Consider the following 55,136-nt stretch of genomic DNA (forward strand, 5'->3'; position numbering starts at 1 on the left):
TGCGCCGGGCGACCTCGTTGGCGACCTCCGTGCCGTGGTCGCGACGCACCATGTGCAGGCACAGGTCGATGCCCGCGGCGACGCCCGCCGAGGTCAGGACGTCGCCGTCGTCGATGAACAGGACCTCCGGGTCGACCCGGACGCGCGGGAAGAGCCGCTGGAAGCGGTCCGCCTCGGCCCAGTGCGTGGTCGCCGGGCGGCCGTCCAGGTAGCCGGCGGCGGCCAGGACGTACACGCCCGTGCAGATGGAGGCGAGGCGGGTGCCGGGGCGGAGGTGGGCCAGGGCGGCGGCCAGCTCGTCGGTGAGGACGCCCTCCTCGTGGACCGGGCCGAGCTCGTACGAGGCCGGGACGATCACCGTGTCGGCGGTGGCCAGGGCCTCGGGGCCGTTGGCGACGTGGATGGAGAAGTCGGCGTCGGTGTCGACCGGGCCGGGTGGCCGGACCGAGCAGGTCACGACCTCGTACAGGTGGCGGCCGCGGGCGTCCTTGGGGCGGCCGAAGATCCGGTGCGGGATGCCCAGTTCGAAGGGGAGCAGGCCGTCGAGGGCCAGGACGACGACACGGTGGGGGCGGAAGGGATCGGTGGTCGTCTCCATGGCCCGATCCTAACGAATGCTGTCCGCCCGGCCACTCGCTCGCGCGGGTCCCGGGCCCGAAGCTCTATGTCGTGACCCAGACAAGTGAAGCGGCAGCAGTCGTCGGGAAGCCGGAGCCGAGGCGCCCGCGGATCCACCGGGCGTGGTTCGTCGCCGCCGTCACCTTCGTGACGATCATCGGGGCGGCCGCCTTCCGCTCCCTGCCGGGACTGCTGATCGACCCGCTGCACCAGGAGTTCGACTGGTCGCGCGGCACGATCGGCGCCGCGGTCTCCGTCAACCTCGCGCTCTACGGCCTGACCGCGCCCTTCGCCGCGGCACTGATGGACCGCTTCGGCATCCGGCGGGTGGTCGCGACCGCGCTGACCGTGATCGCGATCGGCTCGGGCGCGACGGTCTGGATGACGGCGGCCTGGCAGTTGCTGCTGTGCTGGGGCCTGCTGGTCGGCCTCGGCAGCGGGTCGATGGCGCTGGCGTTCGCGGCGACCGTGACCAACCGCTGGTTCACCGAGCGGCGCGGCCTGGTCACCGGCATCCTCACGGCCGCCTCGGCGTCCGGGCAGCTGATCTTCCTGCCGGTGCTGTCCTGGATCGTGGAGACCCACGACTGGCGGCCGGCCGCCGTCACCGTGGCGCTCGCCGCCCTCGCGGTGGTGCCGTTCGTGTGGTTGCTGCTGCGCGACCACCCCGCGGACGTGGGGCTGAAGCCGTACGGCGCGAAGGGCTTCGTCCCGAAGCCGGCACCGGTGCCGGGCGCGGCGCGGCGGGCGGTGCGGGTGCTGCTCTCCGCCGTCCGCACGGGGCCCTTCTGGCTGCTGGCCGGGACGTTCGCGATCTGCGGCGCCTCCACCAACGGGCTCATCCAGACCCACTTCGTGCCCGCCGCCCACGACCACGGGATGCCGATCACCGCGGCGGCCTCGCTGCTGGCGGTCATCGGGGTGTTCGACGTGGTCGGCACGGTCGCCTCCGGCTGGTTCACCGACCGGTTCGACGCGCGGCGGCTGCTGGCGGTCTACTACGCGCTGCGCGGCATCTCCCTGCTGTTCCTCCCCCTGCTGCTGGCGCCCAGCGTGCAACCGCCGATGATCTTCTTCATCGTCTTCTACGGGCTCGACTGGGTCGCCACCGTGCCGCCCACGATGGCGCTGTGCCGGGAGCACTACGGCGAGGACAGCGCGATCGTGTTCGGCTGGGTGCTGGCGTCGCACCAGGTCGGCGCGGCGGCGGTGGCCTTCGCCGGCGGAGTCGCGCGCGACGTGTTCGGCTCGTACGACGTGATGTGGTACGCCTCCGGCGCGCTGTGCGCGGCGGCCGCGCTGATGGCGCTGGTGATCCGGCGGGTCGGGAGCGCACCGGCGACGGGCCTGGCCGCCGCCCGCTGAGCCGCCCGTGTGCGGTTGTCGTCCGTCCTGCGGCACGGGATGCTGAGGGTGCACGAAGGGGAAGCGGTGTGATGGATCGTTTTCCGAATGCGGCCGATGTCGACTTCCACAGCCCGCTGGACCTCTCCAAGGCCGCCGTCGCCGTGCTCGACGCCGACGGCGTCGTCTCCGGGTGGGCGTCCTCGGCGCAGCGCCTCCTCGGGTACCCGCCCGAGGACGTCCTCGGCCGCCCCGCCGCCCGGCTCCTGGCGGGGCCCCCCGGGCGGCGGCTGTCCGCGCTCTGCGGGGCGTCCCGGCCCCGCAGCACCGTCCTGGACCTGCGCCGCCGGGACGGCCGCGCCCTGCGCGCGGCCGTGACCTTCAGCCCGCTGGCGCCGCGGGGCGTCGCGGCGACCGTGGTGGTCGCGGCCGATCTGGAGGCGATGCGCGGCTGGGAGGCGCAGTTGGCGATGCTTCAGGGGCTGGCCACGGAGTCCCCCGTCGGCCTCACGATCTTCGACACCGACAAGCGCGTCGTGTGGGGGAACGTCTCCACCGATCTGGAGCTCGCGGGGATCGCCCAGTACATCGGCAGGCCGGCCGAGGACCTCTTCCCGGAAGGCGAGTTCATCTCCCGCCATCACTCCCCGGACGAGGACCAGGTGATGGAGCACGTGATGGCGACCGGCGAACCGGTGATGGGGATGCACTACCGCGGCCGTGCCCCCGCCGACCCGGTGCGCGAGCACGTCTGGTCCTGCTCGTACCACCGGCTGGTGGACGCCCGGGGCGAGACGCTGGGGCTGTTCGAGGAGTCCCTGGACATCACCGACCGCTACCGCGCCCAGGAACGGCTCTCGCTGCTGGTACGGGCGGGAAAGCGCATCGGTGCCTCGCTGGACGTGCGCCGCACGGCCGCGGAGCTGGCCGACGTCGCCGTACCGCAGCTGGCCGACGAGGTGCTGGTGGACCTGCCGCCGGCGGTCATCGAGGGGCGCCAGCCACCGACGGGCTCGGCGCCGGGGCACAATCTGCTGCGCATGCACGGCCGGACCCCGGAGGACTTCCGGACCACCCCCGTCTCGTATCCGCCCTCGTCACCGCAGGCACTGAGCCTGGCCGCCGGCCGCCCCGTCGTCGACGACCCCCCGCCCGGCGCCCCGGGCGCGGCGGACGGGGCCGCCGCGCACCCCTGCCTCTACGTCCCGCTGCTCACCCGTGACGCGGTCCTCGGCCTCGCCACCTTCCGGCGCAGCGGCAACCCCGACCCTTTCGGGCCCGAGGAGCAGACGCTCGCCGTCGAACTGGCCGAGCGGGCGGCGGTGGGGATCGACAACGCCCGCCGCTACACCAGCCAGCACGCCGCGGCCCTGGTGCTGCAGCGCAGCCTGCTGCCCCAGCACCTGCCGGAGCAGAGCGCGGTCGAGGTGGCGTACCGGTACCGGCCTGCCGACAGCCGTGTGGGCGTGGGCGGCGACTGGTTCGACCTGATCCCGCTGTCCGGCGCCCGAGTGGGCCTGACGGTCGGCGACGTGGTGGGTCACGGCGTGCACGCGGCCGCGACCATGGGCCGGCTGCGCGCGACCGTACGGACCCTGGCGCTGCTGGACCTGGACCCGGCCGAGCTGCTCACCCGGCTGGACGGCCTGGTGGCACAGGAGTCGGAAGCGCAGGCGCAGGAGGGTTCGAGCGTCGAGGGACTCGGCGTGACCTGTCTCTACGCGATCTACGATCCGGTGGGCGGCCGCTGTGTCTGGGCGAGCGCGGGCCATCCCCCGCCGGTCGTCGCCGACGCGGGGGGCGCGGTCTCCTTGTCGGCGCTGACGCCGGGACCGCCGCTGGGGCTGGGCAGCCTGCCGTACGAGAACGTGGAGCTGAGCCTGTCCGGCGGCAGCATCGTGGCGCTGTTCACCGACGGGGTGGTGGAGGACCGGCACACCGACATCGACACCGGGATCGACCGCCTCGCCCATGTGCTCACCTGGCAACGGTGCCCGTTGGAGGAGCTGTGCGACCGGGCGCTGTCGACGCTGCCGCCGGGACCGCAGACGGACGACGCCACGCTGCTCCTCGCGCGCACCCGGCGGCTGGACTCCGACCGGGTGGCGGACCTGGAGCTGCCGTCCGACCCGGCGCTGGTGGCCCATGCCCGCACGGTCACCGAGCGCCAGCTGGAGAACTGGGGTCTGTCCGACCTGTCGTTCAACGCCGCGCTGGTGGTGAGCGAGCTGGTCACCAACAGCATCCGGTACGCCACCGGGCCGGTCATGCTGCGGCTGATCCGCGACCGCTGCCTGCTGTGCGAGGTCTCCGACCGGGTGCACACCGCACCGCACCTGCGGCGGGCGCGCCGCGACGAGGAGGGCGGCCGCGGACTGTTCCTCGTCGCCCAGGTGTCCCAGCGCTGGGGCACGCGCTACACGTCGTCCGGGAAGACCATCTGGGCCGAGCTGGCGATCCCTTAGGGCCCTGGACCGGCACCGGGGCGGGGCCGGCCTCAGAGGAAACGGCCCCGGTGGAACAGCAGAGGTGCCCCGGCCTCGTCGTCGCCCGTGCCCAGGGCGGTCACCCGTCCCACCACGACGAGGTGGTCGCCGCCCGGGTGCACCGCGTGGATCGCGCAGTCGATCCACGCGAGGGTGCCCGCGAGGCGGGGTGAGCCGGAGACGGGCGCGGTGTCGTGCGCGACCCCGGCGAACTTGTCGGCGCCGCTCACCGCGAAGCCCCGGCACAGCTCACCCTGCCCGGCGCTCAGGACGTTCACGCAGAAGACCCCGGCGCGGGCGATGCGCGGCCAGGTCGTCGACGTACGGCCCACCATAAAGGCGACGAGGGGCGGGTCGAGGGAGAGGGAGGAGAAGGACTGGCAGGCGAAACCGGCGGGGCCCTCGGCGGTGGGAGCCGTGACGACGGTGACACCGGTCGCGAAGCTCCCGAGGACGCGGCGGAACTCCCGCTGGTCCACGGGCGCCCGTTCACCGTCGCGCACGCACCGCAACGTCGGTCGCGGCAGCGCCACCGGGCCGGGGGCCCCGGCCGACCTCAGATACCGGACGGCGGCTTCGGCCGTCCCCGCTTGTCCCATCACATCGCCCATTGAACCTGACGGGCCGTCAGATAGGAACCCCCGGCGGCCCTCGGTCAGCGGCCGTGGAACTCCGGGCCGCGGCGCTCCAGGAAGCTCGCCAGGCCCTCCTTCGCGTCCCTCGTCGTCATGTTGATCTCCTGGGCGGCGGCCTCGGCGGCGAAGGCGGTGGCGCGGTCGGTGTCGAGGGAGACGTTGACGAGCTGCTTGGTGAGCGCGAGGGCGCGGGTCGGGGCGGCGGCGAGGCGTCCCGCCCACCCGGAGGCCGCCTCGGCCAGGTCGCCGTCCGGGACGACCCGGTTGACCAGGCCGAGGCGGGCGGCGTCGGCGGCGGTCAGCGCGTCGCCGAAGAACATCAGCTCCTTCGCCCGCTGCGGTCCGATCAGCCGCGGCAGCAGATACGCGCCGCCCCCGTCCGGCACCAGTGCCCGGCGGACGAACACCTCGATGAACCTGGCCGACTCCGCGGCGAGCACGAGGTCGCAGGCGAAGGCCAGATGGGCGCCGAGGCCCGCCGCCGTGCCGTTCACGGCGGCGATCACGGGCTTCTCGCAGTCGAGCACGGCGCCGATCAGCCGCTGCGCGCCCACCCGCAGCGTCCGTGCCACGTCCCCGGCGACCCGCTCGCCACCCACCGCCCCACCCCGCAGATCGGCTCCGGCGCAGAAACCGCGGCCGCTCCCGGTGAGGACGACGACCCGCACGCGCGGGTCCGCCGAGGCGTCGGCGAGCAGCCCGGCCAACCGGTCGCGCATGCCGGGCGTGAGGGCGTTCAGGGTGTCGGGGCGGTCGAGGGTGAGGCGGGTGACGGCGTCCTCGGTCGTGGCGTGGATCCAGGGGTCGGGCATGCTCGGGCTCCGTTTCGTCGCGTGACCGGCGGGGGCGGCGGCCTCACCTGCACACCGCCAGCGCGTCCAGGGCCACCGCGCCCTGGCCGCGGGGGAGCACCATCAGGGGGTTGACGTCGAGTTCCGCCAGGTCCTGCTCCAGTTCGAGGGCCATGCGCTGGACCCGGAGGATCACTTCCACCAGGGCGTCGAGGTCCGCCGGGGGGCGACCGCGGACGCCGTCGAGGAGGGGGCGGCCGCGGAGTTCGGCGAGGGCGGCGCGGGCCTGGTCCTCGCCGAAGGGCGGCACGCACACGACGGTGTCACGCAGGACCTCCACGAGGACGCCGCCGAGCCCCACCGTCACGGTCGGGCCGAAGAGGTCGTCGTGGGTGACGCCGACGACCATCTCGACGCCCTGCTCGACCATCTGACAGACCAGGACGCCGTCGAGACGGACCCCCTCGTGGCGGGCGATGTCGGTCAACTCGCGGTAGGCGTCACGGACCTGGGCGGCGGAGGTCAGCCCGATCTTCACCAGGCCCAGCTCGGTCTTGTGCGCGAGCTGGGCGCCGGACGCCTTCATCACCACCGGATAGCCGACCAGCCCCGCCGCCCGTACGGCGGCCGCCGCGCTGGTCACGAGCTGCTCGCGCGGCACCCGGATCCCGTACGCCCGCAGCAGTTGCTTGGCCGCGTGCTCGCTGAGCCGCTGGCCCGGACGCATCAGCTCGCGTGCCTTGCGGAAGGAGGGCGAGGGGGTGCGCGGGGCGTCGTCGAAGGGGGAGCGGTAGCCGCTGACGAAGCGGTGGTGGCGGAGGTGGGCGCGGACGGCGGTGAGGCAGTTGGCGACCGTGCGGAAGGTGGCCACGCGGGAGGACCCGAGCAGCACCTCCCGGTACGCCGGCTCGGTGCCGACCGGCGAGCCCCACACCACGCACACCAGCTTGTCCGTCTGCTCGGCCGCGTCCACCAGATCGCGCACGAGCCGGTCGCTCAGCGGCGGGAACGGACCGGTGACCGGGCAGATCAGCACCCCGACGTCCGGGTCGGCGAGGAGGGCGTCGATGATCTTCCGGCCGCGCGGGTCCCCCACCGGGTGGCCGCCGTTGTCGACCGGGTTGGCCACGCTCAGGTACGGCGGTATCCACTGGTGCAGCTCGGCCTGCCGGGCCTCGGACAGCGTCGGCAGCCGCAGCCCCGCCGCGCTCGCCAGGTCCGCGACGTGGGCGCCGGTGCCGCCCGAGATGGAGTAGACGACCACTCCGTCGGCGCGCGGCGGCCGGGCCCGGGCCAGCAGCGCGGCGGTGTCCTGGAGTTCGTCGAGGCCGTCGACGCGGATCACGCCGTACTGCCGCATCGCCGCGTCCACCACCGCGTCCGCGCCGGTCAGCTTGCCGGTGTGGGAGGCGGCCGTGCGGGCGCCGGTCTCGGTGCGGCCCACCTTGACGGCGACGACCGGCACCTTGCGCCGGGCGGCCCGGTCGGCGGCGAGGAGGAAGGAGCGGCCGTCCTTCAGACCCTCGACGTACGCGGCGATGGCCCCGACCTCGGGGCGTCCGGCGAAGTAGGAGAGGAAGTCGGCGCTCTCCAGGTCGGCCTCGTTGCCGGTGGGGGCCCAGTGGGAGAGGCGGACGCCGAGTTCCTGGAGGGCGAAGACGGGGCGGCCCTGGTGGCCGGACTGGGTGATGAGCGCGATCGCCGGGCCGTCGAGGTCCTCGCGGAAGTCCTCGAAGGCGTTCAGGTTGGTGTTGGGCCCGAGCAGGCGGATCCCGCAGCGGCGGGCGGCGTCGCCGAGCCGGGCCTGTGCGGCGGCGCCCTCCTCGCCGGTCTCCGCGAAACCGGACGCGAACGCCACCGCGAACCGGACCTTCGCCTCGGCGAGTTCCTCGACGACCGGGAGCGGGTCGGCGACCAGCAGCACGGCGAGGTCGACCTGTTCGGGAAGGTCGGCGACGGAGGGGACGCAGGGCAGGCCGAAGACGGAAGCACGGGTGGGGTGCACCGGGTGCAGCCGCGCGCCGACCCGCTCGGCCCAGCCGATCAGCTGCCGGGTGACGCCGGTGTTCGGGCGCCCCTCGGCGTCGGAGGCGCCGATCACGGCGACGGAACCGGGGCGGAAGAAGCGGTCGAGATCGGGGACGTCGGCGTACAGCGGGCGACCGCTGACGTCGAGGTCGTCCGCATCGGCCGTCCGTCCGTGCACGGCGGGGCCGGAACGCCCGTCGCCGCAGGCGATGACCCGGGCCCGGCGGGCGTCGGTGGTGAGGGTGCCGTGGGTTGATCCAAGCATCGGTCCGCCCGCTTCCGTGTGACGGCATAGTAAACTGACGCAGTGTCAGATTACTGAACTGACGCAGGGTCAGGAAACCGTTGTGCGGGCGGAATCGAGCCGCGGGGACGGCGGTGGTCCGTGCCTTCCGGTCAGCCGGGGATGCGCGAGACCTGATCGGCGCTCCGCCGGGCGACCGCTCGCGCGATCCGCTCCGCGTCGCGGGCGAGTTCGCGGAGCATGCCGCTGATGGGGTTGGTGAACCCCGTGAAGTACAGGCCGGGGGCGCTCTTCGGGGTGCGGGCGCCGTGCGTGACGGGTCTGCCGCGGGCGTCCAGGACGCCGAGGTGGCCGACGAGGGGTTCGAGGGCGCGGACGTAGCCCGTGGCGGCGACGACCGTCTCGGGGCCGATGCGCTCGCCGTCGGCGAGGACCACCTTGTCGCCGTCGAACGACTCCACCGCGGCGACGATCTCGACCTTGCCCCCTCGAACCGCGTCGATGAGGCCGACGTCCTGGACCGGGATCGCGCCCTCGGTGACCCTGCTGTACAGGCCGGTGCCGGGGCGGGGCAGGCCGTGTGCGGCGAGGTCGGGCACGCTGACCTTGGCCAGCGGTCGCGCCAGCCGGTCGACGAGACCGACCGGCAGGCGGCGCACCAGGACGCCGGTGTACTGGGCGGCCCAGCCCGCGGTGGAACGACGGACGATGTGCGGCGCGGTGCGCACCGACAGCCGTACGCGCCGCGCCCCGCCCTCGACGAGGTCGACGGCGATCTCGGCACCGGTGTTGCCGACACCGACGACGAGGACGTCCCGGCCGGCGTGCGGCGCCGCGTTGCGGTAGGCCGAGGCGTGCAGGAACTCGCCGGTCCAGGCGTCGCGGCCGGGCCAGTCCGGGACGCGGGGCATGTGGTTGTAGCCGGTGGCGACGACGACCGCGCCGCCGGTCAGCCGCCGGCCGCCGGTGGCGTGCAGCAGCCAGCCGGTGCCGTCCGGCGCGGGCTCGACGCGGGTCACCTCGACGCCGGTGACGATCTCCAGTTCGTGGTGCTCGGCGTACTTCTCGAGGTAGCGCACGACGTCGTCCCGCGACACCCAGCGTCCGAAGCGGCGCGGCATCGGCAGCCCGGGGAGGGCGGACAGGCGCCGGGTGGTGTGCAGGTGGAGGCGGTCGTAGTGCCGCCGCCAGGAGGCGCCGACGCGGTCGGCCTTCTCCAGGACGACGGCCCGGACGCCCCGCGCCCGCAGGGCCTGCGCGACGGCGAGTCCGCCGGGCCCTCCGCCGATGACGTAGACGGGCCGATCGGCAGGGACCCTCGCGGGCGTCGAGTCGTCGGGCTTGGCGGCGGCCTCCCGGTTTCCGGTCTCCGGGTGTTCGCCTTCGGGGTCGGTGGTCGCCGAACCGCCGTCGGCCTCGGGATTCGCCGTCGTTGGTATCTCGTCCGGGCTCGCGGGCGTCGAGTCGTCGGTGTCGGCGGCGGTCCGGCTCGCGGTCGCCGAGCCGTCGGCCGTCGGGTCGGTGGCCTCCCAGCTTCCGCTCTCCGGGTGCTCGCCTTCGGCGTCGGCGGGCGCCGAGTCGTCCACCTCGGGGCCGGCGGGCGCCGAGTCGTCGGCCTTCTTCACTGAACCCCCCGCGGAGCCCCCCTCCTTGGCGTCGGCGCCCGCCGCGTCACCCTGCGAACCCGTGGCCTCGGGATGCGGGACCGTCGGGGTCGGCGATGTCGGGTTCGGGGGCGTCGGGGTCTCGGGCCCCGGGGTCGGCGCCGTCGGGCGGGTGGCCTTCGGGCCCTCTTCGTTGGTGGGCGCAGTGGAGTCGGACATGGTACGGAGCGTAATCACATGCCGGGTTGATGGGTCTCGGTCAAGACCGGAATTGGTTGCGGATCGATCACGGGTGGGGGAGGAGTGAGCGGGGCCTGTGCCGTGGAACGACCGGTTGTGGCCGACCGGCGAAGGTGTCGCACACCTCGCAAGGGCTGGACACCGGGCCTGCGTCCGCCTTAACTGACGTATCGTCAGATAAGTGAAGTCGTCGGCGGGAGCGCCCATGGACACGATCTGGCTCACCGGTGCGCAGTGGCTGGCCGTGCTGCGGATCGGGCTCGGGCTGTGGTGGCTGGAGAGCTGGCGGCACAAGGACAAGAAGGCCTGGTTCGCCGGCTCGGGCATCGCGTGGGCCGCCGACGTGGCCGCGAAGCACCGCTGGAACGCCGTGCGTTCGGGCTTCCGTACGGTGGTCGAGCAGCGCCCCCGCACGATGGCGTACGTCGTCGCGTACGCCGAACTCGCCCTGGGCCTCGGCCTGATCGCCGGATTCCTGACACCGGTCGCCCTGGTCGGCGGGCTGCTCCTGAACGCCCTCTACTTCGTCCTGATGATCCACGACTGGGCCGAGCAGGGGCAGAACCTGATGATGGCGCTGATCTCGGTGGTCGCGCTCCTCGGCATGTCCTGGCAGACCTGGTCCCTGGACGGCGCGCTGGGGTGGTTCGGGTGAGCGCACGCCACGACGTGCCGGAGCAGGACGCCTTCACGCGGACGTACTGGGAGGCGGCCGCGCGCGGCCGGCTGCTGGTGCGGCGGTGCGGGGCGTGCGGCCTGGCGCACCACTACCCCCGGGAGTTCTGCCCGCACTGCTGGAGCGAGGACGTGAGCTGGGAGCGGGCGAGCGGCCGCGCCACCCTCTACACCTGGTCCGTGGTCCACCGGAACGACCTCCCGCCCTTCGGCGCCCGTGTCCCCTACGTGGCCGCGGTCGTCGACCTCGCCGAGGGCCCGCGGATGACGACGGAGATCGTCGGCCTCGGCGACCCCGGCGTGCTGCGCGCCGGAGCCGAGCTGCGGGCCGACTTCCGAGGCGGTGTCCCGGTGTTCCGGATCAGGCCGGAACAGGGGTGAAACCCGGCGCCCGAAGGGATTGAATGGGGCGATGGCCCTCATGAACTCCCGGTCCTTCGCCCACCCCCACCCCGAGCCGCACGGCCACGGCCTGCGCCTGTGCCGCTGGGACCCGGCCTCCGAGGCGGACGCCGAGGCCTGGCTGCGCGGCATGTCCGACCCGGAGTTCCGGCGCTGGAACACTCCGCTCAGCCCGATCACCGACCTCGACGCCGCCCGCGCCTCCCTGCGCGCGAAGGCCGACACCGCGGCGACCGGCGCCGCCGCGTCCTTCCGCGTCACCGACGCGGAGACGGGCACGGCCCTCGGTCACATCGGCGTCAACGACATCGACCACACCTTCCGCGTCGCCCGTGTCGGCTACTGGATCCTCCCCGAGGCCCGTGGCCGCCGCGTCGCCACCCGCGCCCTGGCCGTCGCCGCCCACTGGGCCTTCACGGACCTGGGCCTGCACCGGCTGGAACTCGGTCACGCCGTGGGCCACGAGGCCTCCTGCCGCATAGCCGAGCACTGCGGCTTCCGCCAGGAGGGCACCCTGCGCGGCGCGATGTGGGAGGCCGAGCGCCAGGACGCCTTCCGTGACGTCCACCTCCACGGCCGCCTGGCGACCGACCCGGAGCCCGACGTCCGGGCCACCGCGCAGAAGACCGACCCGTGAGCCGCCCCGCAGGGGTCGGCCGGACAGGCTCCAGCCCTCGGGAGCCCTCGGGGGGAACGGACTCAGGGCCAGAGGAGCTGTCGGGCCCACTCCTCGCCGCTGCGCACATAGCGGAGCCGGACATGGCGTCGTCGCTCGTCGCCCTGGAAGAACTCGATCTCGTCGGGCCGCAGGCGGTACAGCGTCCACGTCGGGGACGGGGCGCCGGGGTCTCGCCGGGCCTCGGCCCAGGCCGCCTCGGACGCCTCGGCGAGGTCGTCCAGGGATGTCAGCGGCTCGCTCTGGCGGCCGGTCAGCGCGGCCGCCAGCGCACCGGTCGAGCGGGCGTGCAGATCGGCGAGGCTCTCGGCCGGGGCGGGGGTGGTGACGGGGCCGCGGACGCGGACCTGGCGGCCCTGGAGGTGCCAGTAGAAGCTCAGGGCGGCGTACGGCCGGGAGGCGAGCTGCCGGCCCTTGCGGCTGGTCGCGTGGGTCGCGAACGTCCAGGCCTCGGTGTCCGCGCCGTGCAGCATCACGATCCGCACGTCCGGCCGGCCCTGCTCGTCGGCGGTGGCCAGGGACATGGTGTGCGGCTCCGGCTGCCCGGCCGCCACCGCCTCCGCGAACCAGGTGCTGAACAGGGGGAGCGGGGCGGCGGGCGCGGAGGCGGGGTCGAACGGCGGCAGGGACGTGACCTCGGGGTCCCACACCCGCAGGGACCTCACAAGCGCGTGCAGATCGGGTTCCATGCCGTCGAGTATCGCGGGCAGGCGGGGCCCTAGACCGCCCCGAGGTCGGACGACACCCAGCGTTCCGGGCGCATGGTGAGGACCACCATCGCGCCGTGGTTCTTCCAGGAGAAGTCGACGTACCCCTCGACCTTGTCGGCCGGCAGATAGCGCGCCGAGATCTCGCGCAGCTTCTCGACCGTGGCCGGGACGGTCTCGACGACCGGCCCCTCGACGGACACGTACCGGATCGTCGGCTCGACCCGGTCGACCATCAGAGTGAAGCGCCCGGCCGCGCCGATCAGCTGGTTCTTACGGGAGTCCAGCCCCGTCAGGATCCACACGTCTCCGCCGGGCTCGTACTGGTACCAGATCGGCACGGTCAACGGCGCCCGGCCCTCCTCCCCGGTCACCGCCAGCGCGGCGATGTGCGGCTCGGCCAGGAACTGCTCGCGCTCTTCGCGGGTCAGTGCCATAACGGATCTCCTCCAGCGGCGTCGTCGTCGAACGGCCTTTTCGCACCACAACACCACGCCCGGAGCCGATGTTCCGTCAGCGACCCAGCACCATCGTCCCCGAGGAGCAGAACCACCCGCCCGTCCCCGAGGCCACGCCCAGCCGCGGCGGCGCCCCGTCCGCCGCGCGCACCTGCCGTGCGCCCGCCTCCCCGCGCAACTGACGCACCGCCTCGACCAGCAGGAACAGCCCCCGCATCCCGGGGTGCTGGGCCGACAGCCCGCCCCCGTCGGTGTTCACCGGCAGCGCGCCGCCCAGGACTTCGAGGCGCCCCTTGCCGACGAAGTCCCCGCCCTCGCCCTTCGCGCAGAAACCCAGGTCCTCCAGCGTCACCAGGGTCATGTAGGTGAAGGCGTCGTAGATCTGCGCGAAGTCGATCTCCGAGGGCCGCACCCCGGCCCGCTCGAACGCCAGCCGTCCGCTCACCGCCGCCGGGGACCGGGTGAAGTCGGGCCACTCGGACATGGTGGCGTGCGAGACGTGCTCGCCGGTGCCGAGGATCCACACCGGAGCGGTACGGCAGTCCCGTACGACGTCCTCGGCGGCCAGCAGGACCGCCGCGCCGCCGTCGGAGCGGACGCAGCAGTGCAGCTTGGTGAAGGGGTCCGCGATCATCGGGCCGTCCAGCACGTCGTCGACCGTGATCGGGGTGCGGAACAAGGCGTCGGGGTTCAGGGCCGCGTTCGCCCGTGCCTGCACCGCGACCTCGGCCAACTGCTCCAGGGTCGTGCCGTGTTCGATCATGTGGCGCCGGGCCGCCATCGCGTATTTGGCGACCAGGGTGTGGCCGTAGGGCACCTCGAACTGGAGCGGCCCGTCCGCGCCGAAGGAGAGGTTCCCCGTGCGCCGCCCGGCCTTCAGGTCCGCGCGGGCCGTCGAGCCGTACACCAGCAGGACGGCCCGCGCGTGCCCCGCCGCGATCGCGTCCGCCGCGTGCGCCGCCATCACCTCCCAGGTCGCCCCGCCGACCGAGGTGGAGTCGACCCAGGTGGGGCGCAGCCCCAGGTACTCGGCCACTTCCACCGGGGCCAGCACGCCGGTGCCGGCCGACGCGAAACCGTCGACGACCGACCGGTCCAGACCGGCGTCCGCGAGGGCCCGGCGGGCCGCCTGGGCGTGCAGGGTGAAGCGGGTCGCCCCGTCCACACGGCCACAGTCGGAGAGGGACACGCCCACCACGGCGACTTTCCGGGTAGCTGCCATATTTCTGACGGTACATCAGAACTCGCTCTGGGCGACCGGGCGTCGACCGCCTAATATGACTGACCGTCAGATCCAGGGAGGCCGTCATGGACGCCAGCTTCACCCCCGAGCAGGACGAGATCCGGCGCACCCTCCGTGATCTGCTCCGCCGCCGCTGCGCCCCCGAGCAGCTCCGCGCCGCCCTCGACACCCCCGCCGGCCACGACCCCGCGCTCTGGTCGGCCCTCTCGCAGCGGCTCGGCCTGCCCGGACTCGCGCTCCCCGAGGCGTACGGCGGGGTCGGCTGCGCGGTGACCGAACTCGCCCTCGCCGCCGAGGAGACCGGCCGGGCGCTGGCCCCCTCGCCGCTCCTCGCCACCACCGTCCTCGCCGCCCCCCTCGTGCTCGCCCTCGGGACCGAGGCCCAGCGCACCGGACTGCTCCCGCCCCTTGCCGGCGGCCGGCTCACCGCGACCCTCGCCGTCGCCGGACCGCACCTCACCACCGCCCTCGCGCTGACCCGCGCCAACACGGGCGACTGGGCGGGCGGAGGCCGCGCGGGCGGGGTCCAGGCCCGCCCGGCGGCCGACGGCTGGCGGCTGTACGGGGAGGTCGAGCAGGTGCTGGACGGCCACAGCGCGGGACTGCTCGTCGTCGCCGCGCACACCGGGGGGTTCGCCCGGTCCCGGACGCTGCTGTTCCTCGTGCGCGGGGACGCGCGGGGGGTGACCCGTGTGCGCCAGACCTCCCTGGACGCGACCCGGCCGAGGGCGCGGATCGAACTGAGGGAGGTGGAGGCCGAGTTGCTCGGCGAGGACCGGGCAGCCCCCCTCGGTGCCGGCCCCGCTCCCCTGACCGCCCTCGCCGCCCTCGGGGATGCCGCCGCCGCCGTCCTCGCCGCCGAGGCCGTCGGCGCCGCCGATCGCGTGCTGGAGCGGACCGTCGAACACGTGGGGCGACGCGAGCAGTTCGGGCGGCCCATCGGCTCCTTCCAGGCGGTCAAGCACCGGCTGGCCGACGTGTACGTACAGGTGCAGGCGGCTCGCTCGGCCGCCTACTACGCCGCCTGGGCCACCGCCCACGGTGAGCGGGTCGGCGGGCTCGCGCTCGCCCAGGCCCTGGAGGCGCTGCGCACCGCGGCGGCGGAAGGCATCCAGCTGCACGGCGGCCTGGGTTTCACCTGGGAGCACGAGGCGCACCTCTTCTTCAAGCGCGCGGCGGGCGACGAGCTGCTGTTCGGCCCGGCGCACCGGCTGTGCGCCCGTGCCGCCGAGACGGCCCGGCTGTTCGCGCACGCGGAGGTGAGCGTCTGATGGGCATCGCCGGGATCGTCCAGAAGGTCTCCTCGACCGTGGGCTTCGCGAGGACCGCCCCGTACGTGGTGCCCGCCCTCGACCGCGCCGTCCACCGACTCACCCGGGGCAAGGTGCTGCTCAGCGCGCTGCTGCTGCCCGGCGTGATCCTGACCTCCACCGGCGCGCGCAGCGGTCTGGCCCGCCGTACGCCGCTCGCCTGCATGCCGGAGGAGGGCGGGCGGAGCTGGCTGCTGGTCGGCTCCAACTTCGGCCGCACCGGTCACCCGGCCTGGACCCACAACCTGCTCGCCCGCCCCGACGCCGAGATCAACTTCAGAGGCCGGGACATCCCCGTGACGGCAGTGCCGCTGGCGGGGGAGGAGCGGGCGGCGGCCTGGCGGGCGCTACTGACGTTCTGGCCCCCGTACGCGACGTACCAGGCACGGGTGACCCGCGAGATCCGCGTCTTCCGCCTCATACGACGGTGAGGGCCCCGCTCCGCAGACGGGCCCGAGCCGCCTCCGGCTCCGCGCCGACGCCGGCCCCGTCCCGCGGCGACCCGTGGGGGTGATCGTGACGCCTACGGCGTCGCCCGGCGCCGCCGACGCGCACCGACGTCGGCCCGGCACGGCACCGGACCCGCACCGACGGGGGCCAGCAAGGCGTCGGCCCCGCACCGCCGCGAGTCCCGCATCGGGTCCTGCCCGGCACCGACACCGGACCCGCACATGCGGCTGTCCCCGCGCCGACACCGCTCCCGCCCCGCGGCTGTCTGCGGGGGTGATCGTGATCTCTGCGGCGCCGCGAGCCCCCGCTGGACCTGCACCCGCGTCGGCCTTGCTCCGCCGCCGCCCCTGCACCCGGCGTCGGCCCTGCACCCGGCGTCGGCCCTGCACCTGGAGTCGGCCCTGCACCCGGCGTCGGCCCTGCACCCGGCGTCGGCCCTGCACCCGGCGTCGGCCCCGCACCCGCCGCCGGCCCCGCACCCCGGCGTCGGCCGTGCATCGGCGTCGGCCCGGCATCGATACCGGCGCCGTGCCGACGTCTGCCCCGCCCCCCGGCGCTCCGGGGTCGGGGGCGTGGACCCTACAGCGTCGCCAGGCGCTGTACCAGGAGGAACGTCCCGATCCCGAGCATCGCCGCTCCCGAGGTCCGGGCCACCGCTCGTGCCGCGGCCGGACGGGCGCCGAGGACCGCGCGGGACGCGAGTCCGACGGCGAGGTAGACCACCGCGCAGCACGCCATGTGCAGGAACCCCAGGACGGCGGTCTGCGCCGGGACCGGCAGGTGCCCGCTCCCGATGACGAGGAACTGCGGCAGCACGGAGAGGTACAGCAGCAGTCCCTTGGGGTTCAGCCCGCTGATCATCGCGCCGCGCAGGAAGACCCGCCCGCCGGCCTCCGGGGCGCTCTCCCCGGCCCGCGGTGTGCCGGGACGGCGCAGCACGCTCCACCCCAGCCACACCAGATACGCCGCCCCCACCACTGTCAGCGCCGTGAGCAGGACCGGTGATCCGGCCACCAGCACCGCCAGGCCCGCCGCCGCGAGCACGGTGTGCAGGGCGTAGCCGCTGACCAGGCCCGCGACCGCCGGGAACGGCGAGCGGTCACGCAGACCCGCGGAGATCACGTACGCCCAGTCCGCGCCGGGGACGCACACCAGCAGCAGGTCGAGGGCGAGGAAGGAGAGGAGGGTCGCGGAGTCCATGTCGGGCAGATTAGGCCGGATGTGCCCGAAGGTGTTCCCGAAGTTTCCCCGTGCACACGGAATCCGGGGGAGAATCTCCCCCATGGACGACATGGACCGGAAGATTCTTGCCGAGCTTCAGCAGGACGGGCGACTGACCGTGACCGAGCTGGCCGCGCGGGTGCGGCTGAGCGTCTCGCCGTGTCACCGGCGGCTGCGGGAGCTGGAGCGGTCGGGGGCGATCAGCGGATACCGGGCCGTGGTCGAGCCGGGGGCCGTGGGGCTGACCTTCGAGGCGCTGGTCTTCGTGTCCATGCGGCAGGAGGACCGGGACACGGTCGCCGAGTTCGAGAAGGCGGTCAGCGAGGTGGAGCACGTACTGGACGCGCAGCGGCTGTTCGGGGAGCCGGACTACCTGCTGCGGGTCGCCACCGCGGACCTCGCCGCGTTCCAGCGGCTGTACGACGAGCGGCTCGCGACGCTGCCGGGGGTGCAGCGCCTGACGTCCACGCTGGTGATGAAGCACGTCGTCAAGGACCGGCCGCTCCCGGCGTGACGGATGACAGGCGGCGGCCCACCCGGGTGAACCACCGGCCGTCTGACAGGACTTGGGAACCGAGGGCGAAGGTGAGCTCGGAAAAAGGCGGCGGGAGGGGCTGGCCGCGGCTACTTGGTCGGCTTCTTGCCCGTGATGCCGAGGTGCACCAACAGCGCCAGATTCGGCTTCAGTTCGGCCTGCTTGACGCCCCAGGTCTGGAAGCCCTTCTGGTGCGAGGCGACCGCCGCGAGCATCGCGACCAGGGAACCGGCGATGGCCGCCGGGTTCACGTCCTTGTCGACGCGGCCCTTGGACTGGAGTTCGGTGACGGCGTCCACCAGGGAGTTGTTCACCGAGTTCAGGATCTTCATCCGGAGCTTGTAGAACCGCTTGTCCCCCTCGGCGGCGCCGAGGTCGACCACGCGCAGGATGGCGTCGTTCCGGCGCCAGAACTCCAGGAAACCGTCGACCAGTTCCTGGGCGGTCTGCCAGCCGGCCTTGCCGACCCAGGTGCGGCCTTCGAGCAGCTCCGTCAAACCGGCGCCCTCGGCGGCCATTTGCTCGGCGATCTCCAGGACGGCGCCCTCGACGTCCGGGAAGTACTGGTAGAAGGTCGCGGGCGAAGTGCCTGCCTTCCGGGCGACATCGATGACCTTGACGTCCCGGTAGGGAGAGGAGCTGAGCATCTCGCTGAGGCAGTCCAGCAGCTTCTGCCGCGTCGCCTGCCCACGCCGACCGGCCACGCGGCCGTCGACGGTACGCACTTGTCCTGTCATGCCGTCAGCTTACCGAGGGGTGAGGGGAGCGCGATTCGGCCGACTGCAAATGGGGTGCACCCATGATCGGGGTGTGGTGTGGCCGGTGAGCGGGGTGCCGACGAGGCCGTTATTTTGGCGGCATGGCCGAAAACAGCACATCTGCGAGCGAACCGGTGTACCCGGAGGGCGTCCCGTGCTGGGTGGACGCACAGCTCGCCGACGTCGCGGCGGGCAAGCGCTTCTACGGTGAACTTTTCGGGTGGTCCTTCCAGCCCTCCTACGGCGGCTCCGTGTGGGCCTACCGCGAGGGCGAGCCGGTCGCCGCGCTCGCGCAGAAGACGGACGGCCGGCTGCCCACCGTATGGACGGTCTACTTCGCGACGCCGGACGCCGAGGTCCTCACGCGGCGGATCCGGACGTCCGGCGGCCAGGTGGTCACCGCGCCGCTGCCGGTCGGGGACCTGGGCGTGGCCGCGCTGGCCACCGACCCCGAGGGCGCGGTGTTCGGCCTGTGGCAGCCGGTGAGCCACCCGGGCTTCGGGCGGCGCCACGCCCCCGGCGCCTTCGTCTGGGCCGAGCTCTACGCCCGTGACACCGCCGCCGCCAACGACTTCTACGGCGGTCTCTTCCACGACGCCCTGTTCGGGCCGGACGCGATGCCCGACTTCGGCCGTGCCCCGCTCGCCGGGGCCTTCCCGGCCGAGATGCCGCCGCACTTCGTCGTCCACTTCGGGGTGGAGGACTGCGAGGCGGCGCTCGCCGAGGTGCGGCGGCTGGGCGGGCGGGTCCAGGCGGGCCCCTTCGACACCTCGTACGGGACGGTGGGGGTGGTCACGGACGACCAGGGGGCCTCGTTCGCGGTGCTTCAGCGCTGAACCGACGCCGATCCCCGGCCGTTCGGCCGCCGATCCGCGGCGGTTGCGCCGCCGCGCGGCGGGCTTGCGCCACCGCTTGTCCGGGAATGCACCCCCAGTTGTCTCGGTATGAGGGACACACCCGATATGTCACCGGGTTCGCAACCTGTGGCCGGGACAGGAAGAATCGGGGTGCGTGCCGCCACGGCGGTGCGGTGGTGAGACGCTGCACGGGGTCGCGTACATATGTGGGTGGCGTGGCTCGTACGGGGAGGTGGCAGGCAAGTGGTGGATCAGCTGACGCAGCACGATCCGCGGCGTATCGGGCCGTTCGAGGTGCTGGGACGGCTGGGAGCCGGCGGCATGGGACTGGTCTATCTCGCGCGCTCGGCGTCCGGGCGGCGCGTGGCGATCAAGACCGTGCGGACGGAACTGGCCGAGGACCAGCTCTTCCGCGTCCGCTTCACGCGGGAGGTGGAGGCGGCCCGCGCGGTGTCCGGCTTCTACACGGCGGCCGTGGTCGACGCCGACCCGCGCGCCGCCGTGCCGTGGCTGGCGACCGCGTACGTCCCCGCGCCCTCCCTCGAGGAGATAGTGAACGACTGCGGGCCGCTCCCGGCCCAGGCCGTGCGCTGGCTGGCCGCGGGCATCGCGGAAGCCCTCCAGTCGATCCACGGGGCCGGCCTGGTCCACCGTGACCTCAAGCCGTCGAACGTCCTCGTCGTCGAGGACGGCCCCCGGGTGATCGACTTCGGTATCGCCTCCGGCGTCTCGAACACCCGTCTGACCATGACGAACGTCGCGGTCGGCACCCCCGCCTACATGTCGCCCGAGCAGGCGAAGGACTCGCGCTCGGTCACCGGCGCCAGCGACGTCTTCTCGCTCGGCTCCACGCTGGTCTTCGCCGCGACCGGGCACCCGCCCTTCCACGGCGCCAACCCCGTCGAGACCGTCTTCATGCTGCTCCGCGAGGGCCCCGACCTCGACGGCCTGCCCGACGAACTGCGCCCGCTGATCGAGTCCTGCATGCAGATGGACCCCACGGCCCGCCCCAGCCCCGCCGACCTCCAGGCCCAGCTGGCCCCGCACCTGTTCGGCTCGGGCTCCGACGACAGCGGTACGGCGTCGGCGTGGCTGCCGGAGAAGGCCGTCGGGCTGATCGAGTCCCGTCGCGGCGGCCGCCCGGCCGTCAGACCCGCCTCCGGCGCCGGCCGCAGCTCGGGCCGCCCGCCCGCGGTCCCGCCGCCGCCCTCGCACGACCCCGTCGTCCCCGCGCCGCCCGTGTCCGCCCCGCCCGTGCCCGCCGCGGTCGGCGCCCCCGAGGGCGGCCCGGTCATGCTGGCCGGCGCCGCCGTGCCCATCGGCCCCGGCCCGCGCGTCGCCGACGCCCGCGCCGCCGCCGTCAAGGCACCCCCGCACGACGCGGGCCTGGCCGGCTCCTGGGCCAAGGCGCGCCCCGGCGTCAACGGCGCCGAACCCGCCGTACCGGCGCCCCCGCCCCCGGAGAACCCCGCGGGGTGGCGGCCCTGGCGGTTCCGGATGTCCAACGACGTCTGGGGCACCCCGGCCGTCGCCGACGACCTGGTCTACGTCACCTCCTTCGAGGTGCACGCCCTGGACGTGGCCACCGGGCGGCGCCGCTTCAAGACCAGGGACGTGGCCTGGTCGATGGCGGTCGCGGACGGCCGGATCCACGCCTCCGACGGCCCCACCCTGTTCGCCCTGGACGCCCGCGCGGGCACCGACCTGTGGCGGCTGTCCACGGACGCCTGGGTGTACTCCCTGAAGGCCGAGCGCGGCACCGTCGTCACCGGGACGCGCGGCGGCGGCGTCCAGGCCTGGGAGGCCGTGAACGGCCGCAAGCTCTGGGAGATCACCGGCTGCCAGAGCGACTTCGAGTCGCCGGAGGCCGGCCCCGCGCTGCACGACGGCACCGTCTACGTCTGGCAGGACGCCCGGCTGCGCGCCCTGGACGCCCGCACCGGCGAGGAGCGCTGGTCGTACCCGATCGGCGACGCGGCCTCCTGCGGGGGCGTGCCGGTCCGGGTCGCGCCCGCCCCGGACGGCTACGTGTACCTGACCGCCGGTACCCGTGTCCTCGCGGTCGACATCGCGGCCGGGCACGTCCGCTGGCACTTCGAGGCGCCGGCCGTCTTCCTCTCCCCGCCGGCCTTCGCGCCCGGCCCCGCGGTCACCGGCGGCGGCATCTACCTCAGCGACTACCTCGGCACCGTGTACGCCCTGGACGCCACGGACGGGCGCGACCGCTGGCGCATCGCCACCGAGGCCCGTACGTCCGTGGAGCCGGTCCTGGTCGCCGCCGGCCACGTCCACGTGGGCAGCGGCACCGGCCTCTACACGCTGGACGCGGTCACCGGCACCCCCAAGTGGCGCTTCCAGGCGGGCGGCGACATCGTGGGCTCGCCCTCGGTCGCCGAGGGCCGTATCCACTTCGGCGCCACCGACCACCTCCTGTACACGCTCAAGGCGGACGACGGCCGGCTGCGCTGGAAGCTCGCCACCGGCGGCGAGATCACCGGCTCCCCGGTCGTCAAGGACGGGATCGTGTACGCGTGCAGCAAGGACCGGTGCGTGTACGCCCTCGACGCGGAGAAGGGCACGGGCACGGCCCGCACCACCTGACCGGTCGACCGAGGGGCGCCGCACCCCTCAGCGGAGGCGATGCCCTCCGCGCCGCCGGGCGGCGAACAGCTCCGCCTGCCGCCCGGCCGGCGCGCTGCCCAGCGCGATGAGCGCGGGTGCCTGCGCGAAGGCCGCCGCCAGGGCCGCCTCCCGGCCCGCCCACAGCGCCCGTACCGTCCCCTGCACGGCCTCGGGCGGATGGCCGGCCAGCACGGTGGCGCAGGCGGTGGCGGCCGCCAGTGCCCCGCCGGGCGGCGTCAGTTCGGACACCAGGCCCACCTCGTAGGCCCGGCGCCCCGAGAGCCGCTCCGCCGTACCCATCAGAGCCGTCCGCGCGGCCTCCCCGTACGGCATCCGCTGCGCCATCAGCATCGCCTCGTAGGCGCTGACCATCCCGTAGGTGGTGTGCGGGTCGAAGAAGGTGGCCGTCTCGTCCGCGACCACGAACTCGGCCTCCCCGAGCAGGTAGAACGCCCCACCGCAGGCCATCCCGCGCACGGCCGCGACGACCGGCTTCCACAGGTCGTTCGCCTTCGGCCCGACCCCGAGCAGCGGATCGTCCTGCATGTACGGCGACCCCGGCTGCGGCACCGAGGCGTCCCGGTCGATGCCGGTGCAGAAGGCGCGATCCCCGGCGCCGGTCAGGACGACGGCCCGCACCGTGTCGTCGTGGCGGAACTCCCGCCAGGTGGAGGAGAGCCGGCTCGCCATGGCGAGGTCGATGGCGTTCAGGCGCGCGGGCCGGTCCAGGGTGACGACGGCGACGCCGGTGTCCTCGTCGACGGTGACCCGCACGCCGCTCATGCGTGCACCCACTGCGGGATCCCGGCGTCGGTGAAGACGACCCGCACCTTGGCGCCGATCCGCACCCGATCCGGCGGCACGGAGTCCAGGGCGGCACCGGCACGGCTGACGAGGTTGCCGACGAGCCGTATCCGAGGCGCCTCCGCCAACTCGACCACGATCACGTTGTACGGGGCCTGCGCGGCGTAGTCGGGCAGCAGGGGCGGATGCGGGACGACGTAGGACCAGACGCGCCCGAGCCCCGACATCCGGCGCCACTCGGACGCGAAGGACTGGCAGTGCGGGCAGCAGGGGCGGGGCGGGAAGCGGGGCTCGCCGCAGTCGGCGCACGCCTGGACGCGCAGCTCACCCTGGGCGGCGTACCGCCAGAAGGGCGCGCCCTCGGGGTCGACGACGGGATCCAGCATGTCTCTCAACTCCTCAGCAGCAGGGCGGACGTGGGGACTCCCTCGCCGGCGGTCACCAGGCAGGTCGCGGCGCCCGGGACCTGGGCGGTGCTGGTGCCGCGCAACTGCCGCACGCCCTCGGTGAGGAGGTTGAACCCGTGGACGTAGGCCTCGCTGAGGCCGCCTCCCGAGGTGTTGAGCGGCAGCCGTCCGCCGATCTCCAGGGCGCCGCCCTCGGTGAACGCCCCGCCCTCACCCCGCCCGCAGAGGCCGTAGCCCTCCAGGGACAGCGGCACGAGCGCCGTGAACGCGTCGTAGATCTGCGCGACGTCCACGTCCTGGGGAGTGAGGTCGGCGTGCTTCCACAGGTGCCGGGCGGCAGTCCAGGCGGGCCCGGTGAGCGGGTCGTCGTTCCAGTAGTTGACCATGCCGTGGTGCTGGGCGGGCAGGCCCTGCGCGGCGGAGTGGACGTAGACGGGCCGGTGCCGGCAGTCCCGGGCCCGCTCCCGTGAGACGACGACGCAGGCCAGCGCGCCGTCCGTCTCCAGGCAGTTGTCGAAGAGGCAGAGTGGTTCGCTGATCCAGCGGGAGGTCATGTACATCTCGCGGGTCAGGGGGCGGTCGTACATGATCGCGGCGGGGTTCTGGTTGGCGCGGTTGCGGCAGGCGAGGGCGACGTTGAACAGGTGGTCGCGGGTGGCGCCGTACTCGTGCATGTACCGCCGGGTGAGCATGGCGATCTCGTCCGCCGGGCGCAGCAGTCCGAAGGGCCGCGTCCACTGGCCGGGGGTCGGCAGCTGCACGGTGGTGTTCGTCCAGGGCCGGGGCCCGCTGCCCCGCTTCCGTGACCGCCAGGCCACGCCGACGGTCGCCTGGCCGGTGGCTATCGCGGCGGCGAGATGGGCCACGGTGGCGCACGAACCGCCGCCGCCGTAGCCGACCTTGCCGAAGAAGGTGAGGTCGCCGAACCCGGCCGCCTTCGCGAGCTCGACCTCGTCGGTCTCCTCCATGGTGTACGAGGCCAGCGCGTCCACCTCGCCCGGCGCGATCCCGGCGTCGTCGAGGGCGGCGAGGACCGCCCGGCAGGCGAGGGTCCGTTCGTCCTCCGGGAGGTGCTTGGCGAAGGCGGTCCGGCCGATGCCGACGATCGCGGTCGCGTCCTTGAGACCTGCCATGTTCCGCGCACCTCCCTGCGCCCCGTGCACTGCTGACAGTCCGTCAGGTTACCGCTAATCTGACGGTCAGTCAGCTCATGCTCGGGAGGCTGTGGTGCGCGGAGATCGGGACACGGACGGGGAGTGGGGGAGCGTCGCGGGTCTGGTCCGGTGGGCGGCCGGGCGGTACGCGGACGCCGAGGCCGTCATCGAGGGCCGCACCCGGATCTCGTACGCCGAACTGGGCGCCCGCGTCGAACGGGCGGCGGCCGCGTGTATGGCACACGGCCTGCGCCCCGGCGACCGCGTGGCCGTCTGGGCCCCCAACTCCCTGGACTGGATCGTCTCGGCGCTGGGCGCGGTGTCGGCAGGGGCGGTGCTGGTGCCGCTGAACACCCGCTTCAAGGGCGCCGAGGCGCTCGACGTGCTGCGCAGGAGCGGCACACGGCTGCTGTTCGTGACGGGCACGTTCCTCGGGACGTCGTACGTGGCCTCGCTGCGCCGGGCGGCAGGACCGGGTGAACTGCCGGAACATGTCGTCGTCCTGGCGGAGGACGCGCCCTCGGACTTCCGCACCTGGAAGGACTTCCTGGCGAAAGGGGAGGGCATCGGGCCGGCCGAGGTGCGCGGGCGGGCGTCGCGGGTGGCCGGCACGGACCCTTCCGACATCGTCTTCACCTCCGGTACGACGGGCCGCCCCAAGGGCGTGGTGATCACGCACGCGCAGTCCCTGCGGGCGTACGACATCTGGGGCGACCTGGCCGGTCTGCGCCCGGGCGACCGCTATCTGATCGTCAACCCGTTCTTCCACACCTTCGGTTACAAGGCCGGCGTCCTGGCCTGTCTGATGCGGGGCGCGACGATGATCCCGCAGCCGGTGTTCGACGTCGGTACGGCGCTGGCGAACATCGCCGCCGAGCGCGTCTCCGTCCTCCCCGGCCCCCCGACCCTCCTCCAGTCCCTCCTCGACCACCCCGCCCGGGACGCGCACGACCTCTCCGCGCTCAGGCTGGTCGTCACCGGCGCGGCGGTCGTGCCGCTGCGCCTGGTGGAACGGCTGCGCGGGGAACTCGGCGTCGAGACGGTCCTCACGGCGTACGGCCTGTCCGAGGCCGGTGGCATCGTGACCATGTGCCGCCGGGGAGACGACCCGGCGGTGATCGCCGCGACGTCGGGCAGGGCGATACCCGGCACGGAGGTACGCGTCGACGCCCCCCTCGGCAGCCCCGGCGAGGTACTGGTGCGCGGCTTCAACGTCATGCGGGGCTACCACGAGGACCGGGCGGCCACGGAGGAGGTGATCAGCCCCGACGGCTGGCTGCGCACGGGCGACGTCGGCGTCCTGGACGAGGCGGGCAACCTGCGGATCACGGACCGCGTCAAGGACATGTTCATCGTCGGGGGCTTCAACGCGTACCCGGCGGAGATCGAGCAACGCCTCGGCCTGCACCCGGAGGTGGCCGACGTGGCGGTGATCGGCGTACCGGACGGCCGGCTGGGCGAGGTCGGGAAGGCGTACGTCGTCCGGCGGGCCGGGGCCGTGCTGACGGCGGACGACCTGATCGCCTGGGCCCGGCGGGAGATGGCGAACTACAAGGTGCCGCGCGAGGTGGAGTTCGTGGGCGCGCTGCCGCGCAACGCGAGCGGCAAGGTGGTCAAGGGCAGGCTGCGGGCGGGGGGCTCGTTCTAGGCGGGTCGTCCACCCGCACGAACGGGCGGCGTACACCGACGGTCGTGTCGGTGTACGCCGCCCTCGGGTGGGACGCGTCGCGGGAGCATGGCCCGCCGTGCCACAGCGGTTACTTCGGGTCGGCGTCGAACTTGGCCGTCGACCAGAAGTAGCCCAGCACCGCGAGGCCCAGGCACCAGGCCACGGCCAGCCATCCGTCGTGACCGATCTCGGTGCCCAGCAGCAGGCCCCGCAGGGTCTCGATGGCCGGAGTGAAGGGCTGGTACTCGGCTATCGGCCGGAACCAGCCCGGCATCGCGTCCAGCGGGACGAACGTGCTGGACAGGAGCGGCAGCAGGATCAGGGGCATCGCGTTGTTCCCGGCGGCCTCGGCGTTCGGGCTGACCAGCCCCATGCCGACGGCGATCCAGGTGAGCGCCGTGGCGAAGAGCACCAGCAGCCCGAACGCCGCGAGCCACTCCAGGACGGTCGCGTCGGCCGAGCGGAAGCCGATGGCGACGGCGACCGCGCCGACGAGGACCACGCTGGCGACCGACTGGAGCACACTGCCGACGACATGTCCGACGAGCACCGACGGGCGGTGGATCGCCATGGTGCGGAAGCGGGCGATGATGCCCTCGGTCATGTCGTTGGAGACGGAGACGGCGGTACCGATCGTGGTGCTGCCGATGGTCATCAGCAGCAGGCCCGGGACCACGAAGGCGATGTACTCGGCGCGGTCCGGACCGCCTCCGCCGATGCCCGCGCTCATGGTGTCACCGAAGATGTAGACGAAGAGCAGCAGCAGCATGATCGGCGTGAGCAGCAGGTTCAGGGTCATCGAGGGGTAGCGCCGGGCGTGCAGGAGGTTGCGGCGCAGCATGGTGGAGGAGTCGCGCAGGGCGAGGGCGAGGGAACTCATCGGGCTGCCTCCGTGGGCTGGTCGGGGATGTCGGCGCCGCCGGTGAGGGCGAAGAAGACGTCGTCGAGGTCGGGGGTGTGCACGGTCAGTTCGTCGGCCTCGACGCCGGCGGCGTCGAGCCGGTCGAGGAGGGAGCGCAGTGCGCGCTGGCTGCCGTCGCTGGGGATCTGCAGGGTCAGTGCCTCCTCGTCACGGGTGGTCTCGCGCAGCGAGGAGGCGGCGGACCGGTAGGCGGCGGGGTCGGTGAAGCGGAGCCGGACGTGTCCGCCGGGGACGATGCGCTTGAGCTCCTCGGCGGTGCCCTCGGCCGCGATCCTCCCGTCGTGCAGCACGGCGATGCGGTCGGCGAGTTCGTCGGCCTCCTGGAGGTACTGGGTGGTGAGGAAGACGGTGACGCCGCCGGTGACCAGTTCGCGGATGATCCCCCACATGGTGTGGCGGGAGCGGGGGTCCAGTCCGGTGGTCGGCTCGTCGAGGAAGATGATCCGTGGGCTGCCGACCAGGGTCATGGCGATGTCCAGGCGGCGCTTCATGCCACCGGAGTAGGTGGCGGCGGGCTTGCCCGCGGCCTCGGTGAGGTCGAAGCGCTCCAGCAACTCGGCGGCCACCCGGCGCCCTTCGCGGCGGGGCAGGTGGTGCAGGTCCGCCATGAGGAGCATGTTCTCCTCGCCGGTGATCAGACCGTCGACGGCGGAGAACTGGCCCGTGACGCCTATCGCCGCCCGCACCGCCTGCGGATCGGCGGCCAGGTCGTGGCCGCCGACCTGCGCCTGACCGCCGTCGGCGGCGACGAGGGTCGAGAGGATCTTCACGGCGGTGGTCTTGCCGGCGCCGTTCGGTCCGAGCAGGGAGAAGATCGTGCCGTGCGGGACCGCAAGGTCGATGCCGTCGAGGACGGTCTTGTCGCCGTAGGACTTGCGCAATCCGTGTGCGGAGATGGCCGTTTCGGTCATGGGAGGGCTCCTTCTCGGGCTTTACAGGCTGCGGGCGGTGATGTCGCCGTAGGCGGTGGTCGCGTGGACGGTCAGGCCGGCGGCGGCGCCGTCGGTGTTCTTGAGCGCGTTGCTGATCCGGCCGTGGCCGGTGCCGGCGTCCAGGGAGGCGGAGACGCCCGGGGTGGCGCCGACCGTGATGTCGCCGTGCTCGGTGCGCAGCGTGACGGTGCCGCGCACGGCCTCGGTGACGCCGATGTCGCCCTGCTGGGTGCGGATCTCGCCGGGGCCGTTCAGGCGGCCGACCGTGATGTCGCCGGCGTGGAGGGTGAGGCGGGCGCTCGCGGCCTCGTCGAGCTTGACCGCGCCCTGCGCGCCCTCGAAGGCGACCTCGCCGAGCCGTCCGACGCCCCGGAACTCGCCGGCGGCCGCCTTGGCCTCGACGCGGGAACCGGCGGGCAGTTGCACGGTCACCTCGACGGAGCCGGAGGAGCCGAGGATCCGGTTCTTCGCCTCCGGCGCCTCGATCCGCAGGACGCCGTCGCCGTACGTGATCTCGGTCTGCTCGGCCGCCTTCACGTCGCGGCTCTTGGCGGCGTCCGCGGGCAGGACCTCGACCCTGGTGTCGGTCCGGTCGGCGGCGATGAACCGGATGTGCCCGGCGGGGAGGTCGAGGACGACGGAGACCGGAGCGGGGGTGGCGAACTGCTGCATGGTGCACTCCTTGTTTTCGAGAGGCGGGCCTTCTGCGGCCCGCCGTTTCCGATGTCGTGAACGCTACGTTGCATTCACGGAGTTGGCAACAAGGTTGTTGCACTGAACTCAAGTAACTACAGCTCGGTTGGCCCTTTTCATTGCAATGGTGCTGCGCGTAACGCAACGACCCTCGACCCTGCTCGTTGCAATGACTTGAAAGTGAAAGCTATGCTGGAGCCTCACGCGCCACGAAGGAGAACGGGATGCCGGGAGGCAGACTCACCCAGCAGGAACGTCAGCAGATCGCGCTGGGACTGGCCGACGGCCTCGCCTACGCGGAGATCGCCAGACGCCTCGACCGCCCCACCTCGACGATCACGCGCGAGGTGATGCGCAACGGCGGCCCCACCGGCTACCGCGCCGACGTCGCCCACCGCGCCACCGAACGCCGCGTCCAGCGCCGCAGGCAGGCCGCGCCCCGGGGTTCGCGGACGCTCCCGCAGGTCCATGGGCGCGACGCCGAGGCCGTGCGCGCGTACGAGGAGCTGCTCGTCTCGGTGTTCACGCAGTCGGGCATGCCCGCGATGATGTCCCGGGTGATGGCCTGCCTCACGATCACCGACGAGGGCAGTCTCACCGCGTCCGAACTCGTCCGGCACCTCCAGGTCAGCCCGGCGTCCGTCTCGAAGGCGATCGCCTACCTCGACGGCCAGGGCTTCGTCCGCCGGGAGCGCGACGAGCGCCGTCGCGAGCGCTATCTCGTCGACGACGACATCTGGTACGAGTCGATGATGGCCAGCGCCCGCGCCATGGCCCAGGTCGTCGAGACCGCCCGGCAGGGCGTCGGCGTCCTCGGCCCCGGCACCCCGGCGGCCGTCCGCCTGGAGAACGTCGCCCGCTTCCTGGACTACGTCTCGGAAAGCACCGCCCGCGCCGCCCAACAGGCCCGCGACGTCCTCCACGCGGCGCCGGAGAGTTCATCGACGAGCAGCGCGGAGCCGGGATCGGAGGCCTGAGCCCGCGCCGGCGCGTCCGCGGCGCAGCTGGTTCCCGTGCTCGCCCAGTCGCCGGCCCCGGACGCAGCGGCTGTCGTCCGTCCTGCAGACGCGGCACCTCGTGCCGTGAACGGCCCATCAGCGGAAGGCCAGTTGGTCGGGACGCCAACGCTGACGCGTGACCGGCCCGCTGTGCAGGGCGGCGTGGTGACGACGGAGTTCCTCGACCGACCGGGCCGGCCGGCGGACGTAGGCGATCCCGTCCTGCGGGCCGAGGCGGGAGATCCTCACCGCCATGAGACGTCGTGCCGCACCGACGCCTGCGTGCGCCGCGATCCGCACCGGGGCGTCCTCGGGTGCGGCCGGCGCGGCGGCCTCCACCTCCTGGACGACGAGGACCAGGCCCCGGCGCACCGGATCGCGAGAGCTTCCCCCTCCTGTGGGCCCGTCATGGCACCTCACCCCTGGAGCGGGCGTTCGCGGCCGCGACGGCGGCGCCGAGGCCGTCACCGGTCCTCACCGGCGTGAGGTTCTCAGGCCTCGCGTCCCACTCCACACCACCGCCGACGGGACGCAGTTGGACGTACGGCCCCTCGAAGCCCATCACCTTGCCGATCCGCCGACTGCCGCCGTCCTCGACGATCTCGTGCAGCCTCGGCCGGTACGCCGTCACGTCACCGCACCTTCCTGTGCCGCACCGGGTGTCAGGGTGCCTGCCGCCGAGGCGAGGACGGGCCCGGCCCGGAACCGCCGTCGGCGCATCACCCTGCGCCGCCGCGCCCCGATGAGGATCGCCGCCCACATCTCGGGCGAAGGGCGGTCCGGCGGGCCCGCTGCGGCTGGTGCGGGCGTCGGCGTGCGGTGCGGGGCTTCCTTGGTGGGTCGCCGCCGGAACCTGCGGCCGCTCACTCTCGCGAGAATCCGTGAAGCACGGGACATCGTCGACGCTCCTCGTCAGCGCGGGCCACGCCCGGGAGCCGTTGGGGGCGGTCGCCGGGCTTTCCATGCGTTCTTCCTCGGCAGATGGTGGCGCCCGTGAGGAGCAGGAAGTACCCCGGTGAGGGGTAGCCGGACGGTCGGATCAGATGGCGGCGCACCACTCGGCGAAGTGGGTGAGGGCCTCCGAATCGGCACGCTTCAAACGGCGCAGGACGGCGGTGTCTTCACGTACCCAGGGGTGTTCCCGAGTGTGCTGCGGGGCGATGTGCCGCGCATGTTTCAGGGACTCGAATGCGCCGTCCGAGAGGCCTGACCACAGTTGGGCGCGGGCCAGTTCGATGTAGAACCCGGAGCGCCGTTCGGCAGGCACGTCACCCGGGGGCCGCCACGCGGCGGCGATGTCCAGCGCCCGGGCGACGTGCGCGTCTCCCAGGCTGACGGCAACGGATACCTCGTGGATGTTCACGGAGTCAGGGCCGAAGGCCGTCCCGTAGTAGACACCCTCGGACAGTCGGGCGGCCAGCGCCCTCGCCTCACGCAGGTGCGTGACGGCCGATGACCCGTCACCTGCCCTGCCCGCCATCACTGCGGCCCGCATGTGCAGCGCGCCCTTCGCAGCGATTCTTACCGAAGTGGTGGGAGCCGGCGCGGCTTCCAGAGCGCGTTCGAGAGCACGGAGCCCGGCCGCATGCGCCCGGGCCGCGAAGAAGGTCTCGGCGCGCACGTAGGCCACCGACGCGGCCAGCAGCGGGTCGTCGGCCTTGGCTGCGGCCCAGCGCATGAGTTCCACCAGGCGAGCGGAAAGGTCGTGGGCACCGAACTTGAAGGCGACCGCGTCGGCGGATCGACAGGCTCGCACCAGAAGTGCGGCCGACTCGGGTTGCTCAGCGACCGGAACCGCGTGGTGCGCGCGGGTCAGTTCGACGAGCAGGTCCGGTAACGCCTCCGCGAGGGGCGTGTACTGGGCGGCCAGACGCCAGCGAGATGCTTCGGCGGCGGCCGTGCGCAACTCGGCAAGAGGACGGATGGGCCCATCCTCCGGAAGGTCGTACGTGGCGAGCGCGGCGGAGAGCGAGGGCAGCGCCTCGTGCACGCGAGTGCGGGTCGGGCCACGGTCGCTCAGCAGGAGCGAGGGGTCGACTCCCAGCGCTCGGCCGAGGGCATCGAGAGTGGCATCGTTGGGGACGCGCTCCCCGCGCTCGATCTTGCGGATGGTGCCGAGGGACACGTGGGCCGCGTCGGCGAGTTGTCGCTGCGTGAGCTTGGGGCGGGTAGCACTGCGGTAGTAGGCGATCCGCGCGCCTGCTCCACCCTTTCCGGGCACGGGCATGACGGCTCCGTTCGGTGGCGTCCACCGCGGACCGTACCCGTTCTCGCACGCTCGGTTGGCGCCGACGGCCACGTCCCACCCGGATCGGTGAGTGTGGCTCCGTCGGTCAGCCTCTTGCGATGTCCACGAGTTCGAGGAGGCTGCTGATCCGCCAGTCCGCCGAGGCCACCACTTCGGGATCGTCGGCCCACAGATGTCCCCAGGGCCCGCGTCGGATGTGCGCGGTGCGCAGTCCGGCCGTCTTCGCAGGGAAGACGTCGTTGGCGGGGTGGTCCCCGACGTAGACGGTCGTGCTCGTCGGCGCCTGTGCGACCTCCAGAACTCGCTGGAAGAACTCTGGGTGCGGTTTGGCGGCGCCCCACTCCTGTGAGGTCGCGACAAGGTCGGCCGGAAGGTCCAGGGAGCGCAGCAACTCGCCTGCGCGGGCACTCTGGTTGCCCGCGATCACGACGCGCACTCCGGCCGCGCGAAGTGCCGACAGGGCGGGACGTACGTCGTCGTACAGGTCGCCTTCGTCGAGCTGCTCTCCTCTGCCGGCGTCCTCCCTGGCCCGGTATTCGGCGGCCACGTCGATCCCAGGGCGGAGGAGCCGGAGTGCGTCGGCGTTGTCGCGGCCCTGGGCGACCACGGCTCCCACGAGCGTGGACAGCGTGTGACGCGGGACGTCCAGCCAGTCGGCCCACGAGGCCCAGTACCGGTCGTCCCGGATGATTGTCTCGCCCACGTCGAACACGATGGTCTCCATCACCGTGGCAGGGTACGGCGCCGCGCTCGCACACGGTTCCTGCCGGACGGGCTTGGTCGGCCGGTTCTTCGCCGCATCGCACGAGACGTCGTGCTCCGACGGCTACCCGCGAGTGCCCTCCGGAGACGGAGCACTGTCCCCGACCTTCCTTCCTGCCGGCGGCGAAGCCACTGGCTGGGCCGGGATCGTGGTCCGGGGTGGGTGCGGGCCGTGTCCCGGGTGGTGGGGCGGTGAGGTGTACGTGGGGGAGACCCGGTCCTTGTCGATGCGCCACCCCGTCGGAGTCTCCGCCATCACGATCGCCAGGACCAGCCAGAAGAGCATCTCGATCCGGTCCAGGTTGGCCGGGTGGTCCATCATGCCGATCAGGAAGAAGCCGGTCAGGGACGCGAGGCCGACCGTTCCGACGGCCGACTTCGCGCGGGCGGCGCGGGCCGCGGAGGACCAGGCGACGACGGTGACGGCGGTGAGGGCGAGCAGGCCCAGGGGGCCGGTCTCCACCAGCCAGTTCAGCCACATGTTGTGGGCGTGCACGAAGGTGCGTCCACCGGGGGCCGTCGCCGATATGACGGCCCCGGAGCGGCCGAGGCCGACGCCGAGCGGATTGCGCACCGCGATGTCCAGCGCAGCGTCCCAGGCCTGACCGCGCACGCCGAGCGCGTCCCCGGCCCGGGACACGGTCCAGATCGCGGCGGCCGCGCCCCCGAGAGCGAGGAGCCCGACGGCCGCGGTGAGCCGGCGCTGGGCCCGGTCGGCGAGACGGGGCGCGAGCCAGTGGGCGCCGGCCAGGACGAGGAGGCCGGCGGCTCCCGCGACGTATCCGGCGCGGGAGAACGTGGTGAGCAGGGCGCCGTATCCGAGCGTGCCGGCCAGGAGGATCACGGTCCGGGCGGTGCGCTCGTCGACCGACACCGCGGCGAGCAGCACGAACGGCAGCAGCAGGACGAGGAACGCGGCGAGGAGGTTGGGGTTGGCGAAGGTGCCGGTCGCGCGGATCAGCACCCCGGGGCCGCCGGAGTCGCAGGCGACGTCGGTGAGGAGGCCGGTGCGGCAGAAGCCGGTCGGGGTCTCGTTGGTGACCTGCGAGAAGGCCGCGGCAGCGGCGGCGGTCGCACCGGCCAGGGCGAGCAGGCCCACCGCGCGCCAGGACTCGGGCTGGGTGCGGCGCACGCCCACGACCAGGTAGTAGCAGGCGATCGCGGTGAGCAGCCCGCGCAGCGGTGCGGTCGGATGCCCGCCGCGGAACGTCGTCACCACGGCCGCGCCGAGCAGCAGCGCGACCGGCAGGTCGAGCCGCGTCCGGAAGTCCCGCAGCCGGGTCCGTGGTCTGCCCCGCACCGGTACGGCGACGGCGAGCAGCCCCACCAGCAGGGCGAGCCGGGTGGGGGTGACGACGCCGACGAGCGGGTCGTCGGGGAAGAAGTCGGTGGCCGTGTCCAGGAACACGACGGACAGGGCCGCGAGCGGGATCATCTGCATCAACGCGTACGCCGGTCCGGGGTCCGCCGGCGTGCTCCGGTCGGTTGCCATGCACGCGAGCCTGGCGGCCCGGTGCGACGCGGGGGTGACCGGGGGGATAACGGTCGCGTGCGGCTGGAGGGACGGCGCCACTCGCGGCGGCGACGGCGCCCCGCCTCCCCGGCACGGTGTTCATGTCCCTCACCGTGCGCCGGCCCGGTCGCGTGGCCGGCGCGAGCTCCCCGGGCGGAGCGCCGGGTGGGTCAGGCGCTCCGCCCGGGGGACGGCCGGGGTCAGCCGAAGGCGCGAACGGCCTGGTAGTACGTCCAGGCGGTGCTGTTGCAGGCGGTCTTGGTGGCGCCGCTGTAGCCGTTGCAGACCCGCTTCAGGTCCTCGTAGAACGCGCTGTCGAGGCGGTCCTTGTTGGCGCTGAAGGAGCCGGCGGCCTTGTAGTTGCGGTAGCCGAAGTCGTGGCGGGCGCAGGACGTGGAGAAGGGGAAGCCGAAGGGGTTGTCCGGCGAGGTGGAGCAGTAGTCGGTCGACCAGTCGAAGCCGTACGCGGACCAGGCGCCCTGATTCGCGCGGGCCGCGACCCAGGCGTTGTAGCTGGACGCGCTGGTCTGCGTCCAGCTGGAGAGGACCTGGGGCTTGTCGGCCGGAGCGGCCCCGGCGGACGTCGCGGTGGCGACGACGGTGGCCAGGGAGAAGGTCGCGGTGGCGAGAGTGGTCGCGAGTCTGCGGTGCATTCCCACACCTCCATGAGGCTGTTGCCCGCCTGTCGGGCTACAGGTTCATGACAAGATGATGGCCGTCGCGACAGTTCCTTCACACCGTCCCGGCCCGAATGATCTCTGAACTCTCGGCGCGGTCCGGCGATCGGAACGTGAACCTCCGGGGCTGGTGTGACGGCACGTCACTTATGAGCCGTGCGGGGCTCCCTGGACATGAATCGGCCGCGGCGGCTCCCCTCCGCGCCGCCGCGGCCGTACCCCGTCGGGCTGACTCAGTTGGCCGGCTCGCTCGTCGCGTGCTGGTCCTGGGTGGTGAGTTCCTCGTCGGTGGCGTGCTGGTCCAGCAGCTTGGCCTCGCCGCCGGTGGCGTGCTGGTCCTGCGTCGTCAGCTCCTCGCCGGTCGCGTGCTGGTCCAGCGGCTCGACGACGGGCTCGCTCTTCTTCTCGCTCATGACGGTCAACTCCCGGTTGTTTTCTCAGGCCAGAGGTCCGACACCCGGTCGGCGACTCCCCCGCGGGTCGCCGACCGGGCGTCAATCGGCCGATCAGACTAACCTCACGGCCCAGGCGTCGCTCCGCCTCCCCCGCCTGCGGAGAGCGACATGAGTGAGCATGCCGGACGGCGATAAACGTTCGCTGAACGCCCATCGCGCCCGTCCCGGCGGATCCCGCGAACGCGAGGAACGCGCCCGCATCCGCACCGGGCCTTCCGCGACACCCTTCAGGAGCCGGTGATCTCCGCGAGGACGCGGGCGAGTTCGCGGGGGCGGGAGGCCATGGGCCAGTGGCCCGAGTCGATGTCCACGTACGCGAGGTGGGTGGCGCGAGCGAGCTCGGGGCTCTCACCGGTGGCGATCCACTCCTTGGCCTGAACCGGGGTGAACTCGGGGCAGACGACCACCACGGGGACGTCGAAGCGGCGCTCGTCGGTCAGGCGTACGACTCCCTTGGCGACCGCCTCCGGAACGGGAATGGTGGCGGACGCGAGACGGTCGCGGGTCTGCTGGTCCAGGTCGGCGGCGTCCGCGCCCTCGAAGGGCTCCCAGCCCGGGAAGGGCATGGCGCCGTCCTCGATCGCGAAGTAGGCGGCGTAGGCCTGCCCGTCGTCGGCGGGGAAGCCGCCGATCAGGGCGACCTTGGCCACCTTCTCCGGTCGTGCGTCGGCGGCCAGCCAGGCCAGGGTCGACGCCGCCGAATGCCCTACCACCAGCGGCTTTCCGGGCGCCGCGTCCACCGCTGCGAGCACCGCCGCCAGCTGATCGTCAAGCGTCGCGGAGGCAGCGCCGTCGCCCTGGCCCGGGAGCGTGAGCGGCACGGGACGATGGCCGAGCGCGGTGAGTTCCGGCACGACGTCGTCCCACACGGATCCGTCGAGCCACAAGCCGGCGATGAGCAGGATGTCCATGGTGGTCCTCCCGAAGAGGAGTCGGATCTGGTTGCCGGCACGCTATCGGGAGCCTCTGACAACGGGCTCCGCTCACCGCCCTACGCCACCGCCGCCGGTGTCAGCAGTTCCCGTACCTCCGCCGCCTCCGGTGCGTCCAGTTCCTCGTAGATGCCGAGCGCCTCCCGCCAGCAGACCTGGGCGCGGCCCGTCTGGCCGAGGCCGTTCAGGGCGCGGCCGAGGACCGTGAGGACCAGACCGCGACGCCACTCGCCGCCGATGCCGCGCAGCACGGTCAGCGCCATCTCCGCGTTGGACGCCGCGTTGGCCGCGCGCCGGGCAGCGAGGTCCACCTCGGCGAGGCGGAAGAGGGTCATGCCCTCCCAGAGGCGCTGACGGCTGTCCCGGAAGGTCTCCAGCGCCTCCCGCAGACTCTCCGCCGCACGTCGCAGATCCCCGCTGCGGGTGAGCGCCAGCCCCAGCGCGTAGCGGCCGTTGGCGCCGCGCAGCGCGTTGCCCATCCCGTCGTAGATGTCGATGCCCTGCTGGGCCAGGGCGATGGCGCTGTCGACCCGCCCGGTGGCCAGGTGGATCCGGGACAGGTTGCACAGGGCGCTGGCCTCGCCGGGCCGGTTGCCGTTGCCGCGGAAGTTGTCGATCGCGGTGTTGAGGTGCAACTCGCCCTCGGCGTGCCGGTTCTGGTAGATCGCGACGATGCCGCGGGTGTTGGGGGCCCAGCAGCTCGCCACCGGGTCGGCCGCGTCCCGTGCCATGCGCAGGGCCTCGACGGCCGCCGCGTCGGCCTCATCGAAGCGCCCGGCGACCATGTGGACGTCGGTGAGCGTGGTCAGCGCGCGCCCCGCCGCCCACGCGTCCCGCGCCGCCTGGGCGCGCTCCAGCGCGGCGTTGGCGGCGATCTCGTACTCACGGGCGTTGGCCCCGGACTCGGCCAGGTCCTTGGCCGCCCACAGCAGGTCGACCGCCCGCCGCAGCCGCCCGTCGCCCACGGACCGGCGCACGCAGGACAGCAGGGCGCCCGCCTCGGCGTAGAGCCAGTCCTGTGCGGCGTGCCGGTCGGCGAAGGACAGCCCCGGGTACTTCGTGACCTCCAGATGATCCACCAGCCGGTCGCCCGGCCGCTGCATCGCGTAGACCCCGGCGGCGGTGGCCAGGTAGAAGTCCAGCAGCCGCGACATCGCCGCCTCCCGCTCGCCCGGCGGGTGCTCGTCCCGTTCGGCGCACGCGCGCGCGTAGAGCCGCACGAGGTCGTGGAAGCGGTAGCGGCCGGGTGCCGCCGATTCGAGCAGCGACATGTCGACGAGGGACTCCAGCAGGTCCTCGGCGTCCTCGGCCGCGAGGTCCAGCGCCGCCGCCGCCCCGGCCAGCGAGATGTCCGGCCCCTCGGCGAGGCCCAGCAGCCGGAACGCCCGTGCCTGGGCGGGCTCCAGCTGCCCGTACCCCAGCTCGAAGGTCGCCTTGACCGCCAGGTCGCCGGCCTGGAGTTCGTCGAGGCGGCGGCGTTCGTCGGCGAGCTTCGCCGCGAGGACCGAGACCGTCCAGGTCCGGCGGGCCGCGAGGCGGGACGCGGCGATGCGGATCGCGAGCGGCAGGAAGCCGCACGCGGCGACGACGTCCAGCGCCGCCTCCCGTTCGGCGGCGACCCGCTCCTCGCCCACGATCTTCGTGAACAGCGACAGCGCCTCGTCGGGCGACATCACGTCGAGGTCGACCAGGTGCGCCCCGGCCAGGTCCACCATCCGCACCCGGGACGTGACCAGCGCCGCGCACCCGTCCGTGCCGGGCAGCAGCGGCCGTACCTGGGCGGCGTCGCGGGCGTTGTCCAGGAGCACCAGGACCCGGCGGCCGTCCAGCACCGACCGGTACAGCGCCGCGCGCTCCTCCAGCGAGTCCGGGATCGCCGAGTCGGGCGTGCCGAGGGCGCGCAGGAACGAACCCAGCACCGTCTCCGGCTCCGCGGCCCGGGAACCGGCCCCTTGCAGGTCGACGTACAACTGCCCGTCCGGGAAGGCCGAGCGCGCCCGGTGCGCCACATGGACGGCGAGCGTGGTCTTGCCGACGCCGCCGATACCGGCCAGTGCCGACACGGCCATCACCCGGCCGTCCGCCGACGCCAGCACCTCGCTCAGCTCGGCCACGAACGCGGCGCGCCCCGTGAAGTCGGGCACGCTCGCCGGGAGTTGCGCCGGGCGGACCGGGGCGGCGGACGGCTCGGCGACCGGCGCCGACGGCTCCGCGAGGCCGGGATCGGCCGTCAGGATGCGCTGCTGCAACTCCCGCAGCCCCGGCCGGGGATCGACCCCCAGCTCGTCCGCCAGCAGGCGCCGGGTGTCGGCGTACACGGCGAGCGCCTCCGCCTGGCGGCCCGACCGGTACAGCGCCAGCATCAGCAGTTCCCGCAGGCGTTCCCGCAGCGGGTGCGCGGCCGTCAGCGCGGTCAGTTCGGAGACGGCCTCCGCGTGGCAGCCCTGCTCCAGGTCCATGTCCAACCGGGATTCGAGGAGTTGCAGCCGCCACTCCTCCAGCCGGACGCGCTGTGCGTCCGCGTACGGCCCCGGCACGCCCGCCAGCGCCTCCCCGTCCCACTGGTCCAGCGCCCGCGCCAGCGACTCGCGCGCCCGGCCCAGGTCCCCGGCGCCCCGCGCCTTCTCGGCCTCGGCCGCCAGGTCCTGCGCGACCGCCAGATCCAGGGCGCCGTCCCCGACCGAGCGGATCGCGTAGCCGCCGGACTCGCTGACCAGCACGTCGGCATCCAGCGCCTTGCGCAGCCGGGAGGCGTACGTCCGGACCGCGGCCAGCGCCTGCGACGGCGGCTCCTCGCCCCACAGCGCGTCGATCAGCTGCGCCGCTGTGGCCGTGCGACCCTCGCGCAGCAGCAGCGCGGCCAGCAGGGCGCGTTGCTGCGGGGAACCCGTGGCGAGCGGTTCGCCGCCGCGCCAGGCACGCACCGGTCCGAGCACACCGAAGCGCAGCGCGACGGGCTCTCCCGCTCCGCCCGGACGCCTCTGTGCCGGCACCCCGTCCATAGCGTCCCCCTAGACAACATGAGCAATGCTGTCAGTTTGCCTTGCTCCGGCGGTTGAGTCAGCAGCCCGAGACCGCAGTCACAGCCGGGCGCACGGGATCCCACACGCCCCACACACCCTCTTCGCACACTTCCGCACTGACCTGAGCACGAAGCGGCGTCCGAGATACACCCCGGTCGCCCGCCGAGTAGCTGACGGACCGTCAGATCAGCGCTACCGTGCCCCCATGGACACTGGATTCCCGCAGATCATCTCCGTCGACGACCACACCGTCGAACCCCCGGACGTCTGGCAGGACCGCCTCCCGAAGAAGTACGCCGACACCGGCCCCCGCACAGTCCGGGCCCCGCTGAAGGAGATGAGCTTCCTCGGCGGCCGCTTCAAGCCCGTCATGGGCAGGCCCGGCGACGACGGCCCGATCGGCGACTGGTGGATCTACGAGGACCTGCACCGGCCCCTGACCCGCCTCGACACCGCCGTGGGCTACAGCAGGGACGAGATCAAGCTGGAGGTCATCACCTACGAGCAGATGCGCCGGGGCTCGTACGACGTTCCCGCCCGCCTCGCCGACATGGACGTCAACCACGTCCAGTCCGCCCTCTGCTTCCCGACCTTCCCGCGCTTCTGCGGCCAGACCTTCACCGAGGCCAAGGACCACGAGCTCGCCCTGCTGTGCGTCCGTGCCTACAACGACTGGATGGTCGAGGAGTGGTGCGGGCCCGACGCGCGCGGCCGGCTGATCCCGCTCACCCTCATCCCGCTGTGGGACCCCGCGCTCGCCGCGGAGGAGGTCCGCCGCAACGCCGCCCGGGGCGTGCGCGCCGTCGCGTTCTCCGAGATACCCCCGCACCTCGGTCTGCCCTCCGTCCACACCGACGACTGGGACCCCTTCCTCGCCGCCTGCGACGAGACCGGCACGGTCGTCGCGATGCACATCGGCTCCAGCAGCCGGATGCCCTCCACCTCCGCGGACGCGCCGCCCGCCGTCGGCTCCACCATCACCTTCGCCAACTGCTGCTTCTCGATGGTCGACTGGCTGATGAGCGGCAAGTTCGAACGCTTCCCGAACCTCAAGGTCATGTACGCGGAGGGCCAGATCGGCTGGATCCCGTACATCCTGGAGCGCGCCGACGTGGTGTGGGAGGAGAACCGGGGCTGGGGCGGCGTCGCCGACAAGGTCCACCGGCCGCCGTCCGAGCTGTTCGCCGAGCACGTCTACGGCTGCTTCTTCGACGACGCCTTCGGACTGCGCAACCTCGACTCCATCGGAGTCGGCAACGTCCTCTACGAGACGGACTACCCGCACTCCGACTCGACCTGGCCGAAGTCCAGGCAGGTCGGCGAGGCCCAGATGGGGCATCTGGACGCCGACGTGGTCGAGCGCATCGTGCGCGGCAACGCGATCGAACTGCTGGGGCTGACGGAGGACGGGCTGTGGCCCGGAGGGACGCGGTGACCGGCTCAGGCGCCGGTGGCGGGACCGGTCCGCAGTACGGCATCCAGCTCCCGGTCCAGTCCCAGAGCACGCTCTACGCCGAACCCTGGGAGGCCGGTGCGGGACCCGACGACCTCGTGGCCGTCGCCCGCGCCGCCGACCGGGCCGGGTTCGGCTACATCGCCTGCTGCGACCATGTCGGCGTCCCGCGCCGCCTCGCCCCCGCGATGAGCACGGTCTGGTACGACCCCGTGGCCACACTCGCCCACCTGGCCGCCGTCACCGAACACGTCCGGCTGCTCTCCCATGTCGCCGTGGTCGGCCTGCGCCACCCCCTGCTCACCGCCAAGCAGTACGCCACCCTCGACCACCTCAGCGGGGGGCGGCTGATCCTCGGCGTCGGCGCCGGTCACGTACGGGAGGAGTTCGAGACGCTCGGGGTGGACTTCACCCGGCGCGGGGCCGTGCTGGACGAGACCATCGACGCGTTGCGGGCCGCGCTGGGGCCGGAGGAGTTCCCGGTCCACCACGGCAAGCTGTACGACTTCGAGGGCCTCGGGCAACTGCCCCGGCCCGCCCAGCCGCACATCCCCCTGTGGGTCGGCGGATCCTCCCCGGCGGCGGTGCGCCGGGCCGCGCTCAAGGGCGACGGCTGGCTGCCGCAGGGCGACCCCCGCGACCGGCTGCCCGGGCAGATCGCCACGCTGCGACGGCTGCGCGCGCAGGCCGGCGTCGACACGCCGCTCACCGTCGGCGCGATCGCCGAGCCGCTGTACGTCGGCACACCCGACTGGGACGTCGGCCGCCGCACCCTCAGCGGCCCGCCCGAAGCCCTCGCCGAGTCGCTGCGCGCGTACCCGGCGATGGGCGTGGACCAGATCCAGGTCCGCTTCCGCAGCCGAAGCCGCACGGAACTCGTCGACCAGATCGAGGCGTTCGGCACGCGGGTCGCCCCGGCGCTGTGAGGTCGGGCGCCGCCCTCAGGAGCTCCGCGCGTCGTCGGAGGGCGGCCTGACGAGGTAGGTCGTCCCCGGGTCCAGGCGCGGGGCGTGGAAGAGGGTGGGGAGGTCGTGGTCGGTGAGCCCTTGGAGTTCGATCGCGGCCTTCCCGACGGCGTGGGCCCCCCGGAGGGACTGTCCTTCGCACAGGGCGGTGTAGAAGCCGGCCGCGTAGGTGATGGCGTCCATGTCCCCGATGGAGTCGGACATGCCGATGGCGAACGGGACCGTGCCGATCAGCTTCTCGGCCTGAGGCGCGGACGCGCAGGAGTTCAGCACGACCAGTCGCGGCGGCTCGTCGACGGCCGCGAGGGCGTGGGCGAAGGCCTCGGCCGTGACGGCGGCGCCGTAGTGCCGTTCGTCGATGTCCCGCTCGAAATAGAGCAGTTCCTCGCTGCTGTGACCGGAGAAGTGGACGACGTGCGGCCGGAAGCGCGGGAGATGGGTGACCAGATGCGCCGCCGTCGCGGCGGGGTGCGCGTCGATCTCCACCAGGTCCCGGTGCGTGGCGGCCCGTACGGCGTCGCGGATCCGGGCCTGCTCCCGGGCGATCCGCAGTTCCCCCTCGGGCCCCGCCCCGAGCATGAGCACGCGCAGCTTCTCCGGCCTGGCCGGGTTCGGCCCCGTGCCCTCGTGCTGCTCGGCCAGTCGCAGCAGGGCCTCGATCACCGCCGACTCTCCGCGCAGTTCCGTCACTCTGCGGCTCCACAGGTCGGCCTCCCGGGCGGCCCGGGCGGCCTGGCTCTCGTGCTGTTCGGCGATGGCCAGGTCCGCCGACGCGTCCACGCCCGTCCCGCTCGACGCGCTCGCGCGGGCCTTCGAGGCGAACGCGCGTTCGCGGGCCTCCTTGCGTCCGAATGCGGCGGCCGACTGTTCCGCCTCAGTGCGCTCCCTGCGTTTCTGCCCCAGCCGTTCGCGAAGGTCGCTCGCGTTCATCTCCTGCCTCCTTAACGGAATGATCTCCACCGGATTGTCGGGCGCCTTGGTGCCGCATGGATTTCGTTCTGGGTGGGAATCGACCCTCCACATCTTCTTCATGGATCGGGGGGTAATGGACGCCGATGACTACTTACGGCAGATGGTGAGCGAAGCCGACCCACGCGTTGTCGACTTACTCAACAGGTATGCGGCCGCCCACGATTCCGGCGATGCGGACGGAAATGCGGACGGCAACTCGGACGGTGACGGCGGCGGACACGACTGGGGGGACGGACTGGCGGCCGCCGGAGGTCTCGCGGCGCTTCTCTCGACGGGGAACAACGCGGCGAAGTTCCTGCGCAGAAAGTTGCAGGGCCGTACCGCCGCACCGACCACCGCACCGGTCGCCGCACCGACCGCGGCACCGAAAGAGCTGCCGGAGCGGCGGAGCGAACCGGTCGCCGACCAGACCGCGGGCCAGCGGGAAACCGCGCAGCTCTCCAAGGACCAGCTGGTGGATCTGGCGAAGCGCTACCTCGTGAGAAAAGAGGGAATCTCCGAGAGCGACTTGACTCTTCGCTGGGTGAATGAGGATGTCCAGGATTCGTGGTGCCTGGTCTCGTTCGACCTGGCGAAGGGAGGCGTGTGGCATGTGCTCATCAAAATGGTGAAGGGTCACGCCGCGGTCGACAAGGCGAAGTTTTTGACAGAGGAATGAGGGGGGAAGCCCGATGAGTTCAGACAGGCCCGGACATGTGACGGCACACGATCGGTTCCAGGTCGACGTCAGGCTGAGGACGGGAGTCGCGACGACGTTGCTCGTCGAGGACGTCCAGTTCCGGATAGCGCCCCACGAGCAACTGCACAGGCTGCTCCACAGCCGGAATCCGGTGGTGCGGCACTTCCTGGCACTTCTGGACGAGGGTCCGGTGGACGTCGCGTACCACCCGGGGCTCGCGTCGAACGCGGCGCACACGGCGCAGGAGGTCGCGCTGAGTCTGTTCCACGGGATGGCGCTCGCGGAGATGCTGAAGAAGACGGGCGGGAAGTACCGGGGCAGCGGGACGGAGATAGCCTCCGCGTCGACGGGCGGGTACGCGCCGGCATACTCGTACCACACCCCCGCGAAGGTCATGGACGCCCTGGGCATCGTCTCCGTCGGGGAGAGGGCGGGAAAGCACGTCGTCGAGGGCTTCCGGGACGCCCGGGCGACGCTGGACGATCTCGTGACGTGGGCCATCGGGCTGCCCACGCAGGGGTACTACGTCGTCGAGGACGGCATGCCCCAGATGCTGCCCGTGATCGAGCACGAGATCAGGTTCCGCGACCTGGATCCGGTGGGGGACCGGCACTGACGGCCCCTCCGCCCCGAAGAGAGGGTGCCCATGCCCACCACCGGCGGTGGCCTCCTGCTGCTGGTCGTGCTGTTGCTGCCCGGACTGACGTTCGTCGTCCTGCGGGAGCGCCGGAGCAGTGAGCGGCGGCCCAGTGCCTTCCGGGAGAGCGGTGCGGTCGTCTTCTGGAGCGTCTCCACCGAGTTCGTGACGCTGGCGCTGTTCGCGGTGGTGAGGAGTCTCCTGCCGGGGCTGACACCGGACGTCGGCCGGCTCGTCCGGGAGGGCGGCGCCTACGTGCGGGAGCACTACGTGTCGCTCGGCTGGTGGGGAGCGGGCCTGCTGGCCTTCTCGTGCGGTCTGGCCGCGGCGGCGGCGATGCGCGCCGCGGCCGGACGCCACCCGTCCGGCATGTCCGCCTGGTGGATGCTGTTCGACGGGTGGTACCCCGGCGAGAACCCCGTGGTCGGGTGTCTGCTGGAGGACGGCTCCTACCTGGAGGGCCGGCAGGCGTCCTTCAACGTGAGCGCCGACGACTCGCCGGACCGGGACCTCGTGCTGGTGCAGCCGCTGAAGTACCGGCCGCCCGGCGATACCGAGGCACGGCCGCTTCCCTGGAGCGCCGCGTGCGTGTCGGCCCGCCGGATCGTCACGGTCTTCGTCAGCTACCCGCTCGCTGAGCGGGGGGCGGGGGCGGTGGCGGGGGAGGAGGGGGCGGCGGGGGAGGGGTCCGGGCCGGCCGCACCGTAGCTTTCTGGCCGCGTTTGCCTGATGTCATGGGAGTCTCTCCTCGCGCGGGGGTGCCACGCCTCGCCGCAGGACGACCTCCGCGGCCCGTCGTCACGAGGGTAACGGCCACGCGTCCGCCCCGGGATGTCTCCGCCGGGCTTCTGATGTGACGGCCCGTCAGCTACCGTGCCCGACGCCGTTTCCTGAAGGAGGAGCGATGGGCAAACTGGACGGACGGGTCGTGATCGTCACCGGTGCCGCGCGGGGGCAGGGGGAGCAGGAGGCCCGGCTGTTCCGGGAGGAGGGTGCCGATGTGGTCGTCACCGACGTCCTCGACGACCAGGGCGAGGCCCTCGCCAAGGAGATCGGCGCGCGCTACGTCCATCTCGACGTGGGGTGCGAGGACCAGTGGTCCGCCGCCGTGGCCGCCGCCAAGGAGGCGTACGGCCGGATCGACGGGCTGGTGAACAACGCCGGCATCCTGCGCTTCAACGCCCTGGTGGACACGCCGCTGGCCGAGTTCATGCAGGTCGTGCAGGTCAACCAGGTCGGCTGCTTCCTCGGCATCCGGAGCGTCGCCCCGGAGATGGCGGACGGCGGCACGATCGTGAACACCGCCTCGTACACGGGGATGACCGGCATGGCCGCCGTCGGCACGTACGCGGCGACCAAGCACGCCGTCCTCGGCCTCACCCGCGTCGCCGCCCTGGAACTGGCCCCGCGCCGGATCCGTGTGAACGCCGTGTGCCCCGGCGCGGTCGACACGGCGATGTCCAACCCGGCCCGGCTCGACCCGGCCGCGGACCCCGAGGTGACCGGCAGGGCGCTGGACGGGCTGTACCGCAAGCTGGTGCCGCTCGGCCGGGCCGGGCGGCCGGAGGAGGTGGCCCGGCTGGCACTCTTCCTGAGCTGCGACGACTCCTCCTACATCACCGGCCAGCCGTTCGTGATCGACGGCGGATGGCTGGCCGGCGTCAGCGTTATCTGATGGTCCGTCAGCTATTGACGGTCCACACCACCGGTGCCAGAGTCGGCCGCACGACGATCTGACGAAACGTCAGAAAAAGAGGACGGTGAACCTCCGTGGAATTCGGGCTCTTTGTACAGGGATACGTGGGCAAGCGCGCCGAGACCGACCCGCTCGCCGAGCACAAGGCGCTGATGGAGGAGACCGAGTACGTCATCGAGGCGGACCGGTCCGGCTTCAAGTACGCCTGGGCGTCGGAGCACCACTTCCTGGAGGAGTACTCGCACCTCTCCGCCAACGACGTGTTCCTCGGCTACCTCGCGCACGCGACCGAGCGCATCCACCTCGGCTCCGGCATCTTCAATCCGCTCGCCCAGGTCAACCACCCGGTGAAGGTCGCCGAGAAGGTCGCCATGCTCGACCACCTCAGCGGCAACCGCTTCGAGTTCGGCAGCGGCCGGGGCGCCGGCTCGCACGAGATCCTCGGCTTCCTCCCCGGCATCACCGACATGACCCACACGAAGGAGATCTGGGAGGAGACGATCGCCGAGTTCCCCAAGATGTGGCTCCAGGACGAGTACGAGGGCTTCCAGGGCAAGCACTGGTCGCTGCCGCCCCGCAAGGTGCTGCCCAAGCCGTACGGGAAGTCCCACCCCGCGATGTGGTACGCGGCCGGGTCGCCGCCGTCGTACGCCATGGCGGCCCGCAAGGGGCTCGGGGTGCTCGGCTTCAGCGTGCAGAAGGTGGCCGACATGGAGTGGGTGCTGGAGCAGTACAAGACGGCGGTCGTGGACGCCGAACCGATCGGGGACTTCGTCAACGACAACGTGATGGTGACCACCACCGCGATCTGCGCGCCCACGCACGACGAGGCCATACGCATCGCCGTGAACGGCGGGCTGCACTACCTGCCCTCGCTGGTGTTCCGTTACCACGACACCTTCCCGCGCCCCGAGGGGTTCCCCATCTGGCCGGAGACGTTGCCCGAGTACACGGCCGAGTTCGTGGAGGTGCTCGTCGAGGAGGAACTGCTGATCTGCGGTGACCCCGACGAGGTGCTGCGCCAGTGCAAGCGGTGGGAGCAGGCGGGGGCCGATCAGCTGAGCTTCGGGTTGCCGGTGGGGGTGCCGAAGGAGGAGACCCTGCAGACGATCCGGCTGATCGGGGAGCACGTGATTCCGAAGATCGACACGGATCCCGTGCATCGGACCTCGCGGTTCCGGGCGGGGGCTTGAGGGTTGTCCGGGTGCGGGCGGGTGGGGCTGGTCGCGCCCACGCGGCGGAGCCGCACATCCATGGCGCCCCGCCCCCCTGCCCGCATGGTCGCAGCGTCAACCAGGAGGTGAACTCATGCTCGATCACGTGATCAAGGGCGCGTCCGTCGTGGACGGCACCGGCGCGCCCGCGCGCACCGCGGACGTCGGCGTCCGGGACGGCCGGATCGTCACCGTCGGCCGTGTCACCGAACAGGCCCGCCGCACCGAGGACGCCGCCGGGCTCGTCCTCGCGCCCGGGTTCGTGGACCCCCACACCCACTACGACGCCCAGCTGTTCTGGGACCCGTACGCGACACCCTCGCTCAACCACGGCGTCACCACCGTCGCCGGGGGGAACTGCGGGTTCACCCTCGCGCCGCTCCACCCCGGCCGGCCCGAGGACGCCGACTACACGCGCCGGATGATGTCCAAGGTCGAGGGGATGTCGTTGGTGGCGCTGGAGGAGGGGGCGCCCTGGAACTGGCACGGTTTCGGGGAGTACCTCGACGCCCTGGAGGGGCGGATCGCGGTCAACGCCGGGTTCATGGTGGGGCACTGCGCGCTGCGCCGGTACGTCATGGGGCCGGGCGCGGTGGGCGGGCAGCCGACCGAGGAGCAGCTCGCCGCCATGGTGCGGCTGCTGCACGAGGCCATGGACGCCGGGGCCTGGGGGCTGTCCACCACCCAGTCCTCCACCCACTCCGACGGCGACGGGCAGCCGGTCGCGTCACGGCACGCCGGGCCCGCCGAGCTGCTGGCCCTCTCGCGCGCGGTCGGCGAGCGCGAGGGGACGCAGATCGAGGCCATCGTCGCGGGCTGCCTGGACCAGTTCAGCGACGCCGAGATCGACCTGCTCGTGGAGATGAGCGCGGCGGCCGGACGCCCGCTGAACTGGAACGTGCTGACGATCGACGCGTCGGTCCCGCAGCGCGTGCCCCGGCAGTTGCTGGCGAGCGAGCGGGCCCGCAAGGCGGGCGGCCGGGTCGTGGCGCTGACGATGCCGATCCTCACGCCGATGAACATGTCGCTGGGCACCTTCTGCGCGCTCAACCTCATCCCGGGCTGGGGCGAGATCCTCGCCCTGCCCGTGCCGGAGCGGATCCGGCGGCTGCGGGACCCCGCCGTACGGGAGGGGATGCTGGAGCGGGCGGCGTCGAAGGAGGCGGGCGTCTTCCGGCGGCTGACGGACTTCGGCCGGTACGTCGTCGGCGACACCTACAGCGCGGAGAACGCCGGGGTGTCGGGCCGGGTCGTGCGCGACATCGCCGCCGAACGCGGCCAGGACCCGTTCGCCTGCCTGGTCGAGATCTGCGCCCACGACGATCTGCGGACGGTGCTGTGGCCCATGCCCACCGACAACGACCCCGCCTCCTGGGCGCTGCGCGCCGAGACCTGGCAGCACGAGGACGTCCTGCTCGGCGGCTCGGACGCGGGCGCGCACCTGGACCGCATGTGCGGCGCCCCGTACACCACCCGCTTCCTCGGCGACTGTCTGCGCGGGCGGAAGCTGGTGGGCCTGGAGCAGGCGGTGAAGATGCTCACCGACGATCCGGCCCGGCTCTTCGGGCTGCGTGACCGGGGCCGGATCCAGGAGGGCTGCCACGCCGACCTCGTCCTGTTCGACCCGGGGCGCGTCGACGCCGGCACGGCCACCCTGGTGCACGACCTGCCCGGAGACAGCCCCCGGCTCGACTCCCGGGCGATCGGCGTGCGGGCGGTCTGGGTCAACGGCGTCGAGGCGATCCGGGACGACGTGGTGAGCGGGGCGGTGCCGGGCCGGGTGCTGCGGTCGGGGCGGGACACCCGCACGGTGAGCACCCGGTGAGCCGTCGGCTGTTCATCGACGGGGCGTGGGTCGAGCCGGACGGCGGCGCCTACGAGGTGATCGACCCGGCGACCGAGGAGATCGTCGGATGGGCGCCGGAGGCCTCGCGCGAGCAGGTGCGCTCGGCCTGCGCCGCCGCCCGTAAGGCCTTCGGGCCGTGGTCGCGCACGGCACCCGAGGAGCGGGCGGCGATCCTCTCCCGGGCGGCGGACGTCATCGCGGGGCACATGGAGGAGTACACGGATCTGGCCCGCGCGGAGACCGGGGCGACCACGGTCACGGCGCGGCGCATGCAGGTCGGGGTCGCCGCCGCCCGCTTCCGCCGGTACGCGCGCGTCGAGCCCGCCGAGTGGCCGGTCGCACCGCAGATCAACGAGGCGGGACCGATGGGGAGGGCCGGCGTGATGGGCGCGCTGGCCGTGCGCCAGCCGGTCGGGGTCGTCACCTGCGTCACCTCGTACAACAACCCGTGGGCGAACACGGCGGGGAAGGTGGCCCCCGCCCTGGCCATGGGCAACACGGTGGTGGTGAAGCCCGCCCCGCAGGACCCGCTCTCCGTGTACCGGATGGCGGAGGCGCTGGAGAGCGCCGGTGTGCCGAGGGGTGTCGTCAACGTCGTCTCCGGCCGGTCGGCCGGGGTCGGCGAGGCGGCCGTCGAGTCCGCCGACGTCGACATGGTGAGCTTCACCGGCTCCACGGCGGTCGGGCAGCGCATCGCCGAGGTCTGCGGGCGTTCCATGAAACGCCAGTTGATGGAGCTGGGCGGCAAGGGCGCGGCGCTCGTGTTCGACGACGCGGACCTGGCCTCCGCGGTGACCGGCATCGGCACGACGTTCTCCTTCTACAGCGGCCAGATCTGCACGGCACCGACCCGGGTGCTGGCCCAGCGGGGCGTGTACGACCGCTTGGTCGAGGGGCTGGCGGCCTACGCGGCCCGTCTGAAGGTCGGCGACCCCCGGGAGCGGGACACGGTCGTCGGCCCGCTGATCTCGGCGGCGCACCGGGACCGGGTGGAGTCCTACGTCGCACTCGGCCGCAAGGAGGGCGCGGTGGTCGTCACCGGAGGGGAACGGCCCGCCCTGGACACCGGCTTCCACGTCGCGCCCACCCTCCTCGCCGACTGCACCAACGACATGCGGGTGGCCCGCGAGGAGATCTTCGGCCCGGTGGTGGTCGTCGTCCCCTTCGACGACGAGGACGAGGGCGTGGCCCTGGCCAACGACAGCGAGTACGGCCTCATCGACTACGTCTGGTCAGGGGACGTGGCCCGCGCCTTCCGGGTGGCCCGCCGTCTGCGGGCCGGCGGGGTGGGCGTCAACACTGTCGGGCGCAACATGGAGGCGCCGTTCGGCGGCTTCAAGCGCAGCGGCGTGGGCCGCGACGTCGGCTCGTACGCCCTGCACGCCTACAGCGAGGTGCAGGCGATCGTGTGGCCGGGGTGAGGAGCCCCGGGGGTCAGCTGCCCGGCAGGGTCTCGTCCAGCCAGTCGAAGACGACCTCGCAGTGCTGCTGCGGTGCCATCGGGGAGCAGTGCAGCTGCGCCCCGGTGGCCGCGGTGAGCTTCACGTAGTCCTTGGGGGAGGTCAGCTTGTCGAACATCTGGCGGGCCTGTCCGGGGTAGAACTGCTCGTCCTCGTAGTCCAGCACCAGCGCGGGCATCTTGATGCGGCCCACGACGTCCGTGATGTCCAGCGCCTCGATGCGTCTGGCGGGGGTGTAGAAGTCGGTGAACGTCCTGCCCTTACGGGCGTCGAGCATCGCCTGTACGGAGAAGGGCTCGAAGCGCTTCCTCAGCGTCGCGGCGTCGGCGGCGGGCAGCTCGGGGACGACCTCCTTGTTCCAGATGTCGTTGGTCTCGGACTTGCTCGGGCGGAGGATCTCCCGCACCTGCGCGGGGAAGCCCAGCCAGGGCGTCAGGCAGCCGGGCATCGCCACCACGGCCGCGAGCCGGCTCTCGAAGGCCGCCGCCCTGGGCGCCAGGTCGCCCGCCATGCTCAGCCCGGTCAGGGCGATGGCGTCCGCGTCCACATCGGCGCGGGCGGTCAGCCAGTCGACGAGGGGGCCGACGACCTTCTCCCAGGTCGGGGTGAAGACCACCTGGTCCACGAAGAGCAACTGCCCCTGGCCGGGCCCGTCGTAGACGAGCGCGTTCCAGCCGCGCTCCAGGGCGGCCTGGACGCCGTACGTCCACATGTCGACGTTCTGCCCGTCGCTGCCGTTGGTGAGGATCACCGTGCGGCGGCGCTGGGCGGACGTGTCCGGCCGGAAGAACCACACGGGCAGCGGCGTCCTGCCGTAGGGGACGTTCTCGGTGACCGGCGCCGGGTCGCACAGCCCGCAGAAGGTGTCCCAGGCCCCCCGTCCGGCCTGGTACATCCGCTCCTCGCTGCCCGGGTCGTCCGAGCCGAGGACGAAGAACAGCGCCTGCCCGTAGTACTGCGCGGCCCGCAGCGCCCGCCACCGGGTGGTCTGGTCGTCGGGCCTGTCGCCCTGGGGCGCCGCCATGAGCTGGTCGCCGAGCTTCTTGAAGCCTGCGACGAAGGACTGCGCGGACAGTCCGGCCCGGTTGATGGTGTTGACGGCGGTGAGCACCTCGCCGACCTCGGCGGATCCGTAGCCCGACCCGCCGAGTGCCAGCAGCCCGTTGAAGTTGAAGGCCGGGTCGTCGAACAGCGTCATCACGCCGGGGGTGGGGTTGGCCGCGGTGGGGGAGGCGGTGGTGGCGCGGGCCGTGGGCGCGCTCGCACCGGTCGGGGTGCACCCGGTGGCCAGTACGGCCCCTGCTCCGCCGACCAGTCCGGCGAGCGCGGTGCGACGGGTGGGCGAGGGCGCGCAGTCTCCGGAAACGTCCTTCATACGACGTGAAAGTACGACCTTCGGTCGCCGGGTCCCGGCACGCCACGCGCCCGCCTCGCCCGAACGGCCGTCAGGGGCGGGCCCCGCCGTCGGCCAGGTCCACCCGTACGGTCAGCAGGTTCGTGCCGATGGCCCGCACCGCCGAGCTGTTCATGACCGGCAGCTCCCGCAGCCGGGCCCTCGGGTCGTCGTCGGGCAGCAGGTGGGCGGTCCCCTCGTGCCACCGTCCGCCGAGCCGCACCCGCACCCGCGGATCGGCCCGGATGTTGCGGACGTACTGGGAGCGGTCGCCGAATTCGGAGACCAGCCAGAAGGAGTCGCCGACGCGACGCCCGCCGACCGGGGTGCTCCGAGGCAGGCCGGAGACGCGGCCGGTGGTCTCCAGCAGGGTCTGGAGGGGGACCCGGCGCAGGACGGGGTTGAGGACGTGGCGCTGGAAGGTCGTGGCGGCGCGGAATCTGAGGTCGTCGACGCGGCTCATCGGTGGGGTGACTCCTGTGTCGTGACGGGGCGTTGCTTCAATGGTCCTCGCAACGCGGCGCGACGAGGACGGTGTGCATGCGGGTCGTGACCTGGAACCTGTGGTGGCGGTTCGGGCCCTGGGCGGATCGGCGGAAGGCGATCCTCGGCACGCTGCGCGAGCTGCGCCCCGACGTCGTGGGCCTGCAGGAGGTGTGGGAGGCCGGCGGCGAGAACCTCGCCGGGTGGCTGGCGGGCGAACTCGGCCTGCACTGGGCCTGGGCCCCCTCGCACGCCCCCGAGCGCTGGCAGCGGCGCATCGGGGATCCCGCGGTCGGCATAGGCAACGCCGTCCTCAGCCGCTGGCCGGTCACCGAACAGGCCGTCCTCCCCCTCCCGGCCCCGACGGACGTCGACGACGGCCGCCTGGCCCTCTACACCCGCCTGGCCACACCTTCGTACAGCGTGCCCTTCTTCACCACCCACCTCACCTCGCAGCTGCACGCGTCGGCCACCCGCTGCCGACAGGTCGGCGCGCTCGCCGAGTTCGTCGCCGAGCACCGGGGCGACACCCCGTACCCGGCGGTCGTCACCGGTGACTTCAACGCCTGGCCCGACTCGGACGAGATCCGCCTCTTCGGCGGCTACCGCACCGCCCCGGCCGTCCCCCGCCAAGTCCTGCTGGACGCCTGGGAGTACGCCGACCCCGCCGCGCCCTCCCACACCTGGGACCCGGCCAACCCCTACGTGGCCGCCGGCCACACGCCCGGCGCCCGGATCGACTACGTCCACGTCGGCCCGCCCGGCCCGGACGGACTCGGCCGCGTCCTGTCCGTCCGGCGCGCGGGCGACGGCCCGGTGGACGGCGTCTGGCCCTCCGACCACCTGGCCGTCGTCGCGGACCTGGCCCTGTAGGGCCCGGCCGGGTCACCTCACGCGCCGCCCAGGAAGATCGGGTTGGTGAACGCCGCCATCGCGCCCGGCAGCGGTCCGAGCGCCGCCTCGTGGCGCAGCTCGGCGCGGACGTAGGCCGCGTACGCGGGCGTCGTGCGCCACTCCACGACGCCGCTGCCGGACACCGGCAGCGGGGCAGCGGTGTGCAGCGCGCCCTGGTCGGTGACGAAGCGGACCACGCACCGCGGGGCGCCGCTCACCTCCAGACGTACCGTCACCGGCGTCTCCCGGCCGACCCTCAGCCGCTCGCCGATGCCGGCGTGCCGGGCCCGCCCGCCGGACGCCGTGAAGGAGAGGGTGACGTGCTGCGACTCGGCGACGTAGGAGCGGCCCGCCCGGATGCCCGCCTGCACGGCCTCGCGGGTCAGGTCGTCGGCGAGGACCACGGTCTGCGGGTGGCCGACGACGTCCGGGTCCCGGTGGGCGTCGCTGCTGCCCATGGCCGGGATCCAGTCCCGTCCCGCCTCCCGCCCCTTCGCGCGCGCGGACGCGACCAGCATGCTGTCCCAGTCGGCCAGCGCCATCTCGTCGTCGGGTGTCCAGGGGCCGTTCCACACCTCGATGGCGTCCGCCTCGCCGAAGCCGAACTTCCAGTTGCAGCCGATGCAGTTGGAGTGCGGGTGGGCGGGGACGACCAGGCCGCCCGCCCTGCGGACCTGGCGGGCGAACCGGCCGTAGCGGTTGTCGCGGGCCCGGTAGCGCCAGTCGACGAAGGTGCCGGGGTCGGTGCCGAGCGCCACGACGTGGCCGTTGCGGGTGGTGATCTCCTCGCCCAGCATCACCAGCAGGTCCTCGCCCGCGACGTCGGCCCAGTGCGCGTGCGCGGAGTGGGTGTTGTGCTCGGAGCTGTTGACGAAGTCCAGCCCGGCCGCCCGCGCCAGGGCCCCGATCTCGGCGGGTGTGCGCCGGCCGTCGGAGTGCCATGAGTGCAGATGGCAGTCGCCCCGGTACCAGTCCCGGCCGCGTCCCCTGGCCCGCTCCGGCGGGTAGGTCACGCTCGGCGCCTCGCCGGGCTCACCGTACGTCAGCGTGATCGTGATCTCGTAGGTCAGCCCCTGCGGCGCCACCGTGTACGGGCCCAGCGCGATGTGCCACGTGCCGCGCCGTACCGGGCCCGGCAGGTAGCCGGGGGTCGCCTCGTCGGCCCGGAGGAAGAACTCCGTGCGCGCCCCGCCCGACCAGCCCCGGAAGCCCTGGCCGCCGAGGTCGGTGCCGCGCTCGTCGAAGATGCCGATGTCGAGGGCGTTGCCCGGCGTGCCGGCGGGGACCGGCGGGCGGTCGTAGGTGTAGGCGACCTTGAGTTCGCGTACCCCGGAGGGGATCTCCACCGGCACGTACACGAAGTCGGGTGAACCGGGCGGGAGGGTGCCCCGCACGGTCCTCGTCTGCTGCCTGTCGGCGCCCGACGCGAAGCTCACACCCGAGAGCGTCAGCGCGGCGGCGGTCCCCGTCACGAACAGCGTGCGTCTTCCGATCCCTGCGTCCTCGTCACACATGCCGACCAGGATGGGCGCCCGGCGTGAACTCCGGAACACCTCGGGGCGACACCTCGGTCCCCGTATGATCCCGACCAGTCGGTATGGACAGATGGACGTTCCCCCGGTAGAGATGGGGCATGCGCATCGCCGTCACGATCTTCCTCACGGACGAGACCATCGCCCCGACCCGGCTCGCCCGGGAACTGGAGCAGCGGGGCTTCGCCGGGCTGTATCTGCCCGAGCACACCCACATCCCGGTCGAGCGGACCACCCCGTACCCGGCGGGCGGCGACCTGCCGCCCGAGTACGGCCGCACCCTCGACCCCTTCGTCGCCCTCGGCCAGGCCGCCGCGGTCACCGAGCGCCTCGGCCTCGGCACCGGCATCACGCTGGTCGCCCAGCACGACCCGATCGACCTGGCCAAGCAGGTCGCGACCCTCGACCACCTCTCCGGGGGCCGCTTCACGCTGGGCCTCGGCTTCGGCTGGAACGTCGAGGAGGCCGCCGACCACGGCGTCGAGTGGCGGACGCGACGCGAACTGGTCCGGGACCGGATGGCGTTGATGCGCGCCCTGTGGTCGGAGGAACCGACCGGCTACCAGGGCGAGTCCGGCAGCGTCCGGGCCAGCTTCGCGTACCCGAAGCCGGTGCAGAAGCCGCGCGGGCCGGTCGTCGGGCCGCGCACCCTCGTCGGCGGTGCCGCGGGGCCGAAGCTGTTCGCGCACATCAGCGAGTACGCCGACGGCTGGCTGCCCATCGGTGGGCGCGGTCTGTCCGAGTCGCTGCCCGTGCTGCGCGCCGCCTGGTCCGACGCCGGCCGCGACCCGTCCGCGCTCCAGGTCGTCCCGTACGCCG

At 73.1% G+C, this 55,136-nt stretch carries 52 protein-coding genes (2 of these 52 running past the window's edge); 23 read left to right on the top strand and 29 right to left on the bottom strand.

Features of this window, described 5'->3' with window-relative positions; genetic code table 11:
• Positions 1-598, bottom strand: the 5' portion of a protein-coding gene (locus tag ACZ7LV_RS21315) for a GlxA family transcriptional regulator (RefSeq protein ID WP_471941282.1). Its footprint begins 413 nt before the window's first position; 598 of the gene's 1,011 nt are visible here — the first part of the coding sequence; its start codon is at positions 596-598; its stop codon lies beyond the left edge, outside the window.
• Positions 599-669: 71 nt separating this feature from the next.
• On the opposite strand from ACZ7LV_RS21315, the gene ACZ7LV_RS21320 reads away from it, so the two are divergent.
• Both ACZ7LV_RS21320 and ACZ7LV_RS21325 read left to right on the top strand, forming a co-directional pair.
• Positions 670-1,983, top strand: coding sequence for an MFS transporter (locus tag ACZ7LV_RS21320; protein ID WP_471941283.1), 1,314 nt, complete (start codon positions 670-672; stop codon positions 1,981-1,983).
• A 71-nt stretch (positions 1,984-2,054) separates the two neighbouring features.
• On the top strand, positions 2,055-4,427 hold the full coding sequence (locus ACZ7LV_RS21325; protein ID WP_471941285.1) for a SpoIIE family protein phosphatase: 2,373 nt from the start codon (positions 2,055-2,057) through the stop codon (positions 4,425-4,427).
• 32 nt (positions 4,428-4,459) lie between these two features.
• Here the strand turns inward: ACZ7LV_RS21325 and ACZ7LV_RS21330 are convergent, their stop codons facing one another.
• The 4 genes from ACZ7LV_RS21330 to ACZ7LV_RS21345 form a co-directional block, all read right to left on the bottom strand.
• Positions 4,460-5,047 carry a flavin reductase family protein gene (locus tag ACZ7LV_RS21330; RefSeq protein ID WP_471941489.1) on the bottom strand — a complete coding sequence of 196 codons (588 nt, stop codon included), beginning with the start codon at positions 5,045-5,047 and terminating at the stop codon, positions 4,460-4,462.
• A gap of 56 nt (positions 5,048-5,103) precedes the next feature.
• Entirely contained in the window at positions 5,104-5,895 is a 792-nt protein-coding gene (locus tag ACZ7LV_RS21335; RefSeq protein WP_471941287.1) for an enoyl-CoA hydratase/isomerase family protein, read from the bottom strand.
• Between the two features lie 43 nt (positions 5,896-5,938).
• Complete coding sequence (locus tag ACZ7LV_RS21340) at positions 5,939-8,167, bottom strand: acetate--CoA ligase family protein (RefSeq protein WP_471941288.1); 2,229 nt, start codon at positions 8,165-8,167, stop codon at positions 5,939-5,941.
• A gap of 131 nt (positions 8,168-8,298) precedes the next feature.
• On the bottom strand, positions 8,299-9,435 hold the full coding sequence (locus ACZ7LV_RS21345; protein WP_471941491.1) for a flavin-containing monooxygenase: 1,137 nt from the start codon (positions 9,433-9,435) through the stop codon (positions 8,299-8,301).
• Between the two features lie 760 nt (positions 9,436-10,195).
• On the opposite strand from ACZ7LV_RS21345, the gene ACZ7LV_RS21350 reads away from it, so the two are divergent.
• From ACZ7LV_RS21350 to ACZ7LV_RS21360, 3 genes are read left to right on the top strand one after another with little or no spacing between them, the layout of a single operon-like run.
• Positions 10,196-10,645, top strand: coding sequence for a DoxX family protein (locus tag ACZ7LV_RS21350; RefSeq protein WP_471941290.1), 450 nt, complete (start codon positions 10,196-10,198; stop codon positions 10,643-10,645).
• Positions 10,642-11,046, top strand: a complete 405-nt coding sequence (locus ACZ7LV_RS21355; protein ID WP_471941292.1) for a Zn-ribbon domain-containing OB-fold protein — start codon at positions 10,642-10,644, stop codon at positions 11,044-11,046. Before ACZ7LV_RS21350 ends, ACZ7LV_RS21355 begins: the two co-directional genes overlap by 4 nt.
• Positions 11,047-11,077: 31 nt before the next feature.
• Positions 11,078-11,704 (top strand): GNAT family N-acetyltransferase, encoded by a 627-nt coding sequence (locus ACZ7LV_RS21360; protein WP_471941293.1) that lies wholly within the window; start codon positions 11,078-11,080, stop codon positions 11,702-11,704.
• A gap of 62 nt (positions 11,705-11,766) precedes the next feature.
• On the opposite strand, the gene ACZ7LV_RS21365 is transcribed toward ACZ7LV_RS21360, so the two are convergent.
• From ACZ7LV_RS21365 to ACZ7LV_RS21375, 3 genes are all read right to left on the bottom strand, one after another.
• Positions 11,767-12,432 carry a pyridoxine/pyridoxamine 5'-phosphate oxidase gene (locus ACZ7LV_RS21365; protein ID WP_471941294.1) on the bottom strand — a complete coding sequence of 222 codons (666 nt, stop codon included), beginning with the start codon at positions 12,430-12,432 and terminating at the stop codon, positions 11,767-11,769.
• A gap of 29 nt (positions 12,433-12,461) precedes the next feature.
• Positions 12,462-12,887 (bottom strand): pyridoxamine 5'-phosphate oxidase family protein, encoded by a 426-nt coding sequence (locus ACZ7LV_RS21370; protein WP_471941296.1) that lies wholly within the window; start codon positions 12,885-12,887, stop codon positions 12,462-12,464.
• A 76-nt stretch (positions 12,888-12,963) separates the two neighbouring features.
• Positions 12,964-14,130: a thiolase C-terminal domain-containing protein gene (locus tag ACZ7LV_RS21375; RefSeq protein WP_471941297.1), complete on the bottom strand. Its 1,167-nt coding sequence runs from the start codon at positions 14,128-14,130 to the stop codon at positions 12,964-12,966.
• Between the two features lie 86 nt (positions 14,131-14,216).
• Here ACZ7LV_RS21375 and ACZ7LV_RS21380 point away from each other — a divergent pair, with 86 nt between their 5' ends.
• On the top strand, positions 14,217-15,422 hold the full coding sequence (locus ACZ7LV_RS21380; protein ID WP_471941298.1) for an acyl-CoA dehydrogenase family protein: 1,206 nt from the start codon (positions 14,217-14,219) through the stop codon (positions 15,420-15,422).
• Positions 15,422-15,892 (top strand): nitroreductase family deazaflavin-dependent oxidoreductase, encoded by a 471-nt coding sequence (locus ACZ7LV_RS21385; protein WP_471941299.1) that lies wholly within the window; start codon positions 15,422-15,424, stop codon positions 15,890-15,892. Before ACZ7LV_RS21380 ends, ACZ7LV_RS21385 begins: the two co-directional genes overlap by 1 nt.
• Positions 15,893-16,490: 598 nt before the next feature.
• On the opposite strand, the gene ACZ7LV_RS21390 is transcribed toward ACZ7LV_RS21385, so the two are convergent.
• Positions 16,491-17,111 carry a LysE family translocator gene (locus ACZ7LV_RS21390; RefSeq protein ID WP_471941300.1) on the bottom strand — a complete coding sequence of 207 codons (621 nt, stop codon included), beginning with the start codon at positions 17,109-17,111 and terminating at the stop codon, positions 16,491-16,493.
• A gap of 82 nt (positions 17,112-17,193) precedes the next feature.
• On the opposite strand from ACZ7LV_RS21390, the gene ACZ7LV_RS21395 reads away from it, so the two are divergent.
• The gene (locus ACZ7LV_RS21395; RefSeq protein WP_393108785.1) at positions 17,194-17,646 is read left to right on the top strand and encodes an Lrp/AsnC family transcriptional regulator; all 453 of its coding nucleotides are present in this window, start codon (positions 17,194-17,196) and stop codon (positions 17,644-17,646) included.
• Positions 17,647-17,756: 110 nt separating this feature from the next.
• On the opposite strand, the gene ACZ7LV_RS21400 is transcribed toward ACZ7LV_RS21395, so the two are convergent.
• Entirely contained in the window at positions 17,757-18,392 is a 636-nt protein-coding gene (locus tag ACZ7LV_RS21400; protein ID WP_401682114.1) for a TetR family transcriptional regulator, read from the bottom strand.
• Between the two features lie 134 nt (positions 18,393-18,526).
• On the opposite strand from ACZ7LV_RS21400, the gene kbpA reads away from it, so the two are divergent.
• Entirely contained in the window at positions 18,527-19,261 is a 735-nt protein-coding gene (kbpA, locus tag ACZ7LV_RS21405; RefSeq protein WP_471941302.1) for an AfsK-binding protein KbpA, read from the top strand.
• 264 nt (positions 19,262-19,525) lie between these two features.
• Positions 19,526-21,883: a protein serine/threonine kinase AfsK gene (afsK, locus tag ACZ7LV_RS21410; protein WP_471941304.1), complete on the top strand. Its 2,358-nt coding sequence runs from the start codon at positions 19,526-19,528 to the stop codon at positions 21,881-21,883.
• A 27-nt stretch (positions 21,884-21,910) separates the two neighbouring features.
• Here the strand turns inward: afsK and ACZ7LV_RS21415 are convergent, their stop codons facing one another.
• From ACZ7LV_RS21415 to ACZ7LV_RS21425, 3 genes are read right to left on the bottom strand one after another with little or no spacing between them, the layout of a single operon-like run.
• Entirely contained in the window at positions 21,911-22,687 is a 777-nt protein-coding gene (locus tag ACZ7LV_RS21415) for an enoyl-CoA hydratase/isomerase family protein (protein ID WP_471941306.1), read from the bottom strand.
• On the bottom strand, positions 22,684-23,094 hold the full coding sequence (locus ACZ7LV_RS21420) for a Zn-ribbon domain-containing OB-fold protein (protein WP_471941308.1): 411 nt from the start codon (positions 23,092-23,094) through the stop codon (positions 22,684-22,686). The genes ACZ7LV_RS21415 and ACZ7LV_RS21420 overlap by 4 nt, the downstream gene beginning before the upstream one ends.
• Positions 23,095-23,099: 5 nt before the next feature.
• Positions 23,100-24,248: a lipid-transfer protein gene (locus ACZ7LV_RS21425; RefSeq protein WP_471941310.1), complete on the bottom strand. Its 1,149-nt coding sequence runs from the start codon at positions 24,246-24,248 to the stop codon at positions 23,100-23,102.
• 94 nt (positions 24,249-24,342) lie between these two features.
• On the opposite strand from ACZ7LV_RS21425, the gene ACZ7LV_RS21430 reads away from it, so the two are divergent.
• Entirely contained in the window at positions 24,343-25,917 is a 1,575-nt protein-coding gene (locus ACZ7LV_RS21430; RefSeq protein ID WP_471941312.1) for a FadD3 family acyl-CoA ligase, read from the top strand.
• Positions 25,918-26,026: 109 nt separating this feature from the next.
• On the opposite strand, the gene ACZ7LV_RS21435 is transcribed toward ACZ7LV_RS21430, so the two are convergent.
• Genes ACZ7LV_RS21435 through ACZ7LV_RS21445 form a run of 3 tightly spaced genes read right to left on the bottom strand, consistent with a single transcriptional unit; the run spans position 26,027 to position 28,464 of the window.
• Complete coding sequence (locus ACZ7LV_RS21435; protein ID WP_471941314.1) at positions 26,027-26,818, bottom strand: ABC transporter permease; 792 nt, start codon at positions 26,816-26,818, stop codon at positions 26,027-26,029.
• Positions 26,815-27,771: an ATP-binding cassette domain-containing protein gene (locus tag ACZ7LV_RS21440; protein WP_471941316.1), complete on the bottom strand. Its 957-nt coding sequence runs from the start codon at positions 27,769-27,771 to the stop codon at positions 26,815-26,817. Before ACZ7LV_RS21440 ends, ACZ7LV_RS21435 begins: the two co-directional genes overlap by 4 nt.
• Before the next feature lie 21 nt (positions 27,772-27,792).
• On the bottom strand, positions 27,793-28,464 hold the full coding sequence (locus tag ACZ7LV_RS21445; protein ID WP_471941317.1) for a DUF4097 family beta strand repeat-containing protein: 672 nt from the start codon (positions 28,462-28,464) through the stop codon (positions 27,793-27,795).
• A 245-nt stretch (positions 28,465-28,709) separates the two neighbouring features.
• On the opposite strand from ACZ7LV_RS21445, the gene ACZ7LV_RS21450 reads away from it, so the two are divergent.
• Entirely contained in the window at positions 28,710-29,462 is a 753-nt protein-coding gene (locus ACZ7LV_RS21450) for a helix-turn-helix domain-containing protein (protein ID WP_471941318.1), read from the top strand.
• Between the two features lie 117 nt (positions 29,463-29,579).
• On the opposite strand, the gene ACZ7LV_RS21455 is transcribed toward ACZ7LV_RS21450, so the two are convergent.
• The 9 genes from ACZ7LV_RS21455 to afsR form a co-directional block, all read right to left on the bottom strand.
• Positions 29,580-29,855 (bottom strand): DUF6415 family natural product biosynthesis protein, encoded by a 276-nt coding sequence (locus ACZ7LV_RS21455; RefSeq protein WP_471941319.1) that lies wholly within the window; start codon positions 29,853-29,855, stop codon positions 29,580-29,582.
• A 34-nt stretch (positions 29,856-29,889) separates the two neighbouring features.
• Positions 29,890-30,114 (bottom strand): hypothetical protein, encoded by a 225-nt coding sequence (locus ACZ7LV_RS21460; protein WP_471941321.1) that lies wholly within the window; start codon positions 30,112-30,114, stop codon positions 29,890-29,892.
• 408 nt (positions 30,115-30,522) lie between these two features.
• Positions 30,523-31,710: a helix-turn-helix domain-containing protein gene (locus ACZ7LV_RS21465; protein ID WP_471941322.1), complete on the bottom strand. Its 1,188-nt coding sequence runs from the start codon at positions 31,708-31,710 to the stop codon at positions 30,523-30,525.
• A 106-nt stretch (positions 31,711-31,816) separates the two neighbouring features.
• Complete coding sequence (locus ACZ7LV_RS21470; RefSeq protein WP_471941493.1) at positions 31,817-32,455, bottom strand: HAD family hydrolase; 639 nt, start codon at positions 32,453-32,455, stop codon at positions 31,817-31,819.
• Between the two features lie 102 nt (positions 32,456-32,557).
• Positions 32,558-33,985, bottom strand: coding sequence for an O-antigen ligase family protein (locus tag ACZ7LV_RS21475; protein ID WP_471941324.1), 1,428 nt, complete (start codon positions 33,983-33,985; stop codon positions 32,558-32,560).
• Positions 33,986-34,206: 221 nt separating this feature from the next.
• Positions 34,207-34,659, bottom strand: a complete 453-nt coding sequence (locus ACZ7LV_RS21480) for a phospholipase (RefSeq protein WP_471941325.1) — start codon at positions 34,657-34,659, stop codon at positions 34,207-34,209.
• Positions 34,660-34,916: 257 nt separating this feature from the next.
• A complete protein-coding gene (locus ACZ7LV_RS21485) occupies positions 34,917-35,096 on the bottom strand; it encodes a hypothetical protein (RefSeq protein ID WP_471941326.1) in 180 nt (59 codons plus the stop codon).
• Between the two features lie 269 nt (positions 35,097-35,365).
• Positions 35,366-36,049: an alpha/beta fold hydrolase gene (locus tag ACZ7LV_RS21490; protein ID WP_471941327.1), complete on the bottom strand. Its 684-nt coding sequence runs from the start codon at positions 36,047-36,049 to the stop codon at positions 35,366-35,368.
• Between the two features lie 80 nt (positions 36,050-36,129).
• A complete protein-coding gene (gene afsR / locus ACZ7LV_RS21495; protein WP_471941329.1) occupies positions 36,130-39,072 on the bottom strand; it encodes an SARP-family global regulator AfsR in 2,943 nt (980 codons plus the stop codon).
• 226 nt (positions 39,073-39,298) lie between these two features.
• On the opposite strand from afsR, the gene ACZ7LV_RS21500 reads away from it, so the two are divergent.
• Together ACZ7LV_RS21500 and ACZ7LV_RS21505 are read left to right on the top strand one after the other, a co-directional pair.
• Entirely contained in the window at positions 39,299-40,528 is a 1,230-nt protein-coding gene (locus ACZ7LV_RS21500; RefSeq protein ID WP_471941331.1) for an amidohydrolase family protein, read from the top strand.
• Positions 40,525-41,472: an LLM class F420-dependent oxidoreductase gene (locus tag ACZ7LV_RS21505; protein ID WP_471941332.1), complete on the top strand. Its 948-nt coding sequence runs from the start codon at positions 40,525-40,527 to the stop codon at positions 41,470-41,472. Before ACZ7LV_RS21500 ends, ACZ7LV_RS21505 begins: the two co-directional genes overlap by 4 nt.
• A 15-nt stretch (positions 41,473-41,487) precedes the next feature.
• Here ACZ7LV_RS21505 and ACZ7LV_RS21510 read toward each other — a convergent pair whose 3' ends face one another.
• Positions 41,488-42,441 (bottom strand): CHAT domain-containing protein, encoded by a 954-nt coding sequence (locus ACZ7LV_RS21510; RefSeq protein WP_471941333.1) that lies wholly within the window; start codon positions 42,439-42,441, stop codon positions 41,488-41,490.
• Between the two features lie 19 nt (positions 42,442-42,460).
• On the opposite strand from ACZ7LV_RS21510, the gene ACZ7LV_RS21515 reads away from it, so the two are divergent.
• The 7 genes from ACZ7LV_RS21515 to ACZ7LV_RS21545 all read left to right on the top strand — a co-directional run bounded on the left by ACZ7LV_RS21515 (position 42,461) and on the right by ACZ7LV_RS21545 (position 49,976).
• On the top strand, positions 42,461-43,141 hold the full coding sequence (locus ACZ7LV_RS21515; protein WP_471941334.1) for a hypothetical protein: 681 nt from the start codon (positions 42,461-42,463) through the stop codon (positions 43,139-43,141).
• A gap of 13 nt (positions 43,142-43,154) precedes the next feature.
• Positions 43,155-43,778 (top strand): hypothetical protein, encoded by a 624-nt coding sequence (locus ACZ7LV_RS21520; RefSeq protein ID WP_471941336.1) that lies wholly within the window; start codon positions 43,155-43,157, stop codon positions 43,776-43,778.
• A gap of 30 nt (positions 43,779-43,808) precedes the next feature.
• Positions 43,809-44,507, top strand: a complete 699-nt coding sequence (locus ACZ7LV_RS21525) for a DUF6338 family protein (RefSeq protein ID WP_471941337.1) — start codon at positions 43,809-43,811, stop codon at positions 44,505-44,507.
• 196 nt (positions 44,508-44,703) lie between these two features.
• Entirely contained in the window at positions 44,704-45,474 is a 771-nt protein-coding gene (locus ACZ7LV_RS21530; RefSeq protein ID WP_471941338.1) for an SDR family NAD(P)-dependent oxidoreductase, read from the top strand.
• Positions 45,475-45,569: 95 nt separating this feature from the next.
• Positions 45,570-46,688 carry an LLM class flavin-dependent oxidoreductase gene (locus ACZ7LV_RS21535; protein WP_471941340.1) on the top strand — a complete coding sequence of 373 codons (1,119 nt, stop codon included), beginning with the start codon at positions 45,570-45,572 and terminating at the stop codon, positions 46,686-46,688.
• A 115-nt stretch (positions 46,689-46,803) separates the two neighbouring features.
• Positions 46,804-48,534 (top strand): N-acyl-D-amino-acid deacylase family protein, encoded by a 1,731-nt coding sequence (locus ACZ7LV_RS21540; RefSeq protein ID WP_471941342.1) that lies wholly within the window; start codon positions 46,804-46,806, stop codon positions 48,532-48,534.
• The gene (locus ACZ7LV_RS21545) at positions 48,531-49,976 is read left to right on the top strand and encodes an aldehyde dehydrogenase family protein (RefSeq protein WP_471941344.1); all 1,446 of its coding nucleotides are present in this window, start codon (positions 48,531-48,533) and stop codon (positions 49,974-49,976) included. Before ACZ7LV_RS21540 ends, ACZ7LV_RS21545 begins: the two co-directional genes overlap by 4 nt.
• A 13-nt stretch (positions 49,977-49,989) precedes the next feature.
• Here the strand turns inward: ACZ7LV_RS21545 and ACZ7LV_RS21550 are convergent, their stop codons facing one another.
• Positions 49,990-51,390: an alpha/beta hydrolase family protein gene (locus ACZ7LV_RS21550; RefSeq protein WP_471941346.1), complete on the bottom strand. Its 1,401-nt coding sequence runs from the start codon at positions 51,388-51,390 to the stop codon at positions 49,990-49,992.
• 70 nt (positions 51,391-51,460) lie between these two features.
• Positions 51,461-51,871, bottom strand: coding sequence for a nitroreductase/quinone reductase family protein (locus ACZ7LV_RS21555; RefSeq protein ID WP_471941347.1), 411 nt, complete (start codon positions 51,869-51,871; stop codon positions 51,461-51,463).
• Between the two features lie 77 nt (positions 51,872-51,948).
• Here ACZ7LV_RS21555 and ACZ7LV_RS21560 point away from each other — a divergent pair, with 77 nt between their 5' ends.
• A complete protein-coding gene (locus tag ACZ7LV_RS21560; RefSeq protein ID WP_471941349.1) occupies positions 51,949-52,764 on the top strand; it encodes an endonuclease/exonuclease/phosphatase family protein in 816 nt (271 codons plus the stop codon).
• A 17-nt stretch (positions 52,765-52,781) separates the two neighbouring features.
• Here ACZ7LV_RS21560 and ACZ7LV_RS21565 read toward each other — a convergent pair whose 3' ends face one another.
• A complete protein-coding gene (locus ACZ7LV_RS21565) occupies positions 52,782-54,299 on the bottom strand; it encodes a CehA/McbA family metallohydrolase (protein WP_471941350.1) in 1,518 nt (505 codons plus the stop codon).
• A 119-nt stretch (positions 54,300-54,418) separates the two neighbouring features.
• Here ACZ7LV_RS21565 and ACZ7LV_RS21570 point away from each other — a divergent pair, with 119 nt between their 5' ends.
• Positions 54,419-55,136, top strand: the 5' portion of a protein-coding gene (locus ACZ7LV_RS21570; protein WP_471941352.1) for an LLM class F420-dependent oxidoreductase. It continues 128 nt past the right edge of the window; only the first 718 of its 846 coding nucleotides appear in the window; its start codon is at positions 54,419-54,421; its stop codon lies off the right edge, out of view.

The organism is Streptomyces sp. NPDC107562 (genome assembly GCF_055657325.1).

What these genes read in the sequence shown, in the direction of transcription:
- ACZ7LV_RS21500 (WP_471941331.1), top strand. Translation starts at nt 39,299, where the DNA reads ATGGACACTGGATTCCCGCAGATCATCTCCGTCGACGACCACACCGTC.
- ACZ7LV_RS21515 (WP_471941334.1), top strand. Translation starts at nt 42,461, where the DNA reads ATGATCTCCACCGGATTGTCGGGCGCCTTGGTGCCGCATGGATTTCGT.
- ACZ7LV_RS21425 (WP_471941310.1), bottom strand. Translation starts at nt 24,248, where the DNA reads ATGGCAGGTCTCAAGGACGCGACCGCGATCGTCGGCATCGGCCGGACC.
- ACZ7LV_RS21560 (WP_471941349.1), top strand. Translation starts at nt 51,949, where the DNA reads ATGCGGGTCGTGACCTGGAACCTGTGGTGGCGGTTCGGGCCCTGGGCG.
- ACZ7LV_RS21510 (WP_471941333.1), bottom strand. Translation starts at nt 42,441, where the DNA reads ATGAACGCGAGCGACCTTCGCGAACGGCTGGGGCAGAAACGCAGGGAG.
- ACZ7LV_RS21380 (WP_471941298.1), top strand. Translation starts at nt 14,217, where the DNA reads ATGGACGCCAGCTTCACCCCCGAGCAGGACGAGATCCGGCGCACCCTC.
- ACZ7LV_RS21555 (WP_471941347.1), bottom strand. Translation starts at nt 51,871, where the DNA reads ATGAGCCGCGTCGACGACCTCAGATTCCGCGCCGCCACGACCTTCCAG.
- ACZ7LV_RS21395 (WP_393108785.1), top strand. Translation starts at nt 17,194, where the DNA reads ATGGACGACATGGACCGGAAGATTCTTGCCGAGCTTCAGCAGGACGGG.
- ACZ7LV_RS21435 (WP_471941314.1), bottom strand. Translation starts at nt 26,818, where the DNA reads ATGAGTTCCCTCGCCCTCGCCCTGCGCGACTCCTCCACCATGCTGCGC.
- ACZ7LV_RS21385 (WP_471941299.1), top strand. Translation starts at nt 15,422, where the DNA reads ATGGGCATCGCCGGGATCGTCCAGAAGGTCTCCTCGACCGTGGGCTTC.
- afsR (WP_471941329.1), bottom strand. Translation starts at nt 39,072, where the DNA reads ATGGACGGGGTGCCGGCACAGAGGCGTCCGGGCGGAGCGGGAGAGCCC.
- ACZ7LV_RS21360 (WP_471941293.1), top strand. Translation starts at nt 11,078, where the DNA reads ATGGCCCTCATGAACTCCCGGTCCTTCGCCCACCCCCACCCCGAGCCG.
- ACZ7LV_RS21440 (WP_471941316.1), bottom strand. Translation starts at nt 27,771, where the DNA reads ATGACCGAAACGGCCATCTCCGCACACGGATTGCGCAAGTCCTACGGC.
- ACZ7LV_RS21370 (WP_471941296.1), bottom strand. Translation starts at nt 12,887, where the DNA reads ATGGCACTGACCCGCGAAGAGCGCGAGCAGTTCCTGGCCGAGCCGCAC.
- ACZ7LV_RS21465 (WP_471941322.1), bottom strand. Translation starts at nt 31,710, where the DNA reads ATGCCCGTGCCCGGAAAGGGTGGAGCAGGCGCGCGGATCGCCTACTAC.
- ACZ7LV_RS21485 (WP_471941326.1), bottom strand. Translation starts at nt 35,096, where the DNA reads ATGAGCGAGAAGAAGAGCGAGCCCGTCGTCGAGCCGCTGGACCAGCAC.
- ACZ7LV_RS21350 (WP_471941290.1), top strand. Translation starts at nt 10,196, where the DNA reads ATGGACACGATCTGGCTCACCGGTGCGCAGTGGCTGGCCGTGCTGCGG.
- ACZ7LV_RS21330 (WP_471941489.1), bottom strand. Translation starts at nt 5,047, where the DNA reads ATGGGACAAGCGGGGACGGCCGAAGCCGCCGTCCGGTATCTGAGGTCG.
- ACZ7LV_RS21565 (WP_471941350.1), bottom strand. Translation starts at nt 54,299, where the DNA reads ATGTGTGACGAGGACGCAGGGATCGGAAGACGCACGCTGTTCGTGACG.
- ACZ7LV_RS21530 (WP_471941338.1), top strand. Translation starts at nt 44,704, where the DNA reads ATGGGCAAACTGGACGGACGGGTCGTGATCGTCACCGGTGCCGCGCGG.
- ACZ7LV_RS21390 (WP_471941300.1), bottom strand. Translation starts at nt 17,111, where the DNA reads ATGGACTCCGCGACCCTCCTCTCCTTCCTCGCCCTCGACCTGCTGCTG.
- ACZ7LV_RS21365 (WP_471941294.1), bottom strand. Translation starts at nt 12,432, where the DNA reads ATGGAACCCGATCTGCACGCGCTTGTGAGGTCCCTGCGGGTGTGGGAC.
- ACZ7LV_RS21475 (WP_471941324.1), bottom strand. Translation starts at nt 33,985, where the DNA reads ATGGCAACCGACCGGAGCACGCCGGCGGACCCCGGACCGGCGTACGCG.
- ACZ7LV_RS21525 (WP_471941337.1), top strand. Translation starts at nt 43,809, where the DNA reads ATGCCCACCACCGGCGGTGGCCTCCTGCTGCTGGTCGTGCTGTTGCTG.
- ACZ7LV_RS21415 (WP_471941306.1), bottom strand. Translation starts at nt 22,687, where the DNA reads ATGAGCGGCGTGCGGGTCACCGTCGACGAGGACACCGGCGTCGCCGTC.
- ACZ7LV_RS21335 (WP_471941287.1), bottom strand. Translation starts at nt 5,895, where the DNA reads ATGCCCGACCCCTGGATCCACGCCACGACCGAGGACGCCGTCACCCGC.
- ACZ7LV_RS21480 (WP_471941325.1), bottom strand. Translation starts at nt 34,659, where the DNA reads ATGCACCGCAGACTCGCGACCACTCTCGCCACCGCGACCTTCTCCCTG.
- ACZ7LV_RS21470 (WP_471941493.1), bottom strand. Translation starts at nt 32,455, where the DNA reads ATGGAGACCATCGTGTTCGACGTGGGCGAGACAATCATCCGGGACGAC.
- ACZ7LV_RS21490 (WP_471941327.1), bottom strand. Translation starts at nt 36,049, where the DNA reads ATGGACATCCTGCTCATCGCCGGCTTGTGGCTCGACGGATCCGTGTGG.
- kbpA (WP_471941302.1), top strand. Translation starts at nt 18,527, where the DNA reads ATGGCCGAAAACAGCACATCTGCGAGCGAACCGGTGTACCCGGAGGGC.
- ACZ7LV_RS21340 (WP_471941288.1), bottom strand. Translation starts at nt 8,167, where the DNA reads ATGCTTGGATCAACCCACGGCACCCTCACCACCGACGCCCGCCGGGCC.
- ACZ7LV_RS21520 (WP_471941336.1), top strand. Translation starts at nt 43,155, where the DNA reads ATGAGTTCAGACAGGCCCGGACATGTGACGGCACACGATCGGTTCCAG.
- ACZ7LV_RS21420 (WP_471941308.1), bottom strand. Translation starts at nt 23,094, where the DNA reads ATGCTGGATCCCGTCGTCGACCCCGAGGGCGCGCCCTTCTGGCGGTAC.
- ACZ7LV_RS21450 (WP_471941318.1), top strand. Translation starts at nt 28,710, where the DNA reads ATGCCGGGAGGCAGACTCACCCAGCAGGAACGTCAGCAGATCGCGCTG.
- ACZ7LV_RS21550 (WP_471941346.1), bottom strand. Translation starts at nt 51,390, where the DNA reads ATGAAGGACGTTTCCGGAGACTGCGCGCCCTCGCCCACCCGTCGCACC.
- ACZ7LV_RS21540 (WP_471941342.1), top strand. Translation starts at nt 46,804, where the DNA reads ATGCTCGATCACGTGATCAAGGGCGCGTCCGTCGTGGACGGCACCGGC.
- ACZ7LV_RS21445 (WP_471941317.1), bottom strand. Translation starts at nt 28,464, where the DNA reads ATGCAGCAGTTCGCCACCCCCGCTCCGGTCTCCGTCGTCCTCGACCTC.
- ACZ7LV_RS21325 (WP_471941285.1), top strand. Translation starts at nt 2,055, where the DNA reads ATGGATCGTTTTCCGAATGCGGCCGATGTCGACTTCCACAGCCCGCTG.
- ACZ7LV_RS21375 (WP_471941297.1), bottom strand. Translation starts at nt 14,130, where the DNA reads ATGGCAGCTACCCGGAAAGTCGCCGTGGTGGGCGTGTCCCTCTCCGAC.